Origin of the sequence: Rickettsia endosymbiont of Ceutorhynchus obstrictus (assembly GCF_964026565.1) — a bacterium.
Lineage (GTDB): Bacteria > Pseudomonadota > Alphaproteobacteria > Rickettsiales > Rickettsiaceae > Rickettsia.
On the sequence record NZ_OZ032162.1, the window covers coordinates 170,851 to 227,198 of the forward strand.

Below are 56,348 nucleotides of genomic sequence, written 5' to 3' on the forward strand. Positions count from 1 at the left end.
ATTATACGATTTTGTCATTAAGTTAATTTTTTAAGAATTGATATATTCGCCTTATATGTTGTTTTATGTCATTCTAACTCAGTATTGTTGCGTGGATTATAAAGGTTATTATAAGTCAGGATGTCATACCGTGGCTTGACCACGGTATCCAGAAAAAACCTTAATAAGAAAGACTGGATGCCGTGGTCAAGCCACGGCATGACACCGAACGCTTTGCAAAAATACGTTCCACGCAACAACGGTCCCATTTTCATGGGAATGACATCCGAGAGCATTACTCCCTCACTATTTATTGATTACCATAAAACAATGCGACAATGAAAGCTACAATCGTTAAAATGCTAAATAGCTGTAATAATATGATTAAAACGCTGCGCAATTTAACGCAGCTTATATAATCTTCAATGACTACTCGCATGCCTAGCATTGCATGATAGAAAGAAGCAACCACTATAATTAGTAACGGTACTAAATTAAAAGGTTTTTTTAGTTCTTCAATAATAATATTTAAATCATTATTTTTATTGATTAATATAAAATATATTAGCCACAGAGAGCATAAAGCTAACATCACACCGGTAATTCTCTGCATTAACCAATGATGTGAGCCGGTTTTTGCAGAGCCGAGACCCTTAGCTTTTGCAATATCTGTTTTTAAATTATACGACATTTTATACCCACAATAATATTGTCATTACTACTGAAGCTATAACAACGCACCAGCCGGTGATATTAATTGCTTTAATCGAAAAACAATAACCGCTATCCCAAAATAAATGACGAATACCGTTACATAAATGATAAAACCATGTGAAACTGACTAGTATTAAACAAATTTTAATAATACAGCTATTAGCAAGCTGTAAATAACTATTATCGAATTTACTAAGAATTAACCACCATACCAATATTGCTAAGGCAAAAAATAAGCCTATTCCCGTCATACGATGCATAATTGATAAAACCGAACTTATTTGCGGTTTGTATATAGTCAAATGTGGTGAAGTAGGTCTATTATCATAAATTTCTTGCTTTGTTTTTGTCATATTATACTCTTTGTAGTCTTGTTGCATGGCTCGAATTTTCGATGTCATTCCGTGAGCTACGACGGCGTTGTTGTATGGCTCTAAAAAAGTGCCGTATAGCGTCATTCATAAAGCTTGATACAAGCGAATTTTTCTGGATTCGCCTGTGCTCACGTACTCTAGTACGCTGCGCAGGCTCACCATTAAATTCATCTTGTCTAAATCTTTCTGAATTTAGCTGTATGTCATTCTAGCTAAAAGCGGGAATCCAGAAAAAAATAGTCATCCTGAATTTATTTCAGGATCTACTATTAAGAGATGTTGAACCAAGTTCAGCATGACAAAGGTTAGAAAGTCTGGATTCCCGCTTTCGGGCTTTGTTGCATGGCTCGAAAAATAATAAAAATCCGTCATGGCGAAGCCACGAAGTGGCTGTGGCCATCCAGGCTATCCCGAATATAATGAGGGATTTAATTAGAATACTAAACAAGTTTAGTATAAAAATATGTTTATACTTAGATGGTCACGGCGCCAAGAGGCGCCTCGCCATGACGATTCCGGTAGCCATGCAACAACGCTCCGCTTTCGCAGGAATGACATCAAAAATTTGAGCCATGCAACAACGCCACTGGATTGCCACGTCGATACTACGTACCTCCTCGCAATGACGAGTTCTGTATCAATTTTTGAAGTTCATCGAGTCTATTCTCTCTGTAACCAATGCCCTTCCGCAGGGGTTAAGTCGCTTGCTACCGCTCTTCTATCATCGAAAACAAAACACTCTCCTTGCCATAAATTATTTTTATTTTGAGTATCTTCCAAATATTGTAATATTCCGCCTTTTAAATGATATACATCGGTAAAGCCTAAATTTTTTAATAGGCTAGTGGATTTTTCACATCTAATGCCGCCGGTGCAATACATAGCAATTCTTTTTCCGGCTAGAATATCTTTATTTTTTTCCACCCATGCCGGAAATTGCTTAAATGTTTCCGTATGCGGGTTAATAGCGGATTTAAACTTTCCGACTTCTATTTCGTAATCGTTGCGCGTGTCAATTACTACAACATTTTCCTTAGTAATAAAATCATCCCAATTTTTAGGATCGATATATTCGCCTTTTAATTCGTCTATATTTAGCCTGCCAACTGCCATAGCCACAATTTCTTTCTTAACTTTTACTTTGAGCTTTTGAAAAGGATGAATATCGCTATAATTTATTTTAGTATTAACGTCTTTAGCCTTGGTCAATTTTATAATTTCTTCAAGCACGATTTGAACATTGGCAGGCGAGCCGGAAATTGAGCCGTTAAAGCCTTCGTGTGATACAAGAATAGTGCCTTTTACATATTTTCTTTTACCTATAAGTAAAAGCTTGGGTATTAAAAACTCCGGCTCTTCTATATTAACAAAACTATAAAAACTTAAAATTGCTATCATAATTAATTAACATTAAATTTATATTATACTTTGAGGTTATTTCCGTTTTTGATGTCATTCCCGTGAAAACGGGGCGTTGTTGCATGGCTCGAAAATTAATAAAAAACTCGTCATTGCGAAGCCACGAAGTGGCTGCGGCAATCCAGGCTATCCCGAATGTAATGAGGGATTTAATTAGAATACTAAACAAGTTTAGTATAAAAATATGTTTATACTTGATTGCCACGTCGGCATAAATGCCTCCTCGCAATGACGATTCTGGTAGCCATGCAACAACGCCTGAAAACGGGAATCCAGGCTTTTTTGCCTTTGTCATGCTGAACAAGTTTTTCGCATCTTTTTTTAGTAGATACTGAAATAAATTCAGGATGACTATAATTTTTCTGGATTCCCGTTTTCACGGGAATGACATAGAACACGCTTTAACCTATCTGTAGAACAATACCTCATCACAACGACGTTTTGCTATCCGCTTAATTTATCGACAAAGGTATAAACATACTAACACTGCCTCTTTCAATTAAAAGTAAAATATTTATCTTATTTAGATTTTTGGCATCTTCGTATAATTTTTCTAACTCGTTAATATCAATGATATTTTCCCGGTTAACGGCTAATATTAAATCACCGACTTTAAAAACGTTTCCTTCTTGGGCATTTTCTTTTTGTTCTTCCTCGATATTAGTAATAATAACACCTGATTTATCTTTAGAAATAGCAAATTGTTCTCTTAATTTATCGTTTAAATTGCTAAAAGTAATATTATTTTTTACAATGGATAGATTATTTTCTGCTTCTTCTTCAACAACTTTTTCATCACTATCTTCTGTTGTTTCTTTTATTATTTCTTCGTTATCAACGGTAACCTTAGCTGCTAATTCTAGGTTTTTGCCGCCGCGTATTATCGTAATTTTAACTTCTTGGTCAATCGGTGTTTCGGCAACTATTACTCGTAACTTTCTAGTATTCTTAACCGCTTGACCGGCAAATTCTATTATTACGTCCCCTGATTTTATACCGGCCTTATCGCCGGGGCCGTTTTCTTGTACTTTTGCAACTATTACCCCGTTAGTATCTTTTAATTCAAGCCCTGCGGCTATTTCATCCGTTAAATCTTGAATTACTATCCCAAGGCGTCCGCGGCTAACTTTGCCGTCTTTTTTTAATCTCTCTATAATAGGCTTTGCAGTGTTGGAAGGAATAGCAAAACCTATCCCGATATTAGTACCGAGCGGTGAGAAAATAGCGGTATTTACTCCTATTACTTCCTGCTCAAGGTTAAACATCGGACCGCCTGAATTGCCGTTATTAATTGCTGCATCGGTTTGAATAAAATTATCTACTATGTTGTTGGTATCTATATCGATATCTCGACCTTTTGACGATATAATACCGGCAGTTACGGTACCGCCGAGATTGCCGAAAGGATTGCCTATCGCAATAATCCAATCTCCTACCCTGGCTTTATTTGAATCTCCAAATTCAACAAAAGGTAACGGGTCAGGAAATTCTACTTTCAACAGGGCTAAATCGGTTTTGGTATCGCTACCTATTATTTTAGCCGATAGCTCGGTATTATCGGCTAGCTTAACGCTAATTTTATTTACGTTGGCAATTACATGATAGTTAGTAACGATCAGACCGCTAGGATCAATAATAAAACCGGAACCCAAAGGAACCGATTTAGGGGCTGAATCAACTTCTTCTAAATTAAGAGGGATATTAAGGCGTTCTAAAAATTCGTTAATCCAATCTAACGGATTTTTTTCACGTAAAGGCTCTTTATCATTAGATTCGGATTTATTATTTACATATTCAATAGTCGATATATTTACTACGGCAGGTATTAACGGTTCAACTATATCGGCAAAGCTATAACGTGCTGATTCGTTAACTTTTAACGGTACGGAACTTATTTCAGTAAAATCATTTTCTACCGTTTCGGAATTTTTCTCCGCTAATACGTGACTGTTTAGAATCAAACTTAAACAAAAGATAACGTATTTTAATTGCCGATTTTTGAAAAACAATTTTTGAAAGATGGATATATTACTCACAAATGAAGAGTTGTCATACCGAGAACCCGCCACGGTATCCAGTCCTTTTTTAAGATATTTTCCGGAGTCCGTGATTAAGTCACGGGGTGACAGTTTCCGATTCTTGAAAGATGAACGGTATAACATACTCACAATATTTATTTAGATAAGTTAAGATATTTAAGCAGTTCCGCGTCAGGCGAAACTACAAATAAGGTATCTTCTTTCTTTAAAGAATTTTTATATACTATAAGTGATTTATAAAATTTGTAAAATTCCGGATCGATAGAGTAAGCGGCATTATATATTTTCGCGGCTTTCTCATCCCCTTCGCCCTTAATGATTTGTGAATCTCTGTAAGCCGTGGCTAATAATATCTTACTTTCTTTGTCAGCCCTTGAGCGAATACGCACACCTTCCTCTTGTCCTTCGGCTCTAATTTGGGTAGCCTCTTTTTCACGAGCAGTTTGCATACGGCGATAAATAGCGGCACTATTTTCTTTCGGTAAATCCGCTCTCAATATTCTGACGTCAATTACATCAATACCGAAATTTTTTGCTTCCTCGTTTACTTGATTTAAAATATTAAACATTACGTTAGTGCGCTCTGTGGTAAGAAGATTACTTAGGGATACTTTACCGATCACTTTACGCATTGAGGACTCTAAATTTCTAGTAAGTCTTATTTTAACACCTTGATAATTATGTACCGTTTTGTAAAACATTACCGGATTGTTAATACGGAATTTGGCATAAGCATCGACAATAACCCTTTTTCCATCAGCTGCTGTTAGTTCCTTTGATTCTACTTCGACATCTAAAATACGCTTATCAAAAAACTCTACATCCTGAATAAACGGAATTTTAATATGTAACCCCGGCGCTTCTATAGTTCTTACCGCTTCACCGAATTGAAATACCACGGCTAATTGACGTTGATCAACAGAAAATAACGAGCTAGAAATTAATATTAATCCGCAAATAATCGCAAAAATTAAGTAATAAATTTTTTTCATTTAGTATTCCTTTAGTATTCTTTATTATTTTTTTGAGTTCTGTGTACCTGTCCGTCATTATGAGCATTGCCAGGTCTTGTTGCATGGCTCTAAAAAAGTGCCGTATGTCATTCTAGCTAAAGGCGGGAATCTAGGCTTTTTTGCCTTTGTCATGCTGAACTTGTTTCAGCATCTTTTTTTAGTAGATCCTGAAATAAATTCAGGATGACTATAATTTTTCTGGATTCCTGCCTTTAGCTAGAATGACATCGAAAATTTGAGCCATGCAACAACACCGCGCGCAAGGCATTGTTGCGTGGATCAAAAAATTAATAAAAATCCGTCATGGCGAAGCCACGAAGTGGCTGTGGCCATCCAGGCTATCCTGAATTACATTCGGGATTTAATTAGAATACTAAACAAGTTTAGTATAAAAATATGTTTAACTGGATTGCCATGGTGCCAAGAGGCACCTCGCCATGACGGTTTGGGTATCCACGCAACAACACCTCCTCGCAATGACGGCTTACGTTTTTACTCCTTAAACTAACACCGCCTATACACAAACGCCTTAATTCCCGGAAGGTTTAATAGCCATGTGGGGTAAAAGATTATTATTGATAATCGTTTTATTTGCCCCGGTTAAAACTTCTTCTGCCGTTTCTAGGTATAAGCGATCTCTAGTTAATTGCTTGTTCATCGCATATTGCTTATAAATAGCATTAAATCTTTGACTATCCCCTTCGGCTTTTGAAATTATTTCTGCTTTATAAGCTTCTGCTTCTTGGAAAATTTTTGCGGCAAGCCCACGTGCTTCCGGCAAAATTTTATTATTATAAGCTTGAGCTTGGTTTATTTCTCTTTCTTTATCGGCTTTGGATGTTTGTACGTCTCTATAAGCGTCTATTACCTCGGCCGGCGGTTCGGCTTTTAACAATTGTACCATTTCAATAGTAACGCCCGCATTATAGCTATCTAAGATTTTTTGTGCTAAAGTCTCAATTTTATAAGTAATTTCCTGTTTTTGATCGGATAATACCCAAGAAATAGGAGTATTGCCGATCACTTCCCTAACGGCACTTTCAACGGTAGCTTTGACTGATTCCTCAGGTCTTAATATATTAAAGCTAAATTTTTCTAGATCGCTGATATGCCACATTACGTCACAATTTAAAGCAACAATATTTTCATCGCCCGTTAGCATAATACTTTCACCGGCAACATTTTTAGTATTATCACTGCTGTTTTTACCTAAATTGCTTGTTCGATAACCGATTTCAATCCTGCGAGATTGATTAACTTTTTCTATTATTACCGCTTCAAACGGTGTCGGTAATCGGTAATTAAGACCGGGAAATCCTTTGCGTACAAAACGTCCAAACCTTATTACTGCCGCTTCCTCTCCTTCTTTTACTTCATAAATACCGGAAGCAAACCAAAGAGCTAAAAGCGCAAATACGGCTAAAATTATAGTTTTATTATTAAAGTTAAATTTAAATTGAAATTTATTAAAATCAAATTGATTTTTCCGTGGTCTTGTGAATATGTTGTTATCATTATTATCTTCAAAATCTTTCCAAGGAGATTTTTTGAAAATTTGAATATATTTTTTGTTAAACATTTTTTTGTATATTTGAAATATATTAAGGACGCGAATTTTATTATTATATATACTATACTAATTAAGGTCAACAAGCTATGAACTAAATATAAGATTAAAAAAATATGACTGACTTACATAAACAACAAATTTTTAATAAAATCCAAAATATTATATTTAAAGACGGCACTAACTTAACCGATATTATATCAAATATAATTATTAAAGATCAAAATATAGGTTTTTCAATTGATATCTCTGAACAAAATCAAGAAGAAGCGCAGGAAATAAAAGTTAAGGCGATAGATAAACTTAGGGAAATTGCCGGTATCGGCAAAATAACAATTATTTTTACTAGTAGCAAAAGCCTGGATAAAAAACCTCAAAATATAAAAAATTCTCCGCAAAAAGCCAAATATTTTATAGAGAATGTAAAAAAAGTAATATTAGTTGCTTCCGGCAAAGGCGGAGTCGGTAAATCTACCGTTGCTGCCTTAATTGCCGAGCAATTAAACAAGGAAGGGCATCGAGTCGGTATAGTCGATGCGGATATTTACGGTCCGTCAATTCCGCAGATATTCGGTATTAATGAGGTGCCGCAAACAATCAATGAGCGAATAATTCCTTTAATATCGCGTAATATTCAAATTATCTCTATCGGCTTTTTTGTTAAAGATTATTCCGCAATTATTTGGCGCGGACCGATGGCTAGCAAAACTATCTATCAATTATTATCCGTAACTAAATGGGATAATCTCGATTATTTAATTATTGATATGCCCCCCGGTACCGGTGATATTCATTTGAGTATTTTAGAAAATTATCACTTAAATGGTGTTATAATTGTCACTACTCCGCAAAAAATGTCGCAAATAGATGTAATTCGTTCTATTGATTTATATCGGAAGTTGAGCCTATCTATTATGGGTATTATTGAAAATATGAGTTACTTAATCGATTCACCTTCAGGAAAAATTTTAAATATATTTAACGGTAATAGTGGTAAATATTTCTCAGAGAAATATAATATACCTTTAATCCATAAAATACCGATTATGCCGGAATTGGCAAATGCCTGCGATAAGGGTATAAGCCTTGCTAACATAATAAATTTACCTGGACTTCATTTGTAAATTATTAGCCATGCAACAATACCGGAAGCCACGGTATAACAACTCTTCAGGATTTAGTATATGACTATGAAAAATATAAATATTTGGGTACTCGGTGATAATAGAGCGGGTAATACGAATCAAGCTATAGCCCTAGCGGAAGAACTAGGAGAGAAATATGAATTAATAGAGTTAAAATATAATTATTTTAGCAAATTACCGAATTATTTTCTTCAAGGGCGACCTATCCATATCAAAAATAAATTATTACGATCTTTAGAAGCAAAACCGTTCCCCGATATAATAATTACTGCCGGAAGAAGGACGGCAGCGCTGGCGCTTTATTTAAAGAGAAAGTCTAATAATAAAATAAAGCTGATTCAAATAATGCAGCCGGCTGTTACTTACGATGAATTTGATACCGTAATCTTGCCGTATCATGATACTCTAATGCAAGAATCCACAAATGTTATAAGGTTCACGGGAGCACTTACCGGCGTTTTGCCGAAACTACCTCTTGCCGCTGAGGAGTTACATAAAAATTATCCTCAGCTTGAAAAATTTATAGCCGTTATTATCGGTGGAGGTAATAAATATTATAAATTTAGTGATGAGGATGCTTTTCTATTATCATCGTTATTATTTAGGGTAAATCATGTTCGGAAGCTACCTTTTTTTATTAGTTTTAGTAGACGTACGCCAAACACGGTCAAACTGATTATTAAAAGCTTGATGCCTGACTCTACAATTATTTACGATCCTAAGGAGAACGATAACTTAAACAATAAAGATAACTTAAGCAATAAATTTAATCCGTATTTAGGTATGCTCTCTCAAGCGACCTATATAGTTTCTACTGCCGATTCGATTTCAATGTGCAGCGATGCAGTAGCTAGCGGCAACCCTCTTTATATATTTTGTCCTCCTAGCTTTAAAGCTCCAAAACATCAAGCTTTTATCGACCAATTGGTAGAGCAAAAAATAGCAAAAATTTTTGATAAATTTACTACCTCGCTAGAAAAATATAATTACACTCCTCTGAATGAAGTTAAAAAAGTAGCAGAGATTATTAAGAAGAAATTTTAGGATTAAAGATATTGGAAGGTATAGTTAGTTTAGCTGTACAGCGTCATCGCTTGATACAAGCAAATTTTTCGACATTCGCCTGTACTCACCTACTCTAGTACGGTAGCTTAGCTCGTCTTTAAATTTATCTTATCTGAAGCTTTCTGAATTTAGCCGTATTGCCCGCCCTGCATCGGCATAAACGCCTTCGGCTTTGTTGCATGGCTCAATATTTTTGCAAAGCAATTCGGTGTCATGCCGTGGCTTGACCACGGCATCCAGTCAGGCTTTTTAATTTTTTCTGGATACCGTGGTCAAGCCCACTAGTGTACGAACGTTTAAATAAAGAGGTAAAAATTCTGTCATTCCGTGGCTACGACCACGGAATCCAGCTTATAATATCATAAAAAGATTCTAAAATAAGTCTAATATGGCTTTATTTTCCTGGATGCCGTGATCAAGTCACGGCATGACACAGCCTTTTTTCAACGTTCGTACAGTAGTGGGTCAAGCCACGGTATGACAAGTTTTAAGCGATTTTAACCATCCATGCAACAACGCCTCCAGTCGCTCGCAATGACGAATCTTTGAAGCCGCCTTTACCCTTGATTATTTAGCTTTTGAACCGAATTTATGGTAAGTTCTTATTCTAAATTCGCGTTAACACGCTCAAAATCAATCGACTCTAATCACCTATTACATAACCCAAGGAAGTTAAAGCATTTACCGTTTCAAATAGAGGCAGCCCCATGACATTTGAGTAAGAGCCTGAAATAAATGGAATAAAAGCTTCCGCATAGCCGGAAATTCCGCATCCGCCTGACTTATTTAATCCTTCATTAAGTGAACAGTAAAAGTCAATTTCTTGCCGGCTTAATCTTTTAAATTTAACGATTGTTTGAGCTATTTTTTGTCTTACCGTCGTTTGATTGTGGTGTTTTTTAATAACACACAAACCGGTATAAACACGGTGACGTCTTCCTGATAATATATTAAGGCAATCTTTTATTTCTTCATGGGTAGCGGCTTTCGGTAATAATTTTCTACCGGCTACAACGACGGTATCCGCTGCTATAATAATAGCCGGTTCTTCTATTTGCGAAGCAATTTTTACGGCTTTTTCTTTCGCAAGTCTGATAGCTAAATGATTTGGTAATTCACGCAAACGCGGCGATTCATCAATATCGGCAGGTAAAATTTGAGTTGGAACAATTTTTAATCTTTTTAGTAACTCAAGCCTAGCAGGTGACTGAGACGCTAATATGATGGGCAAATTATGCCGCTCGTCTTTCAAGAATCGGTCTTTCATTTTATCAGGGATTCGCCCATTAAAGTTATTATATTTTGGCACTTATTAAGTATAAGCTGCGCTTGCTCACCCCTGCCAATAAAATCCAATTCTCGGAATACTTCACGCATATGCATATTTTTTGTGCGGTAGATAATTAATTAACGCGAACTATGGATAAGTTTTAGCTTAAAAACTTATCCATAGTTGGAGTTAATTACGATGAATTACTCGACCTTTAGTTAAATCGTACGGAGTCATTTCAACGGTAACCTTGTCTCCTACTAATATTCTAATACGATTTTTACGCATTCTACCGGAGGTATGAGCAATAATTAAATGATCGTTTTCTAGCTTTACCCTAAAAGTTGCATTAGGTAAAAGTTCAAGCACGACTCCCGCAAACTGGATTAGATCTTCTTTTGACATTTATATTTACAAATATGTTTAAAAGCTGCCGCTATTTTATTTTTCAATAGTGGTTTGGCGTTACGTTATGTTATAGGTATACTTCACGTATATATATAATAATTTTTCAACCTTGTCTAGGTAATTCGGAAGCGGGTAGGTCGTATTTCAGTTTAATCTTAACTTGTTTTAAAGTTCTAGGATTTGCATCAATGACTTCAATTTCAATATTATTCGAGATGTTTATTTTAGTGCCGATTGACGGAACATTACCGATTTTTGTAAGTACCAAACCCCCTATCGTATCAAATTCATCATCATCTTCTTTTAATTTTTCGCCGATTAATTTTTCTAATACTTCTACTTCTACACGAGCATTTGAGATAATCGTGTTATTATCAATAATCTCAAAATTATCGCTGTCTAATTGCTTATCGTGTTCATCGTCTATTCTGCCTACTATCGCTTCCATAATATCCTCAATAGTCACCATTCCGTCAGTACCGCCATATTCGTCTATAACTATTGCTATATGAGTCCGCTCTCTTCGCATTTTAGCAAGCAGATCAATTAACTTTATGGAAGGTGCAGCAATTATATGTTTACGAATTAGTTTTTTTAACTGAAAATTTTGTTTAGTAACTACTAATGCTTTAAATAAATCTTTGATATGAATAAAGCCGACTATATTATCTAAAGTTCCGTCATATATGAGTGTTCTGGTATGAGGAACTTTCGTTTTAATAATCTTACTTAATTCTTCTAAATTTATAGTTAGCTTTATTGCGGCAATGTCTGATCTCGGAATCATTATATCTTCAACGGTTTTACCTTCTAATTTTAAAAGATTAGTTAAAATATTACGTTCGTCTAGTGTCATTTTTCGACTATTAACTCTAAGCTGTTTAATAGTAATAGAAAAATCATCTTTTATTTTTGCTCTACCGATTATCCTAGCGAGAAGATTTACAAAGAAAGATTTAATAGGTAATAGCAATTTTTTTGAATTAGAAATAATTCTATGATTTAATTTATTAGTCATAAGAATCTTCTTTTTTTGAAGGTTTATACCAACTTCCGAAATTAATCATACAGAAGCGGTTTTGAATTAAACTCGCCTCCTTACCTATTAATATAGACTGCGGACACTCGCAAATTAAATCACTCCTGTACAATTTAATTTGGGAATCGGTATTAAACATAATGTTTTTTTATTTGATTAATAAGGTGAAGAAATATTGAAATAATTTAATATTTTAATTTCTAAATTTTCCATAATATTCGCTTCTTCGTCATTTTGATGGTCAAATCCTATTAAATGTAGAATACTATGTATTAAAAGATGAATAAAATGATTTTCAAAAGTTTTTTTTTGCTCTAGCGCTTCCGTGTAAATTACTTCATAACCAAATGCTATATCGCCTAAATACATATAAGGAAGATTTGCCGGAAATTCAAGTATAGCGTCATTCATAAAGCTTGATACAAGCGAATTTTTCTGGATTCGCCTGTGCTCACGTACTCTAGTACGGTAGCTTAGCTCACCATTAAATTCATCTTGTCTAAATCTTTCTGAATTTAGCTGTATGTCTTTCCGTAGAGTAAGTTTTTCATTTACCGGCTCATTTAAACGTAAGTCCCGCCAATCTAATTCTTCATTTGGAAAGGAAAGAACATTAGTAGCTTTCTCTATATTGCGAAATTGTGTATTTAAGTCTGCCATCCTTGAATTATCCGTTAATAAGATTGATAATTCAATTTGTTTTATGTTAGCAAAATCATCAAATCGCCGTAACACGTTTTGAATAATTTTTTTTATTAAAAACTTGTTAATTAACTTGTGTCCTTGCCATTCCTTATAATTTTTTATGAGTTCTATATTAATTATCATGTAATATACTTAAATATAACCTGAAGAGTTGCGGTTTATGTCATGCCCGCGTAGCAATGCCGGCGGCGTTGTTGCATGGCTCGATAAAAGCAGCAGTATATCATTCCTAGCTCAGCATTGTTGCGTGGATCGGAAATTAATAAAAATCCCTCATGGCGAAGCCGCGGAGTGGCTGTGGCCATTCAGGCTATCCCGAATATATGAGGGATTTAATTAGAATATTAAACAAATTTAGTATAAAAATATGTTTATACTTAGATAGCCACGACGCCAAGAGGCGCCTCGCCATGACGTTTTGGGTATCCACGCAACAATTCTTCTTCGCAATGAGAGGTTTTTTAGCTATCCACAAAGCAATACTGTACGAGGCAACATTAAAAATTTTGTAGTATAGGTAAAAGATATTTATAAGTTAAATAAGCGCATGTTAAACCGAGTGTGGTGCCGATTACTATTACGCGAAATTTTGAAGGGCTGAAAATTAAAACGGCGATAACAACTATAATTGCTATTTTTTCCCAGTCGGCTGTAGTATAAGGTCGGTTACTTGCAGCGTAAGCATTACTGCTACTTAAGAGAGTGAACAGAACACCGATAAACGGTATATTTTTAAGTAAAATTTTAAACATAATCAACCTCAATAGGGCCGGTAGTCGAACCGGTAATAAATTGTTTAAGGTAAGGATTGTCGTTATCGGTCATTTCGTTTTTTGTTCCATACCACATAATTTTTCCTTGATAAATCATCGCTACTTCCTTGGCTATTTTCTCGGCGCTAACCATATCATGAGTTATGGTAACGGTAGTTGCACCTAACTCCTCTTGAATTTTAATAATTAATTCATTAATGATATTAGCCATTATAGGATCAAGCCCCGTGGTCGGTTCATCTAAAAAAAGAATTGACGGGGTGCTGCAAATTGCTCTCGCAAGCGCTACTCTTTTCTGCATACCGCCTGATAATTCTGAAGGGTAAAGAGCAAGTATTCTAGAAGATAATCCAACGGATTCAAGTTTAGATGCCGCTAATTCATTTTTTTCTTTTTTAGATAATTTTTTAGTAAAAAAAGTAATATTATCTTGTACGGTTAAAGAATCAAAAAGAGCTCCTCCTTGGAATAAAAAGCCGATAGTTTCCATAATATCAAATCTTTTACTATCAGAGATATTGGTGGTGTCTACTCCATCAATAGAAATCTTGCCGCTATCCGGTTTGAGTAATCCTACTATAGCTTTTATTAACACCGATTTACCCGTACCCGACCCGCCGAGAATTACTAAAGAACTGCCTTTTTTTACGTCTAAATCTATTCCGTCAAGTACTTTATGACCGGAAAAAGATTTATGCAAAGAGCGAATTTTAATTTTTAATGTTTCTTCTGTCATTGCTTTTGTACGATTAATTTGGGAATTGAGATAGTTCAACGTCATTGCAAGGAGGCAATGCCCGCGTGGATCGAAAACTCTACGTCATTGGGCGTTGTTGCATGGCTAATAATTTACTGTATTATGGTTATTATAAGTATGGTGTCATACCGAGGCTTGACCCACTACTGTACGAACGTTTAAATAAAGAGGTAAAAATTCTGTCATTCCGTGGCTACGACCACGGAATCCAGCTTATAATATCATAAAAAGATTCTAAAATAAGTCTAATATGGCTTTATTTTCCTGGATGCCGTGATCAAGTCACGGCATGACACAGCCTTTTTTCAACGTTCGTACAGTAGTGGGCTTGACCACGGCATGACATCGCGGTACTTTTAAAGAATACCCAAAATATAGCAATTTTCGATCCATGCAACAAAGCCAACTCCTCCTCGCAATGACGACTCACGTTTTCCTCTTCATTTACTAGCAGCACATTACACTTTAAAAAATAATTCGGTTATCAGGTAATTACTAATCAAAATAAGAATGGAGGAATTTACTACCGCCGAAGTAGTAGCCATCCCGACGCCTTTTGCGCCTTTATTAGAATAATAGCCGCTATAGCAACTTATTATAGAGATAATAAAGCCGAAAGCTGCTGCTTTTACTAAGCCGGAAATTACGTCAATTGCTTCTAAATATTGAAAAGTACTAGTTAAATAGCTTACGCTATTGAAATTAAGCTTATATACGCCTACTAAATAACCGCCCATTACCCCGATTACATCGCCGATTAATACTAGGCACGGCAAGGTAATAACTGCAGCTATTACCCTTGGGAATACTAAATATTTAATCGGATTGGTAGATAAAGTATATAGAGCATCTACTTGCTCGGTTACTCGCATAGTCGCAATTTCAGCGGCAATTGAAGCACCGACTCTGCCGGCAACCATAAGACCGGCAAGCACGGGACCGAGCTCTCTGGTTAAAGATAATACTACCACCGTTGCAATTGAGCTTTCGGCAGAAAAGCGTGAGAACCCCGTATAGCTTTGTAGCGCTAGCACTGCTCCGGAAAAAAAAGTAGTCATCGCGACGACCGGCAAAGAATAGAAACCGATAAATAATAATTGGCGATAAATTAAACCGAAATATATAGGAGGCCTAACTATACTACTAACCGCTGTAAAGCTAAATAACGAGAAAGCCCCGATATTCCTTGCTATACCGATAGTACGCTTGCCGATTAAGTTAACCGTATTAAGTATCATTTTTATATACTCTTTTATATCTATTACCGAGGCTAGTTAATATTTCGTATCCGATAGTACCTATAATAGTCGCTATTTTATCCGGAGTACAATAATTCCCTATAATCTCTACTTCTTGCCCTAGAAAAATTTGTGAATGCGGTAGATCGGTAACATCAATATTAACTAAATCCATTGATACGTGCCCTACTATCTTGGCAACATGACCGTTAATAAATACTTCGCCGCGGTTACTAAAATTTCGGCTATAGCCGTCTGCATAACCGAGCGGTAACGTAGCAATTATACTATCGCGCTCGGTAGTGAATGATGTATTATAACCGATATGGCTGTCTGCTGTCAATTTTTGTAATTGAATTATCGGTGCAGTAAGGGTTACAGGATTCTTCATTGGATTCGGTTTATGCTGACCCAAAGGATTAAGACCGTATAAAGCCATTCCGGGTCTTACTAAATCAAAATGATAATCTTGTCCTAAAAATATAGCGCCTGAGTTAGCTAAACTTATTTTTACATTAGGAAAATGTGGTAGATAACTTTTAAATTTTGTTAATTGCTCAATATTGTAAGGGTTATTAGCTTCTTCGGAGGCAGCTAAATGACTCATAATATATTGTACTTGCAAACCTTCTAATAAGTCACGATCATTGATTATATGTTCTATTTCGGTGTGAGTTAGACCTAAACGATTTATGCCGGTATTAAAATGCAGAAAGCAGTCTAATAATTGATTCCGAGTTTTAGCCAGTTGTCGCCATATCTCAATTTGCTTTAGATTATTAAGTACCGGTATTAAATTATATTCAACAAATTCCGCAGCATCATTTTGGGAAACACCGTTAAGGACTAAAATATTTGAGTGGCTACTCAATATTTTACGTAAATTTATTCCCTCAATGTATGAAGCTACAAAGAAAAATCGGCAATTTTCCTCTTCTAACGCTTTAGAAATTTGATTTGCTCCAAGCCCGTAGCTATTTGCTTTAACAGCTGCCCCCACTAGTGAATTTTGGCAAATATCGCGTAAGGTGCGGTAGTTAGCTTTTATTTTTGCTAAATCAATTTCAAGTGTGCATTGAGCTAAGTACATATTTATAATATATTTTGTAATGCTTGGATAATAATAGGTGCTATCGATATTATATGAAATTTAGCAGATAAATTAGTAACTTGTATAGTATCCGTTACATAAATATTATTTATAACCGAATTTTGGATATTGTCCATAGAACCCGCTGAAAGTACGGGATGAGTTACAAATGCATCAACCGATAAAGCCGCATTATCAATTAAAAATTTAGCTGCTTGACAAATGGTTTCGCCGCTATCGATAATATCATCGATTAACACACAATTTTTTCCTTTAACGTCTCCGGTTATTTCTATCATTTCACATTTGTTATTTACCGCTCTTCGTTTGCTAATAATAGCTATATCTAGATTAACCGACGCGCCGATTTTTTGAGCGCGCTGAGTACCGCCTTCGTCAGGAGACACTATAATAAGATCATTATAATTTTTTAGAAAAGGCAAATACAAACTTATAGGGCATAGATTTTGAATAGGAATTTTAAAAAACTTCTCTATTTTATCAGAATGCAAATCAACGGTAATTATAGAAGTTGCGCCCGTAATTTCTAAAAGATTGGCTATTAATCGTGCCGGAATTGAGGTCTCATTAGAAAATATACGATCTTGACGGCTATAGCCGAAATACGGTATTATGACGATAATTTGTTTTGCTTTAGCTCTTTTTGCAGTATCTATTAATAATAACAATTCAATTAGATGATCATTAACCGGTCTTGAAGTTGACTGAATTATAACAATATCTTCATTGTAAATAGATTCTAAAATTTCTACTTTTATTTCGGTATCGTTAAAATATGTAGTTAAACATTCTATATAATGAGCATTTAATGCTAAGGCCAGATGTTTTGCGAGTATTTTATTACTATTGCCGGCTAGAATTTTCATTTAGGGCTTTCGTGTTTTTTTGGAATTGACCGGTGTCACTCCGTGGCTACGACCCACTACTGTACGAACGTTGAAAAAAGGCTGTGTCATGCCGTGACTTGATCACGGCATCCAGGAAAATAAAGCCATATTAGACTTATTTTAGAATCTTTTTATGATATTATAAGCTGGATTCCGTGGTCGTAGCCACGGAATGACAGAATTTTTACCTCTTTATTTAAACGTTCGTACAGTAGTGGGCTACGACCACGGAATCCGGTCTTTTACTAAGATTTTTTCTTATTTCGCTCGTGCTTTTTCGACTAAAGGCTATCCGGAAGTTTCATCATGTTCTTTTAACATATAGCCGCGTCCCCAAACCGTATCTATATAGTCTTTTCCACCGGCTGCATCACTTAATTTTTTACGTAATTTACATATAAATACGTCGATAATCTTCATTTCCGGCTCGCCGACATTATTATATAGGTGGTTTAAAAACATTTCTTTAGTTAATATCGTTCCCCTACGTAATATAAGCAATTCTAAAATTGCATATTCCTTATTAGTCAAATGTACTTTCCTTCCATCAACTTCAACGCTTCTAGTATCCAGATTCACACTAACTTTATCGAATCTAAATATCGATTCTGAATGCCCTTTAGAACGCCTAACTATTGCTTTTATACGAGCAATTAGCTCTTCTCTGACGAACGGTTTAGTTAAATAATCATCAGCACCGGAAGAAAAACCGGTAATTTTCTGGTCCATACTAGTAAGACCGGATAAAATTAAAATAGGTGTTTTTACCTTTACCGCACGTAATCTTAGTAGAACTTCAAACCCGCTAATATCCGGTAGCATAATATCTAAAATAATCAGATCGTATTTATAAATTTTACCGACTTTTAAACCATCCGTACCGACTGAAACTATATCGCAAACTATTCCTTCCGAGGCTAAAGTTAGTTCAATTAAGTTAGCCATTTGCGGCTCATCTTCAATTAAAAGAACCCTCATTATATCTTTCTCCTTAATAACAAATTTATTTTTTTATCTAATTTCATATAGCTCTCCTTAATTTCTCACTAATTAAATAATTTTTATTTAAATTGCTTTATACCTTTGTTAACAAAATAAGTAAAGATTATTTAATTCTATTTTAAATTTTTTATTATCTTTAACAAAAAATTCAAATACGTCATTGCAAGAAGGCATTGTTGCATTGATAGAAATTAACACAAAAAAACTCCGTTATTGCGAGCGGGCGTTGTTGCGTGGATACCCTAAACGTCATTGCAAGCGACCAAAGGCGTTGGTTGCATGGTTTCGATAAAGCAGCAGTATGTCATTCTAGCTAAAAGCGGGAATGACATCGAAAATTTGAGCCATGCAACAACGCCATACCTTCCGGGGAATGAGATCAGAAATTATATTAATTCTGATGTTCTAACATTTTTTTATGGTATAAAGCACCGAAATCTATGGGATCAATCATTAACGGCTGAAATCCACCGTCTTGCGTTACGCTTGCAATAATCTTTCTGGCAAACGGAAAAATCATTGCCGGACAATGAACGGATAACAAAATTTGATGCTGTTCAGGAGCGATATTAATTAAATTAAACACTCCGGCATATTTTAATTCTACTAAAAATAATTTATATTTCTCATTTCTTGCGCTAGCTTCAATATTTAGTTCAACCTCATAAAAATTTTCTTCCGGTAAATTAGAAATATTTATATCAAGTGATAAATCAATTTGAGGATTACGTTCTAAAGCGGCAAGCGATGAAGGCGCAGAAGGGCTTTCAAACGATAAATCTTTTATATATTGGGCATTAACGGAAATGTGAGGTATCGCTTCAGGAGCATCAGGGTTTGGTATGTTCATAAAATCCTTATTTTTAATATTATTTTAAGTTAACGGCAGGGTAACTCCGAGTTGTTTCATATATTTCCCTTGCCGGTCTGCGTAGGAAAGATCGCAAGCTTGTTCTCCTTTTAAAAACAAAAATTGACAAGCTCCTTCATTGGCGTAAATTTTAGCAGGCAAAGGAGTAGTATTTGAAAACTCTAACGTAACATGCCCTTCCCATTCCGGTTCTAACGGTGTAACGTTGATGATTATACCGCATCTGGCATAAGTAGATTTACCTACACAAATAACTATCACGTCCCGCGGAATTTTAAAATACTCAACTGTTCTACCAAGGGCAAAGCTATTCGGCGGAATAATACATACATCCACTTCCCTGTCCACTAAACTACATTTATCAAAATTTTTAGGGTCAACGATAGTGGAATTAATATTAGTAAATATTTTGAACTCCCTTGATACCCTCGTATCGTAACCGTAAGAAGATAATCCGTAAGAAATAATTTTTTCCGAATTATGAACCCTAACTTGTTTGTCCACAAAAGGCTCAATCATCCCATGGTTACCGGTCATTTCTTTGATCCATTTGTCTGACATGATTGACATTATACTAATACTTGACAATTAAATTAATGAAGTGATAATTATAACTAAATATTATTAAAATACAAAATATTAATTATACATATTAATTTTATTTTTAGATTTAGTTACCGAGTTATTTAAAAATAAAAAACCCGGCAAGTATATAGGGCGTTGTTGCATGGCTCATAATTTACTGTATTATAGTTATTACAAGTACGGTGTCATGCCGAGGCCCCTCCCACGGCATCCGGTCTTTTACTAAGATTTTTTTCTGGATACTGTGGTGAAGCCCACTAGGTAAAAATTCTGTCATTCCGTGGCTACGACCACGGAATCCAGCTTATAATATCATAAAAAGATTCTAAAATAAGTCTAATATGGCTTTATTTTCCTGGATGCCGTGATCAAGTCACGGCATGACACAGCCTTTTTTCAACGTTCGTACAGTAGTGGGTCAAGCCACGGTATCCGGTCTTTTACTAAGATTTTTTCTGGATACCGTGGGAGGGGCCTCGGTATGACACCGGATTGCTTTGCAAAAAAAATTCGATCCATGCAACAAAGCCCCGTTTGAACTAGAATGACATCAAAAATTCGATCCATGCAACCCGGCAAGTATATAGTTGTAATTATACCACTTTGCGTATTATTAACCTTAAAAATTATATATTATGCCTAATTCTTGTGGTAAATTTTAAGAATTGCATTATATTTAGTCTATAAAATTTAACCCATATTTTAGTTAAGCTCAAAATTGGTAATAAAACTTTTAAAGCTAAAAATATTTAAGAGGTTTTTCAAATGAAAAAATTACTATTATTAGCAAGTATAGCTTGCTTTACTCAATCAGCTTTTGCAGCTGATTATACGCCTACTATCAAAATCGCTAACCCTAATACCGAAATAAAATTAGAAGGTTTCTTTGAATTTGAAAGCGGTTTTGCAAGCCAAAATCATCTATTAGGATATGAAAAAAATGTTTCCGATAATAGAAAGAAAACGGCTTTCTATACGGAAGCCGCATTTGATGCTACTATTTCTCAAGCTCTTAATGATGATGTAACAGCCGGTGTTAAAATCGTGTTGTTACCTACTACTAGACCTAAAACTTCCACAAGTTATAACGGTTCTCATATTTTCTTGAAAACGGATTACGGAAAAGTTGAACTCGGTTCTCCTTACGATGCCGGCGCTAACATGCGTATTACCGGCGGTTACGTAACGGCAGCCACGGGCGGCTGGTCTAGATATGTAATTCTTGACGGTCAATATATGAGATATAACAATCTTAAACCCGATTTTGATACTACTAGTAATTTTTATATCGAATCATTTTCTAATAACTTTGATCAAATTAACGATAAAGCAGAGGCAGCTAGAAAAGTCTCTTATTACACACCTAAATTTAGCGGCTTTCAAGCAGGTATCTCTTATACACCGGATTCAGCTAATACCGGCGGTAATAAAGATATTAATAACTTAACATTTGAAAACTCAGGTAGAACCGGCGTCAGCAAATCAAATACTGGTATCAAGACCGTACTGTTAGATGACGGTACGTTTATGAGGATTAATCAAAATGTTAAGGATGCAGTATCGGCCGGTATGGCCTACGAGCATGAAATTGCCGATGATGTAGCTTTAAAATTATCGGTTACGGGAGAATACGGCAAACCGGCACGTCAACTTATTCAGGCTAAAAGAGAAGGCACTACAACAACAGTGTTAGCAAGCTATAAACTCTCTGATTTAAAAGCTTATAATCTCGGCGCGGTTTTCACGTACGGTAATGTTTCATGCGCAGCTTCTTACGGCAGTTTAGGGAAAAGCTTAACCGCAAAAGAATATCATAAAGTCGGGCGTGATACTTATTATTATAACGGTGGTCTTGCTTATGCTCAAGGACCGATTAAAACGAGTGTCTCGTATTTTAAATCATCAAGATATAAAAATACCGTCGATACCGTAAGTTTAGGTACGGAATATAAAATAATGCCGGGATTATTGCCTTACGCTGAAGTGTCATATTTTCAAGCAAAAGGCAAACCGGTTTATTACGTAGAAGCGCCTAATAAGAAAATTAAAGGAACCGTCGGTCTTATCGGTGCAAAACTTAAATTCTAAGTTCGTCTAAGTCGTTGCGAGACGGCATTATTATATGGCTACCGGAATCGTTATTGTGAGGAGGCAATGCCCGCGTGGATACCAGAACCGTCATTGCGAGCGACCAAAGGGAGCGCGGCAATCCAGAAAATAATAATTTACATAGCATTTTGTACTAATTTTTTCCTGGATTGCCACGTCGGGACTACGTCCCTCCTCGCAATGACGATTCCGGTAGTCATGCAACAAAGCCCCGCCTTTAGCTAGAATGACATCGAAAATTCGAGCCATGCAACAATGCCCCGTCCACGTAACAATGCCTCCTCGCAACGACGTTATTTTCAATTATTCTTTATTAACATTGACCTCATAATTTTTATAGCATATTTTAGATTTATCGCTTCAATTGACGATTTGCGTTATAGTAAAAACCGTTGGATTTAAAAATATTTCGATTATATGCTGAATAATGAGAAAATAGAGGCAATATTGTCAATTAAACGCCCCGATTGGATAAAAGTAAAAGCTCCGACTTCTAAGCAATACCGGGATACAAAAGAATTAATAAAAAATTTAAAATTAAATACGGTTTGTGAGGAAGCCGCTTGTCCTAATATAGGGGAATGCTGGTCTAAAAAACATGCAACCGTCATGATTTTAGGCTCGGTCTGTACTAGAGCTTGCAGGTTTTGTAATATTGCAACCGGCAGACCGGATTTGCTTGATCCTCATGAACCTGAACGCCTTGCTGAAGCAGTGAAAAAATTAAATCTTCAGCATGTAGTAATTACTTCCGTTGATCGTGATGATTTAGAAGACGGCGGAGCTAGACATTTTGCTAATTGCATTCAAGAAATTAGACACTCTTCCCCGGCTACAACAATTGAGATTTTAACCCCTGATTTCTTACGAAAAGACGGAGCGGCGGAAATAATAGCGGAAGCAAAGCCCGACGTTTTTAATCATAATGTTGAGACTGTTCCCTCCTTGTATAAAAAGATAAGACCGGGAGCAAGATATTATAATTCTTTGAGTTTACTGCATAATATAAAAAAATTATCTCCTGAAATTTTCACTAAATCCGGTATGATGGTAGGGCTTGGAGAGGAAACGAGCGAAGTAATCCAAGTAATGGATGACTTAAGAGAAGCAAAAGTTGATTTCCTAACTATCGGTCAATATCTACAGCCTACTAAAAATCATGCAGAGGTTGCAAGGTATGTTACGCCGGAAGAATTTAAATATATTGAAAGAGTCGCTAAGACTAAAGGCTTTTTAATGGTTTCGGCTAGTCCTTTAACTCGTTCTTCATATCATGCCGATGAGGATTTCCAAAAATTAAAAAATAATTATATTAATGCAAATTTAATCAATATTATGCCTGCGTAGCAATGTCCGCGCTGATCGTTAAACGTCTGAGCTAAGGAGGGACAAAATCCCGATGCGGCAATCCAGAAAATAATAATTTACATAGTATTTTGTACTAATTTTTTCCTAGATTGCCGCGTTCTCTTTGGTCGCAGCGTTGTTGCATGGCTCAAATTTTGATGTCATTCTAGCTAAAAGCGGGAATCCAGAAAATATTTAAGCGAATTATATAGTAAATTTTTATATAATTTTGTTTATTTTTAAGTGTTTTTCTAGATTCCCGCTTTCGCGGGAAGGCAATGCCCGCGTGGATACCCAAACCGTCATGGCGAGGCGCCTTTTGGCGCCGTGGCCATCTAAGTATAAACATATTTTTATACTAAATTTGTTTAATATTCTAATTAAATCCCCCATATATTCGGGATAGCCTGAATGGCCACAGCCACTCCGCGGCTTCGCCATGACGGATTTTTATTAATTTCCGATCCACGCAACAATGCCTTGCGAGGAGGTGCGGGTCTTGTTGCATGGCTCGAATTTTCGATGTCATTCTAGCTAAAGGCCATAACTGTCCGAAGTTAAAAAAATTAAGGTTAAAAATAGTATTTTTGAGCATCAATATTAAGAATTTTTACTATATATAGCCATTAAATACAGTAAAAATCTATATTTCTTTCTACTTCTTTATGTAACTTCGGACAGTTATGGCTAAAGGCGGGAATCCAGACTTTTCTTTGTCATGCTGAACTTGTTTCAGCATCTGTTGAAAAAGATCCTGAAATAAATTCAGGATGACTTTTATACTTTTTTCTAGATTCCCGCTTTTAGCTAGAATGACATACGGCACTTTTTTAGAGCCATGCAACAACGCCGGCTTGACTACGGCATCCAGTCTTTTTATTAAGGTTTTTCTGGATACCGTGGTCAAGCCCACTAGTGTACGAACGTTGAAAAAAGGCTGTGTCATGCCGTGACTTGATCACGGCATCCAGGAAAATAAAGCCATATTAGACTTATTTTAGAATCTTTTTATGATATTATAAGCTGGATTCCGTGGTCGTAGCCACGGAATGACAGAATTTTTACCTCTTTATTTAAACGTTCGTACAGTAGTGGGTCAAGCCACGGTATGACACCGTACTTATAATAACCATAATACGGTAAATTATTAGCCATGCAACAACGCCTCCAGTCGCTCGCAATGACGATTCTGGTAGCCATGCAACAACGCCGGCAATAATCCGCGCAGGAAGGAACTTTTGTTTACTGCCTAATTAATCTTTTATTACTCGGTAATATATAATTCTGATCTGTGGAGCGATAAGGGCAAATATCGATTCCTCCGCGTCTAGTATATCTAATATATATGGATAGGTAAGTAGGATTTATAGCATTTTTAATATCGACAAAAATACGCTCGGCACATTGCTCGGCAAATTCATTACAATTTCTAAAAGATACTAAATATTTTAGCATACTATCATGCTTTAGCTTTTTACCCTTATATTTTATTATTATCGTTCCCCAATCAGGCTGATTAGTTACTAAACAATTAGATTTTAATAAATTTGAGTTAATTTCTTCCTCAATGTCAATATCATCATATTCGATTAAATTACTATCAGGATGGTCATAAATATTGCATTCCACATCTAAATAGTCGATATTTTCACCATTTATTTCAGCAAATTCTATTTTTTCATTTAAGGATGATAATCGACCGAATACTTGACCATTTGTAGCAGTACTTAAATCTTCTAATATTATTCTTTCTAATTCTTCCATCGAAGAAATAACGTCATTATTAAAGGAATTTAAATATAGCTTAAACGATTTTGATTCAACAATATTAGAGGAATTAACGGGAATGTAAAAACTACCGATTGCCACACAAGGTTTGCCTTTTGGATTTAACCAAGAAATTTCGTAAGCATTCCAAATATCCACCCCGTAAAACGGAATGTTATCCTCCTTAAGCTTTAATTTTTCTCTATTATCTATTCTTGGGATTCTAAATAACAATGTAGGATCGTAACTATTGCTATAAGTTGTTTTTTTACCGAGTACGGAATTACCCGGCAAAGAAGGAGATAAATTCATAAAACTATTATATTTAATTCTTGAAAAATGAGTAATAACTTAAACGTCATTGCAAGGAAGCATTGCTCACATGGATCAAAAATTCACCGCAAAAGTGATGTCATTCCTAGTTGCGGTAGGCGTTGTTGCATGGCTCGATAAAAGCAGCAGCATGTCATTCTAGCTAAAGGCGGGAATCTAGAAAAATTAAACTAAAAATGTAAGGATAACTTACAATTATACAGAAAAAAGCCTTACAAGCTAAGGCTTTTTAGCCTGGATACCCGCTTTCGCGGGTATGACATCTTCCGACATTATTTCTTAAATGCGCCTTTAGCTAGAATGACATGCTGCTGCTTTTATCGAGTCATGCAACAACGCCGCCCCTGCAAGCTTTGTTACAATCTAGAAAATAATAGTCATCCTGAATTTATTTCAGGATATACTAAAAAAAGATGCGCAAAACTTGTTCAGCATGACAAAAACTAGATTGCCGCGTCGGCACGATGTGCCTCCTCGCAATGATGTTTTGAATATCCACGTAGCAACGCCTGCTTAAGATGATCATTTGAGGCAATAAATTTATTGTTGTTATTTACTACCACACCGCCGGCTTCCTTAATTATTAATTCAAATGCATGATATAGAGTATAATTTAATGATGACAAATATATTATATCAATTTTACCGGCTGCTAAAAGAATAGCTGAGTAGCACGGTGAACCAAAAGCCCTAACATCGGTTACGGGAAAGGGTGTATCGGTTAAATTGTCACTTACTATTAAAGAATTCTTTAAATCAGCAATACCGGAAACCCGAAGCCTTGCGCTTTTATTATTTATAGAATTAAAGCTATCTCTTTCTACCCACGCTCCTTTGCCTTTTTCGGCATAATAAATTTCATTAAGAGCCGGGAAATGTATTACGGTAGACACGGCTGTTAAAGTTTCCTGTATTTTTTTTAAGTAAGTTATCGATAAAGCAAAAAACGGTATGCTTCTCGCTAAATTATTTGTGCTATCTATAGGATGCACTAAAAAAGCAACTTCCCGATTATTATTATCTATTTCAAATATATCCTCCGGAAAAAATAAAGATTCTAAATGTCTTTGCAATTCATTTTGTAATAAAGTTTTTAATTTCAAGTAAGATTTCTCGCAGAATCCTTTATTGCCTGAGCTTGTTCTCTGAAGCATTTCAAGTTCTAGAAAATCTCGTTGTAAAAATTTAACGGCTTTGCGCGTCGCACTAATTAATAAATTGGTTATCGGTTGCATCTATCTATACCATTTCTGTACGGTTAATTTTAGAACTTGGTATACGTGAAGTATTTCAAGAATTAGGAGTGTCACCCCGTGGCTCGTCCGGCGTTGTTGCATGGCTCGAATTTTTGCAAAGTGTTTCGGTGTCATGCCACGGTATGACATCGTACTTATAATAACCATAATGGTAAATTATGAGCCATGCAACAACACCGGCGGGGCCTCGGTATGACAACTCTTCGAGTTAATGCAGTATATTATTTAGCCCGCTCGACAAAACTAATATCTTCGGTTTTGATAATAATTTTTTCGCCCGTTACTAAATATTGCGGCACCATAACCCTAATACCGTTAGCTAAAATTGCCGGTTTATATGAAGAGGTAACGGTTGATCCTTTTATTACCGGATCGGTTTGAATAATTTCAGCCGTAACCGTCGGCGGGAGTTCAATATTCAAAGGGTTATCCTCATAAAATTCTATTTTTACCTGCATGTTATCCGTTAAAAACGGTAATTTTTCACCTAAAATTTGTTTATCTATAGTAATTTGCTCAAAAGTTACATTATCCATTAACACAAGATTATTATCTTCAAAATAGAGAAATTGAAAATTTTTATGCTCAAGCTCGGCTTTTTCGATATAATCGGATGAACTAAAGCGTTCGTTAAGCTTTGTTCCCGTTTTTAAGTTTTTCATCTCTACCTGTACATAAGCACCGCCTTTGCCGGGTTTAGTATGTTCAGGTGTCTTATTTACCACCCATAAATCATTGTTGTATACTAATATATTACCTGTTCTAATTGAATTTGCCGAAATTTTCATATATATAATTATAGTATGTATCTTAAAAAATTATAAATATACAAATTATTTTTTTTAAAAACAACATTTAAAGATAAGAATTTAAATAATACTATTTTAACATTAGGGTTTTGTAAAATTTATGACGGCAAATATATTAGTAGTCGACGATATAGAGACAAATATTAAATTATTAAAAGCAAAACTTTTAAACGAATATTATACGGTCTTTACCGCAACTAGCGGTAAGGAGGCATTAAGTATACTTGAAAAAAATAAGATTGATGTGGTATTGCTTGATGTTATGATGCCGGAGATGGATGGTTTTGAGGTATGCCGGCGGATAAAAGCGAATCCGGAGACTACTCATATACCGGTAGTTATGGTAACGGCACTTTCGGAGGTGGAGGATCGTATCACCGGTTTAGAGGCGGGTGCGGATGAATTTTTGACCAAACCTATAAACGATACTGCTCTTTTCGTCAGGCTTAAGTCCCTCTCGAGAATGAAAGTATTAATTGATGAATTAAAGCTTCGGAATGATACAAATGCTTTATTAGGTAGTCCGGCTATAGAAATGCGGGATACTTTTAACGATAAAAAAATCTTATTAATTAATGATGATATAGTACAGGCTAGAAATATCAAACAAATGTTACTAAAAATTTCTCCGAATGTCCAAGTAATAAGTGAATCCCTAGAACTTGAGGCTACACCGGAATATATTCCTGATTTAGTAATTATTAGCAGTATGCTTGAGGATGAAGATCCGTTAAGAGTTAGCGTAGTGTTAAGAGGCAAACCGGAAATAAGCGGAGTGGTACTAATTTTACTAGTCGATGAAGAAAATTTACCTATAGTTATGAAAGGAATGGAACTCGGAATTAACGATTATTTTATTTACCCTATTGAAGAAAATGAGTTACTCGCAAGGATTAGAACACAACTTCGCAGAAAACAATATCAAGATAATTTACGCAATGATCTTGAACAAAGTGTAAATTTAGCAGTCAAAGACGGTTTAACGGGCTTATTTAATCGGCGTTATTTCGATATACATATAAAGCAAATGATGGAAAAAGCTAACAAAGATGAAATTAGTTTGTATTTACTTATGTGCGACGTTGATGATTTTAAGCATGTTAACGATAGTTACGGTCATCAAGCGGGAGATACGGTTTTAAAAATAGTTACCCGTGTTTTGAAAAATACTTTTAGAGTAACTGATTTAATTGCCAGATTCGGCGGAGAAGAATTTACTATTCTTTTAAGTGATATGAATATGGAGCAAGCAATGCATACGGCAGAAAGAGTTAGAGTAAAAATTGAATGTATGGATTTTCAGATTGAAGGGCAACCGGAACCTATACACAAAACTATTTCTATCGGTGTAACGGAATATAAAAAAGGAGAATCTATCGCTGATTTTATCGAGCGTTCGGATAAGGCCATGTATACGGCAAAAACATCAGGAAAAAATAAAGTAGTGAAATTGGTTTAATATAAATTTAAGATAATGAAAAATTCTCTTTCTCAAGAATATCGTAAACTACCTTATAGACCGGGGGTAGGCATGATGATAATAAATACCGAAAATAAAATATTTGTCGGTAAAAGAGTAGATACTAAAATGACGGCATGGCAAATGCCTCAAGGCGGTATAGTACCGGGAGAAACCCCAAGCGTTGCAGCATTGCGGGAGATGCTAGAAGAAATCGGCAGCGATAAAGGGCATATTATTGCTGAAAGTAAATGCTGGTATAGCTATGATGTACCGGCATTCCTAATACCGAAATTGTGGGACGGTAATTTTCGAGGTCAAAAACAAAGATGGTTTTTAATTAGATTTACCGGTACTAACGAAGACATTAACGTTAATACTAGCAACCCTGAATTTGAGCAGTGGCGCTGGGCATCATTTGATGAATTATTGTCTATTATAATTCCTTTTAAACGTAAGCTTTATCAAGCAGTAGTAAAAGAATTTGAATCACTGCTTGATAAGTAATGCTTACATGATTCAAATTATTAGTGTCACTTCCACGAGGCAATGCTCGCGTGGCGTGGATACTTGAATAGTCATTGCGAAGAGGTGCAGGCGTTGTTGCATGGCTCGATAAAAGCAGCAGTATGTCATTCTAGCTAAAGGTGGGAATGACATCGAAAATTCGAGCCATGCAACAACGCCTCATATTTACAGCGTCATTCAGAAAGATTTAGACAAGATGAATTTAAAGGTGAGCTAAGCTACCGTACTAGAGTACGTGAGTACAGGCGAATCCAGAAAAATTCACTTGTATCAACCTTTCTGAATGACGCTGTACCGTAAATTAAATTATCCAACATTATAATGCAAAGAAATTATTTAGAGCAATTTAAAAAACTCCCCCTTACTTTAATTTCGCTTATTACTGTAATTTGTATTATAGGGTTTATAGTTCTTTATTCGGCATCAAATAGCAATCTCCAACCTTGGGCATATAAGCAAATAATAAATTTTTGTATATTTTTGCCGTTATCTATCATAATTGCCACACTTGACTTAAGGTTAATATTTAGATTTTCCTATATATTCTATTTTTTAGTATTAGCTTTATTATTAAGCGTCGAGCTTTTCGGTTCGGTATCGATGGGGGCAAAACGTTGGATTGATCTTGGAATCATACGTTTGCAACCTTCAGAACCTATAAAGCTTGCAATAGTATTAATGTTAGCTCGTTATTTTCACCGATTAAAATTTGAAGATTTGACGAAAATACATAAAATTTTAGTACCGATTATTGCGGTAATTATACCGGTATTACTAATAATCAAAGAACCTGACCTTGGTACCGGCATTATAAATATAATTATTACCGGTATTATATTTTTTGCGGTCGGGTTTAGAATAAGAAATTTTGTAATAATCGGTCTTATTGTATTTGCTTGTATACCGGTAATTTGGAATATAATGCATGATTATCAAAAAAAACGAGTAATGGTATTTCTTGATCCTGAAAGGGAACCGCTCGGTGCCGGCTATAATATTATTCAATCAAAAATTGCTATAGGTTCCGGAGGAGGTTTTGGGCAAGGACTAAACCAAGGTAGTCAAAGTCACTTAGATTTTTTACCCGAACATCAAACAGATTTTATTTTTGCGACATATGCTGAGGAATTTGGTTTTATAGGCGGGATTTTCCTATTACTTTTATATTCTCTAGTTATAATTATCTCATTAATAATTGCTATTAATAGCCGTTCTATTTTCGGTAAATTAATGGTAATAGGTATAACCTCAATTTTATTTAGTCATGTATTTATCAATATGGCAATGGTTATGGGGTTATTGCCGGTAGTAGGAGTACCGCTGCCGTTTATTTCTTACGGCGGGACAATGATGGCTTCAATGTTAATCGGTTTCGGGTTGGTTATGAATGTACAGGTAAATCAACATACTAATTTAAACTGATATACTCCTTATATTTATGTCCAGTAAATTTATTTTAGTTTTTCATAAAGAAAACTCTAGACCATAACAAAAAGATTTGTTATAAGAAATCTGACCTTAGATATCAAAGTTTAAAATTATATAAGTATAAGTATTTAAGATAATATTCCTCGGTAGCTCAGCGGTAGAGCAAACGGCTGTTAACCGTTAGGTCGCTGGTTCGAATCCGGCCCGGGGAGCCATTCCGTACAATTAGCTACTTCTTGGAGTTTATCGAACGGAAAAACCAGTTTGTAATGCACCTTGCAGCCCTTCAGCTCTAGGTTCGCAAATATGAAATTTAAAAATTCTCTTTTTTCCTCGATTGTCGAACCTTTGAAAGTTTCATATGCATTTGTCATAACATTTATGAAGTCTAGAAGCTTTTTAGAAAGCTTATCGTCTACCTTATCATAACTTTTGATTAACTCGTTTAATTCATATTGACGCTCTTTTAATTGTTAAAACTCTATTTAAGATTTTGCGCGCTCATCATTTAAAACTCTTAACGAGGATAACATTTTATTTATGGTATTAACGTTATATTCTTTATCTTTAACATCACAATTATAGGTTATAAATAAAAGTAACTGATCATTTTTTACCCACCACTTTCTCCAAAAAGTATTTTTTTCATCACTATAAACAAGATGTAACCCTTCAAAATCACCGAATTTTACTTTTCTAAGAGGTAATTTTTCTTCTTCATTAAATTATTAGATTATTTTATAATAAATGCTGTAATTATAAGTGAGACTGAAGTTAAAATATATTATTGATTTTAGTACGCCAGTGGCATATAATGTAATTATTATGGATAGAAAATTTATTTCAGTTGTTGAGCTTCCTGAATTCCAAAAATTTGCTAAGTATTATTTAAGTGAAAAGGAATGTATCGAAATAGTTAACTATATTGCTACTAATCCTGAACAAGGGGATATAATAAAAGGGACAGGCGGTATAAGAAAACTAAGATATGCTTTAAATAGCAATAATAAAGGCAAGAGTGGAGGCATACGACTAATTTATTTTTATTACAATGAAAATATGCCAGTATTTTTAATAACAGGTTTTATAAAAAGTGAAATGGATAATATTAGTCAAGCAAGTTGTAATGAATTAAAGAAATTGAGTGAATCATTAGTAAAATTATATAATAAAGAAGGGAAAAATGAGTAACGCAAAATTTAATAAAACTGAAAAAAGTATAATAACTGGCATGCAAGAAGCAGTTTTATATGCTAAGGGAAAATTAAAAGCAAAAAAACATGATATTGCACTACCAACTATTGATGTACATAATGCAAGAGATAAATTAAAATTAACTCAAGAACAATTTGCAACAACGTTTGGTGTGAGCGTAGCTACTCTAAGGAACTGGGAACAAGGAAGAAGGTTACCTACAGGAGCAGCTAGGTTACTTATTAAAATTATTGAAAAAGAACCTGAAACTGTAAAACGAGTTTTACACGGGTAATTACATTAACTACCAAAGATAATAATCATAATATGTTAATTTCAATTGGCTCTAAAAATATATAAAATAAGTTGAAAATGGCAAAAGCTTTAAAAAATATTCATCCTTTAATTCAAGAATTAAACTTATCTAATAAAACAAAAGCTTATTTTAATAAGCTGGAATTTTATGAAATTATAGAAGACGACATTATTTTAAGTGATGAATTTAATGATTTAGATGAAGCTTTAAAGAATCGTTGGAGTTTTGGAGTGGATTTAAGATATTGCACTGCAGATGACTTAAAAGTTTTTTATGAAGCTATAATTAACTCAAGAAGAAAATTTCTCAAAGAAAAAAACATTGCTCAACAAATGATTTTTTATACTTGGTATGATGGAATGTCAGGTAATTTTTATTTTTCTATTATACCACAGGATTGGAATAAACTACCTCCGGGAAAAGAATTGCCTTTCGGTTGTATCATCAATAAAGTAGAATCTGTTGACGATATTATTGAAGAATTTGTTAATGATAAATATAAAGGTGTTATTCCAATGGATGAATTGGAAACTGTTGATTCTTTTGAGGAATTAGATGATGAAGATTATACAAGTAATTTTACGTTAAATGTATGGTCAACAACTTTATAATTTAATCTTTTATCAAGTCATTTTTTATAATATCTTCTAAAATTTGCTTTTACTCGATCTAATATAACATCTAAATCTTCTAAAGTAATAGTAGTAATATTAAATTTTTGTTTAAAGTAGTCTACAATATCATGGTGTTCATAACTTATAGCTAACGTTAGCGGTGTATCACCGAATTTGTTAGATTTTTTATGGATATCCGTTAAAATATTATTCTCAATAAAAAATTTCACAGACTCTAAATTCCCTCCGGCACCGCAAGCAACGTGTAAAGCGTTTGCTCCGCAGTGTTCTTCAAAAATTAAAGGTATATTTTTCTTATGTAATAACTTTAATAAACGTATTTTTTTAAAATTTACTAAATCAAATACTATCGGAATATTCAAAAAATCCTGTATATTAAATTGATCTAAAATTTTTTTAATTTCTGGATCACTGCCTTTATATACCACTTCTTCAAATTTATAATATAATTGCCAATTATATTTATCAGTCTCATCTTCCGCATCTAAATTTAAATTTATCATTTTATTACTCATCTAAAGCCACTACAAAAACCTCACCGTGTCTTGCGCGATAACTCTTTCTTCGTTTGTCGGGATGACGTAGACTTTGACTTTACTGTCTGCACTGCTGATTAGATAGTTATTTTCTTGATTTTTTGCATCGTCTAGCTTAATGCCGAACCATGCAAGTTTGTCGGTAATCATTTCGCGAATTACGGGAGAATTTTGACCGACGCCGGCGGTAAAAATTAAACAGTCAAGCCCGCCGAGTGCCGCCGTTAATTTCCCTATTTCTAACTGAATCCTATAAACAAAAAGCTCTATAGCAAATTTAGCATCCGGGGTTTTACTTTCTAATAAATCCCTAACGTCAGAATTTTCCCCCGATACTCCAAGTAAACCGGATTGACGATATAGTAAGTTAGTTATTTCTGCCAACGTCATTTTCTCGTGGTCGAGTAGATAAAGTATTACGCCCGGATCAATTGAACCGGTGCGAGTACCCATCATCAACCCCTCAAGTACGCTGAAGCCCATAGAGGTAGCAACGCTAATACCGTTATCAAGTGCGCACATACTGCTGCCGCTACCTAAATGCCCGATAATAGTGTGCCGAGGCAAATCTTCTTTGACTATTTCTTTGAAATGACTACTAACCCATTTATATGATAAACCGTGGAAGCCGTAACGATAAATCCCTTGTTCATAATATTTTTTCGGTAAGCCGAATGCTTTGGCAAGCGGCGGATTAGTTGAGTGAAAAGCCGTATCAAAGCATGCTACATGCGTTACTTCTAGATATTTTTGGCGGAATAAATTTAGTACTTGTAAATTATAGGGTTGATGTAAAGGGCTTAAGGGAATTAAATTTTTTAACTCTTCGCTAATTTTTTCCGTAACGATAACGGGAGTATTGAAGTTTTTACCGCCATGAACAATGCGGTGTCCCGTAGCGATTAAATTTAACTCAGGCTGCCGATTCCACCATTCTACAAAAATGTCGATCATTATGCTAATAGCATCGCCGTTAATTTTTTTAGAGAGTATTTGTTCAGATTTATCTTTAGTATTTAGATGAAATATTATTTCATCATTATCTTTTTCTAAAAAAATACGATAAATTCTATCGGCAATTTTTTTATCCTGAATAGCAAAAATAGAAATTTTTAAACTAGAGGAACCGGCGTTAGCTATTAAAATAACATCTTTCATTATTTGTTACCTTTTTGTTATACAGCATATTTTATAAAGCTTCAGACAAGATGAATGGTATTATTTATATATTTTCCTGGATTCCGTGAATAAATCCATAGTACCGGACAGTTTTAGAAAATTAGTCAAAACGTCATTGCGAGCAGCCATATAGGCTGCGCGGCAATCCAGAAAAATAATAAAAAAATGCTATAAATTAGCATTTTTTACTGGATTGCTTCGTCAATTACTATGTAATTTCCTCGCAATGACGATGATTTTTCAAAAACTGTCCGGTACTATGGGGCAAGCCACGGCATGACACCGAACACTTTGCAAAAATTCGAGCCATGCAACAACGCATGTATCAAGCTTTAGAATTATGCTGTATGTGTAATTTTGCTTTAGCATCATGATAAATAAAGGAAGCAAGCACGCAGGAAATAACGCGCATATCCATTGGATCGGAACGACTTGTTAAAATAATCGGAACGCGTGCGCCGAGGACAATCCCCGCCATAACTGCGTTGCCTAAATATTTTAGTTGCTTGGCAAGCATATTGCCGGATTCAAGGTCAGGCACCATAAGTATATCGGCATTACCGGAAACTTGTGAAATAATACCTTTTGCTTCAGCGGCAAATAATGAAATAGCATTATCAAACGCTAAAGGTCCGTCGACAAGAGCGCCTCTAATTTGACCGCGATCTGACATTTTTGATAAAGCCGCCGCGTCTAAAGTTGCCGGGATAGATGAATTAATCGTTTCAACGGCTGATAAAATTGCTACTCTAACTTGTTGATCGTGACTTATTACTCGCATTAAATCAATAGCATTTTGAACTATATCTCTTTTCTCTTCTAAAGTAGGGCGGATATTAATAGCCGCATCGGTAATAATAAAGGGCTTCGGGAAAGTAGAAACTGCCATTAAAAAAGCATGGCTCATGCGGCGCTCGGTACGAAGACCGCGATCTTTATGCACAACTTCCGACATTAATTCATCAGTATGCAATGACCCTTTCATTATAGCCGCAACTTCGCCTTTTTTAGCAAGCTCCACCGCTTTTTTTGCCGCGTCGTGGCTATGTTCGACGTCAATGATTTTGTAATCCTCTAAATCAACGTCGTTAACTTTGGCAACTGCTTCTATTTTATATTGTGGACCGATTAGAATCGGTTTGATTACGTCAAATTGTGCCGCTCTAATTGCGCCAAGTAAAGATTCTTTATCGGTAGGATGTACTACGGCTGTTTTAACAGGTTTAAACCCGTCGGCTTTAATTAGTAAATCGACAAAATGTTTTGCCGCTTCGTCAAATTCAGGGTTATTAACTTCTTTAGAAGGGGTATAAGTTTTTCCTAGTTTTTTTGCTAAAATAGCATCTAAAAATGTTTCGTTTATTAATTGTTTTGCCTTCATAAAAAACTCCTTAAGATTAAGTTAAAATTTTATTGTATATGTCATTCCTGCGAAAGCAGGAATCCAGGAAATATAGTCATCCTGAATTTATTTCAGGATCTACTAAAAAAGATGCTGAAACAAGTTCAGCATGACTATTATTTTTCTAGATTCCCGCCTGCGCGGGAATGACACCGAGGGCGTTTTTAACCATCCATGCAACAAACCCGGTCAAGCCCTCTAGTGTACGAACGTTTAAATAAAGAGGTAAAAATTCTGTCATTCCGTGGCTACGACCACGGAATCCAGCTTATAATATCATAAAAAGATTCTAAAATAAGTCTAATATGGCTTTATTTTCCTGGATGCCGTGATCAAGTCACGGCATGACACAGCCTTTTTTCAACGTTCGTACAGTAGTGGGTCAAGCCACGGCATGACACCGAACGCTTTGCAAAAATTCGAGCCACGCAACAATACCTCTTCGCAATGCCGGAATTTATTTCATATCTCTTAAATGCTCTTCCAATTTTCTAAGCTTTCTACCTTCATTTACGACCGGTTTTACGTATTTTTCCATTTTAGCATTTGCTCTATGCCGGTTAATTTCCTCAATCTGTGAGTTTACTTCATTTGTAATTGCTTCTTTTCTATCTTCTATTTTCTTAAGCACTTCTCCACTATACTCAAAATTCTTAACGTCGGCTTTAAAATTGTTTATATCTGTAGTCATTTCATCTAGTGGTGTGGTTTTTTCTCTATGATATTGCTCAAGTAATGTCGGCATTTCTTCAGCTTTTATATCATCTCTTTTGTAATGATCTTTAAGAAGCGTATATTTTTCTTCAATATTTTGTTCGGCTTTTTCACGCATCATATCGTAATGATCTTCGCGGCGAGCATACCAATCCTCGTTTATTAACTCGGCATGTTTCGCATGCGCGTTATCAATCATTTGATGCATTTGAGAATCGGTAGCCTTCTCGCGCATAAATCTATCGCCCATAATTACCGGGTCTTCGCCTTCGGATAATTTATTCCGTACCTCATAGATAAGTTTCTTTTTAGCTAAGTCTTCGTAATATGATGCGTCGTCTTTTCTACCTTGCAGTTCTAGCCTTGCAAGATATTCAGGAGCTAGTACGTCTTCTTGAGTGCTAAGAGTTTCTTTATCTATCGTTAATTTTAGCTCTTTATGGTCACGTTCTCTATCCTTATCTTTCAAAGTTTCATCATAAGTTCTAAGCCTTGGATCGGTATAATCAAAATCATGCCATGCCGCGCCGGTTAGATTACCCTCATAAGCATCTCGGAGGTCTTTACCTACTATTGCCGTTAATGCTCCTCTTTTTAGTCCTTCGTAACCGGCATATATTTTTTCTCCTATAGCCAGGCGCTTAGCATCCTTTAACTCTCTTTTTGTTTTAACTCTATTCTGCATTTCTTGCCAGCTTCTAACAACACCGATATTTTTACCTATTAAGCCTACTCCTCTTCCTGACATTTCTTGATGGGTTTTAAAGTAAGCCTCTTTATAATCTTTAACAAATTTGGCATCCACCGCAAGTTCACGTAGACTTTTTTCTCCTTCTTTAGGCTTCATAAGTTTGTCAAGCTCACTTTTTTGCTCGTTAGTTAAAGAATTATAATTTTTTCCTTCAAATTTAGTTTCAGCAAGCTTATCTCGTAATCCGCTATAATTTTTTGCAGATAATTTATTAAGTTCCTCCGAGTTAGTAACATTAGGAAATAATTTTTTAATAGCCTCTTGATAATCATTTTCTGCACTAACATTTTTCACATCTTTACGATCTATACCGTATTTTCTTTTAACTTCCTTTAAGATGCTCTTATTAGCCGATTTAGGATCAAGAGCTTCTTTCATCACCCTGCCGGTCATATATTTTTCATATTTATCGGCAATAGGCTGGGTAATAAACTTTCTTTGTAAGGTATTTATACTCTTACCTGTTTTATTTGCAGCATAATTCATAGGCTTATTAATTAGAGTCTGAATAGGGGTATAAGCCTGGTGACCGATTTTTTGTAAATTTGTTAAATTGCCTGAAGTACCCGACAAGAATTTTGCTAGCGATACTGCAGTATCATTAAACTTGCTTAATAGATATACGGCTACGAATATTAATAATAATCCGTCAAGTTGAACAAACTTACCGTTAATAAAATTAGAAACTCTTCGAGCATCTTTTATAAGATCTAAAAAAGGTAATTCAATATAGCGGTTATCTATACATTCATATGCAGAGCAAAAAGTACCGTCATCTTTTTTATAGTCCGTAGGCACTAATATATTTGCTTTATGAAAATTATCTATACCGCCTTTCATCGGCGACGGAAACCACCAATAAAATATTGAATCACCGAGGCTAACGTCTAAATCTTCAGTAAAGCTACCGAATAGCTCGTTTATAGGACCTAAATTCGGAAAGTCATATTTGCATACTCCAAAACCGAGCGTAGAATATATTTCAGTTCTGATAATCATGGAAATGAAAGCAATGCCGACAAATAATATAATAGGTTGTAATGCATAAGAAATTAATTGCCTTAACCAATTTTCAAATAACGAACGTGTGATACTAAATAACATAAAGCAAATAAATATCGGAGCCATCGTTATAATCATGCCGACAGCTATTAAAGCAGTAAGGTAGATAATGGTCGCTTTAAATACCAACATGAAAATAAAGTAAAGAGCTATCAAATATAGAAAAATATATATAAACCCTAAAGGATCGACAAATAATAAAGAAAAAAGTTTAGAAAGAGTTTGCGGAGATATAAGTAGCCCTATAAGGCTTTGAGAGCCTGGACCGGTAGCAGATGCTTCTTTTATTATTTGAAGTATTTGCGAAACCCCTTCAACAAAAAATACAAATAGATAGTCATGGAAAAATGTCCAAGCTTGGGTGGAGCTTAATAATATAGATACAATACTAACTTTTAATATCCTAACTAGTAGCTCAACATGAGTAAGGTTTAGATTACCTATTAAGAAAGAAAAGCCGGTAAACATTATATATAATGTTAAAATAGCTGAAACGCTTAAACGATATCCAGGAGTATCAATTATATTTTGATATGTTTTTCTGACTATCCCTTGATCCGTATCGCTAGTGCCAAATAATTCTTTTTGTATTAAGTTTGTTAAAAATTCTAATGGGTCGGGTCTAGTATCGCTAACCCCTGCTTTAATAACTACGCGGTATTGTCCACCGTTATCGTCATAAAATTTATCTAAAATTTTAAAATAAAGATTAGACTGAGCATAGTCGGAAGCTGTTACCCCATCATATTGGTAATTTATTCCTCCCGACTGGACAAATTGCCCTTTTTTATTAATGCTATAAAAATTATAACCGTTATTTATTACCGGCTCACCTAAGTGTTTATTTATACCTTTTGGACTACGTTGACTATCGGGGGAACTATTAGGGTCGGAATTATGCGCCGCAATCAAAAAATAAAGCCCTACGCCGTTTTTAAGCAGACATGGAGCATTAGTAATAGGAGCGTCTTTTGGGGTAGGGCTAGGACACATATTGCCGTCTATAAACTGGCATGGCTGCAGCCTTAGACAAAAAGCAGAGAGAGTATTAGTATTATTTTCTTGACTATACCATGGACACCAAGCAGATAATTCTTGAGAGGTATTTTTATCTCCTGTAGTGTAGTCCCACGGTCTAACTACTATAGTAAGCGGATAACCGTTTACTTTATAGCCGCTATCACGCCACGGTGCGGATTGATCTCCCTCTTGTCTAGAAGTTAATTCTTTTGCTTTATACCGAGAAGAAATATTAAATTTTATAAAGCCGAAATCATCCGGATCGATACATCTATCACCGCTGCACCCTGACAGAAACAATAAAGATATTAATAAAACAACAAAAATATTTTTTTTCATTTTAAATAAGACATAAGTTACTTTATGTATATTGCGTGGATGGGATTTTGGTGTCATCTCTGCACCTCTTTATGTCATTCCCGCGAAGGCGGGAATCTAGAAAATTATAGTCATTCTGAATTTATTTCAGGATCTACTAAAAAAGATGCGCAAAACTTGTTCAGTATGACAATAAAAAGTCTGGATTCCCGCCTTCGAGCGTTGTTGCATGGCTACCAGAATCGTCATGGCGAGGCGCCTTTTGGCGCCGTGGCCATCCAGTTAAACATATTTTTATACTAAACTTGTTTAGTATTCTAATTAAATCCCTCATTATATTCGGGATAACCTGGATGGCCACAGCCACTTCGTGGCTTCGCCATGACGGATTTTTATTAATTTCCTATCCACTCAACAACACATACTCGCAATGACGGTTCGTGGGTATTACTTCCCGTCTTCTTTACCATCCTTCACGTCATTACGCGAAGAAAAAAGTTTATTAGTATATTCTTTACTCTTATTATCCGGTTTGCTTGCTTGGTAATTTTGATCAATTACTTTATCTTTAAAAATTCTTGCCGGAGCTAACGCTGCCTTTCCCATCGGTTTAGCTACCGAGCTTATATCGCTCATAATAGACGCAGTAGGGTTAGTAGGTGCTTGATAATTACCTTCTTGTCTAGCAGGAGTAACATTTGTTAATTGTGCAACTACAATTGAAACATAATTTACTAATCCATAAGACATTAAACAATATGAGAAAAAGAGTAAAGCGGTAGTAAATAATACTAAGAAAGTATTAGTATCATGTGCTAAAAGGTTAGCGCTAGTAACTGCAGGAACTTCCGGTATGAAAAAAGGTATGCCCGGTAAAAACGGTAGAGTAAAAGAAAAACTCCAATCAACGCCAAGGTGACTTAAATCAAGTCCTATTTTTATCGGGATAAGCGTTCCCCAGCAGGCTCTGACAATTACTTTTAAAAGTTGTTCGGATAATATTTGATCTACTAGCAAGAAAAAAATTAGGAGTATTGTCGGTTGCATCACATAACTAAGTAATGTCGATAACCAATTATCGAATAAGCTTTTAGTTTTTTCAAATAACATTAATATTATAAAAAACGGTGCTAAGGAAATCATAACGGACATGCCTATAAAAGCTATAATATAACCGATTATAACTTCTAATATGGCTCTGAAATAAAATATAAGAGCACAAATAGTCATAATTGCTATAAATGCTAGACCGTTTTGAATTTGCAGGAGCTGAATAAAAAGTAATCCCCAAACTCGACCGTTAGTATATTTATCAAATATAGGGTCAATGAAACCGAAAATATTTGCTTGCGAGCTGCTAGCCCCTACAACATTTCTGAAAAAATAATCAATACCGTTTATAAATGCACTAAATAAATATTTATTAAAAAAATCCCAACTTTCCGGTTGAAGCAAAAAAGCTACTATAGTTATTTTAAATATTCTCGTTACAACCTCTTTTGCCGTTAATTTTAAAGCTCCCATTACAAACATTAACCCAAATATAACTACATAAAGCGTTAATGATGCTTTAGCAATATTCTGGATAGCAGAATTTTTGAGTAATTTTCGATAAAAATTTTCCGTGAAGGTTTTAAATTGATCGGTAATAGGTTTTATTGCGCCGTTATAAACTATATCTGAAAACCATGTCGTTCCGGTATAATTAGCATAATCTACGATAATCGAGCCTTGCGGTAGATAAGAGCTAGTGTTTGTTACTCTTAACCACAGATAGCCGTCTTGATACGCATCGGTTGAAAAATCTTGATCTACCGCTCTGCCTGAAGTTGAATTATCAGGTGTTGTACCGGCCGGTGCTATAAGATATTCTACTTTTATATTGTTTAGATCGACATTACTAACGGTATTATCGCCGTTACCTATTTCTATTTGAAATTGATAGCTACCGAAATGTATGAATTTAGCACCCCATTTAACACTATTAATATATGTTGAAAATTTATTAAAATCACTGAATTGCAGCCAATCACTCATCTTAGAAGATTGGTCAAACATACCGCTAATCGGTAAATCGGTAGTAAAATCTAAATCACCGCCGACAGTTGATTTATAATAAAGAAACGGAAGCATAGAATCGCTTATTTCTACTAATGGGATTCCTGCCGGTTTTACGATTTGACTATTGATTTTTATTGCTATATCTGTACCGTACCGATAATAACAAGCAGAGTCGTTTATAGGGTAAGGGCATACTGTTATTTGATCCATAAGGCTTTTAGCGCCACTTGACGTAAAAGCTTGCCCTACCAGTGCCATACTATTATTTCCTATATAGCGAGTATTTACCCCACTTCCTTCACATAAGCTATTATTTCGAGCCGGATCGAGAATGTTACATATTTTATCTGCAGTACCGTATAATATTCTGTTATCTCCACCGTTTATAGTAGGATTCGTATAAAGTGCTGAAGCAGCAAGTACATTGTTGAGTCCAAGGTCTTGAGTCAAAACGTTATTTTCAGTTGTAGCACTAAAAAAGCTAGATGGAGAAATAAATTTTAAATTTATCACATCCCCTATTTCAACTCGAATTTTTTTTCTTCCTCCTGTAAAATTAATATAATTAATATAATCCTGCATTTTAGGAAATGCTATAGCGCCAAGGTCTTTATCAACGGGGTTAGAAGTAAATGCAGGAAAATCATTAGCCTCGTATTGTTTAGTTTGGTAATTATAAGTTTTAATGAAAATTTGCGGTTTATCAAATCTAGGGTCTATACGATATAATACTAAATATTTTCTAGGTTGCGGTGTTATTCCTGTCGTAACCCAACTAAATTTTATTGATTTACCTTTTTCAACGTTGTTACCGGTTGATTGCCAAATTCCGGAATTTGTAATATCAAGCGATGTTCTACCGGTTTTAAAGCTAGTAAATTCCGGAACCTCTAGGCAACCGAATAAATTTTTTAATTCCCCACTAGCGGTTGACATCCAAGTAAACGTATCATCAGCTTTGACCGGTGATATGTTTAGCAGAATCAATAAAACTAATCCTTTTAGAATTTTTATCATATTGTAATTATAAATTTTGTTTAGTGTGTTTGCTCATGTCATTCCCACACTCCTTATGTCATTCCCGTGAAAACGGAGCATTGTTGCATGGCTAATAATTTACCGTATTACGGTTATTATAAGTACGGTGTCATACCGTGACTTGACCCACTAGTGTACGAACGTTTAAATAAAGAGGTAAAAATTCTGTCATTCCGTGGCTACGACCACGGAATCCAGCTTATAATATCATAAAAAGATTCTAAAATAAGTCTAATATGGCTTTATTTTCCTGGATGCCGTGATCAAGTCACGGCATGACACGGCCTTTTTTCAACGTTCGTACAGTAGTGGACTTGACCACGGTATCCAGAAAAACCTTAATAAAAAGACTGGATGCCGTGGTCAAGCCACGGCATGACACCGAAACACTTTGCAAAAATCCATCCAAGCAATACGTCCTTACTTATCACTCTTTTCTTCACCGCTATCCTCCGGTTTTTTACTTTCCGGAGTAGTATTACGATTTTTCTGAGCTTCGTCCAACGTGCTATTCCTGGTTTTTAACCTTTGTTTAGCTCCCTGCTTAATTTTAGCTCTCGATTCTTTATCCATTCCTATTTGTTTTAATGCTCCGGTTTCAGCTGTGTCCGACATTGCTCCGCCTATTTTTGTTGCCGAAGGTCCGGTAGCGCTCGTTAACTTTGCTACCATCTCACCGGAAAATTCTACATAGCCGTACATACCGTAAGCAATAATTACTAAAGCGATGATATGTTGCATATTAACACCCATCATACCGGAATTGTAATCCATTCCCCATGGAGCAAACCAATTAATACAAAAAATCGGTACATTAAGTAAATTATTGTCAAGACCGGCTATACCGACAAACGGAATTTTTATAGCTAATGCACATTTCCAGCAAACACTATATCCTAAAACAAAATCTAAATAAATTGTGAATAATTGAGTAAGTACGATAATGCCTGCCATCAGAATTACCGGTTCAAGCATATATCTAAGTGTAAATCTTACCCAGTTATCAAATAAATATCTGGTAAAATCAAATAACATAAAAGTAAGAAATAAAGGAGCTATACCGATTAATATACAAGTGGCCATAAATGCCATAATATAAACGGCAACAGCTCGAAGAGCCGTAATAATTACAATCATTATAGCAACAAAAACAATGATAAAGTAAATTATTCCGCTAAGTCCCAAAGAAAGTAGCGCTAGTAATTGAGCAATAAATGTTTGACTAAAAAATATTTTACTCATTACCGCATCTAAAAACATAAACGGATTAGAAATTGTATTAGTAGAAGTAAATAAACTGTATCCGCTCATATTAGAAATGATTTCATCGGAAAAACCGGTGATCGCATTAAATAGATAATTATTAAAAAATTCAAAAGTATTGCTGTTCATCAGTCCGCTAACAATACCGATCTTTATTATCCTAATTACTAATTCTTGTTGATTTATTTTAACAAATCCAAGTAAATACATCGCTCCGTAAACCATAACATATAGGATTAGCATTGCTTTAATATAATTGAAAAAATTAGTACAAGAAGAGCTATCACTTCTATTATAGCAAACCATATTCTGAAAAATACTTTCAGCGGCGCTTTGGACTTTAGTTTTAAATAATGTGAGCAGGGGCGTCATGACTTTAATAGTAAAGCTTCCTACTTGCTGGGAAGTAGAAAACTTCACTTGATAGCTGCCTTCGCTGTTTTTATAATCTTGTTGATCATTTAAAATTCTCACCCATAAATAACCCTCGCCGCCCACGGTAATTGTTGCCTTACCTTTTTTAACGTCAATTCCGGAGGGTGAGTAAGATTTGCCGCTAGAATTTGGATTTTCGGCAGAAGCTACCGTTATATATTGTACTTTACCGCGATCGGTAAAAACATCGGTGAAACTATTACCGTTTTCTCTATAACATTTGGTTTGTTTAATATTTAAAACATATCCTCCCGTGTTTTTACTAGCATCTTGCGATGGCGGACTCCAAAGGCGGTATTGTAAGTAACTTTTGGAGACTTTAGTATTAAAAAAAGGTGTCTTATAGATAACTTTGTAAATATCGCCATATTCGGCCGGTTGATCCGAAGGATCTACAAATGTAGCAAATTGGGTAGTACCGATATTTTTATCTACCGTTCCGGAAGAATTCATTTGCCATATCAAGCCTGTGGATCCCTTACCGCCGTTACCGTCAGCCGTATACCAAAAATACTTTAATTTTGAAAGCTGCGATTCTTCTACGGTGCCTTGGCATGTGCCGGCAATCCATCCACCTAGTCCATTACATTTTCCTTTTATAAAATCTAAATTTTTCGGGTTACGGTCAGTAACTATATCAGGGCATTGCCCGTTTGGTGGTATTCTAGAATTATTAGCGCATTCTAAATTTAAAAAATCAGTAAATAACTTACTTAAATCATCGGACCAGGGAACAGTAAAAGTTCCGTCATCTTTATAGGGATCAGGCATCGAACTAGTAATATTTATCCATGCCCCGCATGAATCACATATATCTTCTCCACAGCATATTTTTCCTAAGGTACAAGGACACCCTAATGCGCACCCTCCCATAAAACTTTTATCACAATAATGATGATAATTACATTTCCAATAATCATTTTGCCATTTACAATCAGAAGTATATTCACCTGAATAAACAGAATATCTGCCGCATATCGGGCTATAGGTAGTTTTACCTTGAGTACAATCTGCCGTAACAACGGTATTTTTAAACGCATCCGCTACACCGCCGTTATAGTTCGGTGAAATAGAAACTATAATTCGGTCATTATTATATAATTCGGCGATGTTACGCCATTCAGCATTTTTAGCATCAATTATTAAAGATACCGGTTGGGTATTAACATCCGTAACGCGAGGGATAGGTATTTGATTACCGTTATCATCTAAATTAGATTTACCCGGTCTTGTTTGTTCCGTAAATTGTAAATTATCTTTCGGTATATAAGCAAGGCATAAGCTAAGTTGTCCCTCTATTTGTAATTTAAGTACTTGCTGATTCTGAACCGAAATATTAGTATTTAACCATTCTCCGTAACGATTAGGATCGGGAATAAGCTTACTCGTGCCGTTGGGAGTAGAGATATTAGAATAGTTGCCAGTAGCGTTAAGTGTGACCGTATCGGTAATAGCATCCATTCCGCCTTTACCGCTATCGTCATATCTCATGAAACAGCCGTTGCCCATGCTAACGGCTCCTATCATAGCGAGTGCTGCAAGAATAAAACACACTAACGTTGCTATTATTGCAACCACACCTAAAACTTTTAATAAATTACCTTGCATATTATTTTACTTACCTCCTCCGGATGCAAGATCGCTAACAGTGCCACCGCCGCCGCTTGCAGAATTTGCATCACCGCTTTGCGGTCCGCCGCTGCGTCCTCCTCCGCCTCCGGGTGCCGGCATTGCAGGCGGTTTACCTTGTGCAGTTTGCGCCGCATCTTTAACAAAAGCCGCTCCTTGCTTTACTAAATCGACAATTTTAGTCGGACTTGCCGTTACTGCATCCATATTAGGTCCGCTAGTCAAATCAGCGGCAAATTGGCCGATAGATTTGGAAAAATAGTAAAAAATAATTGAAAAAACTAATACACACAGAAGTTCGGCAAGAATAGAAACTATGTCTTTAACAATTGATTTTATAGGAAAAAGTATTAACAAATGTTCTTCCCATCCTTGTCCTGCATAATATTGTAATAATTTGTATCCTAAGCTATTTTGGCATTGAGTTTTATCGCTATCCGGTAGCCTTAGTTCAAAAGTACTGAATTTAATATTATTATTTGCATAATCATGCCTTAAAAATTCACAATTTTTATATATTGCCGAATCGTACATAGTAAGCAACAATGCTATAAAACCGGCTATTATCGCCGGTTGCAGCGCGCAAGATAAACAAATTTTTAGCCATGAATCAAAATAAGCTTTTGTTCTAGTAAATAACATCATCGGAATAAATATAGGAGAGATATATGTCATAACATATATGGTAATTAAGCATACTAAATAATGTGTTATAAAATATAAGACTATCGATAAAAATATTATAGAAAATAATAATCCTGATGCTAATATTATAATATTTCCCGCCATAAAAAATCCAAACATAACCGTAAAAAATTTAAGTGATCCTATTTTGCTTAAATCTTCGGGACTATTTGAATCCGGCGTGCCTAAATCCGGTATGGGACTATTATTGCCTTTACCGTTAGTAGTACTGGAAAAATTGCTTAAAATTCCGCCGCTATCGATATTATAAAGTAAATCCATACCCAGATAATAACCTATCCGGCAATCAATAGCATCCCATAGGGCATAAAATTGATAGCCGGAAGGGTATTTTGTCGTGTCAAATTCACATAAACCTCGCGAGCCGCCGGCGTTAAATACTATTTGAGCAAATTCCGGTGCAATTCCCGTTAATAACGGTAAACCGTATTTGAGCATGCCGTTTTCTTGATACGGTTTACCGCCCTGCAAAGTTATCTGTCCAAGACCGATAGCAAAATAAGTAACAAATAAAAATTTTATAACAAAAATTGCTATCTTATCGATATTTGCATAATCCTTATTTAATATCATATTAAAGCCGAAAAACATCGTATAAAGAATTAATGCGGCACCGATAGTGCTTTTTAAATATCCTTGAAATATAGGGAAGGAATTAAGGTTAGTTATACTAATACTTTGATCTTGAGGGGTGCAGCTAGTTTCTCTAAAAAATACTTTATCAAGCGTTTCTTTTAAACAATCAACGGCAAGACCGGAAAAATTAAGTAACGATTGACTACGATTTTCTTGCATGTAACAGCTTTTTCCGACATTACTACAATCAGGAATCGGAGGAGAAGGGGGAGGAGTAGAGCTGTTTAGAGTCTTACATGCTATAGGTGTCGGTCCTCTTGGGGTCGGCATAAATAGACATAAATCATGTGTCCCCGATCTCTTAACCGTTAAAATAATATCTTTTAATAATGGATTTCCTCCTAAAGTTGGCTCATTTGGGCTTACTGAGCCAAGAGTTTTGGAAGCATTTTCATTAATTATATCTATAACACATGATCCGCTTGAATAACCATTTCTAATACAAAGCTTAAAGCTAGAATTATCAGCATCGCAATAACCGGTGCCGCTTAAACCTTTACCGGCAACACTGCGCCTTACTTGACCATATGCAGTTTGCTCAAGAAAATTATCCGGTGTAAAAGGTAAAGGAGAGCAAGACTCGCCATAGGTACCGGCAAAGCTATTTAATGTGCTAAACATTAAGTAAACTGTAATAAAAATTTTTGCAATTTTATGAATTTTCATTAGAACCGCTATCTATTTTTTTACTATTAGGTCCGGCTCTTCCTCCGCCGCTGCGTAATAACTCTTCTCTTTCTTTCTCCGCGGCTACTTTTCGTTCACGAATTTCAGCGTTGCGTTTTTCTTGTTTTATAAACCCTGCTTCTCCTTGTTGCTTTTCATGGCTTTCTTGTTCATTTAAGTCTTTATTGTCGGCTAAGCCATATGCCTTTTTCTTAGTAGAAATATTATCTTGTGTATCTTCTTTTATACTTTCTGTTTTACGTTCGATATTGAGCTGTCCGGATAAATCTTCAAATTTATCGGCTTCGCCGGTTCTCTTTATTCGCTCTTCTTGTTTTGGAGATTCTGGTAGTTTGTTTGTATCATCTTTTATAGGGTCTTTTTTCTCTTCTTTACTATTATCTAAACTAGTCGGCGAAGTTGCAATATCAGGTGACTTTAAGCTAGAAGGTGTGGCAATAGAAGCTCTCATATTAGCAAAAGAATCATTAGCAGAACTTCCGGTATCGTTGCTGATATTGTCAAAAGAAGAAGTTGCTCCTCCGGAACCGCTAGAAGTCGGTGCTTTAACATTCCCTGAACTGTTACCGCCTGAGGTCGGCACGGTACTACCGCCGCCGCCACCGCCACCGCCGCTTGTTGCTAAATTGTCTCTTGATTTTCCACCGCTGCCGCTCATGAACTCTCCGGCTTTACCGCCGCCTTTTGCTATGCCGTCTAAGGCTTTAGTTGCTTGACCCGCCGCTGCTAGTCCTGCCATAGCGGCTTTAAAAATTGCTTGCGGTTTTATAGCAACATTGCTAAGGGAAACTCCTTCCGTCATATCAGCAGCAAATTCAGCTAATTGACTACTAAAATTATACATTAAATACAAAGTGAAACAGGCAGTAATCAATGCTAAAAGAATATCTTTGATTTTTTCAAAAAGTACTTTCGGTGATATAAAAAACATCCCCGGTCCTAAAATAATACCGGATAAAAATTGAAATTTAGCTAAATATTTATCCGTCTCGGTAGCACCGGGCTTTTCCGTAATTATCTCATCTAAACTATCTTTACCGAAATCAAACATTGTGGAAAGGGGGTTATTTAGCATATAACCCAAACTATTTTTACAGCTATCCGCTTCCTCTTTGGTATATTTATTCCAATCATTATCAATATAAAATATTAATACGTCTCGGCTTGTTTTTCCTCCGCCTTGGGCTACATTTTCTATACTATTATGTATTAACTTATTGGTATATTTACACTGACCGTAAAAACCAAAATCATAAACCGAAAACATAGTAATCATAAAAGTTGTTACAACCATAGGCTGTAGTAAAAACGATATTAGGAGCTTAACCCACGATTCAAAATAACCGCGCGTATATTGAAATAAAAACATGGGTACGAAAAGAGGAGCCAAAATACCGAGTATTACTATCGATATCATACACATAACGGTAGCGTTAACCATAAATGCTGCAACCGAAATTACTAATAGCGGATAAGAAAGGGCAATTGAGACAAGCATCATATTCCCTGAAATTATAGCCGGAATTAATAAATAAATATAAGGCGGTGCGCTAAAGCTAAAAAAATCAAAATTCTTAAAATCATGGCTTTTATAAGCATTTTCTACATATAAAGTAGATAGCATATCAAGACCTAAATAGTGAGCTACTCGGCAATCTAATGCATCCCATAAAGCTATATAAGCAATTTTACTATCATATTGAATATCGGAGCCGTTAAATTTACATAAATCAGACGGAGACGCATTCATTACCCAACTCGCAAGCCCGCTTATGCCGTCAAGCAAAAAAGGAAAAACAAATTGAATCATTCCGTCTAACCGATCATAGTTAGATGTGCTGCCGGGTGTTATATTGATACCTATTGAAAAATAAGTTACAAATAACATTTTCAATATAAAATTTATGAATTCCGCTTTTGGCGGTACTTCTCCTGCAAGAATTATTTTAAAACCGAAGAAAATGACATATAGAGTTAACAGAGCCGTAACTATTTTATGCATATTTACTTGAAACTGAAATAAAGCGCTGCTATTTCTTTTCGACGGATCGGTAATTACCTGATTAATATCGTCAAAACTACATACGTCTCTGCTAATTAGTAGCCTTGCCGTCATCTCTTTAATACATTCTATTAAAGGAGCGGTTATTACGACGGCAGTTTTTGAGTTATTATACGCTCTTTGATAACATCCTCCATCTGCTGCTGAACTACATTCGACTAATGCTAACGGATCGGTAGGATCGGTAGAATCAGAAAGAGTTGAAGAATCACCGCTTATATCCATAAAGTTTGAATACATAGATTTCGGAAAAGGTTCCCTGATATATTTACATCCTACCGGTACATAGCCGGTAACACCAAGGGTGGACACACATATACGGTCATTGTCTTGAATAACTTTCCACGGTATAACCGGAAAACCTACATCAATCATTATGTCACCGTCGCCGGGCTTAGCCGTATATATATTGTGATAATCTGCTTCGTTATTTTTCCACGAATCTTTAATATCTTCCCAGGGGTCACTGCCGGTAAGTACGGCCTTAGCTATAGCAATAGCGGAATCTGCGACTGCCTTTGCTCGAACTACAACTAATTTAGCGTTGCTACATAAACCGAAAGTTAATTCGAGCTTGTCAGGATCAGGATCGGCTCTATTTTGGCGAGTACATTGTCCCCCGGGAAATTGTGAATCGAACAATTTGTGATCATTTATTTTTAGGCGTAAAAACGTATTCATGTAAAGTACGGGGGAGACAAGATTCATTATCGCAAAAGTAAAAAACGGTGCAGGTATACAAGTATGAGAAAATTCAGAACGTAATAAATTCCCCACTCCTTGAGTTTCACAAGTCAAACCGGTTAGAATACTGGTTATAGTATCAAGCGTATCGTCGGCAGATACGTTATTTATACCACTGAAATTTAACGTGCAGCTTAATATCAAAATTTTAATTATAGTATGAGGAAAAAATTTCATGACGTAATGCGTGCCTCCGATATGTCATTCCTGTGAGGCATTGTTGTGTGAGTATCTGCAACGTCATTGCGAGGAGGCACAAAGTGCCGACGTGGCAATCTAGTTTTGTCATGCTGAACTTGTTTCAGCATCTCTTGTAGTAGATCCTGAAATAAATTCAGGATGACAATTATTTTCTGGATTGTAACAAAGCTTGCAGCAGCGGCGTTGTCGCATAGCTCGAAAATTAATAAAAATCCGTTATTGCGAAGCCACGAAGTGGCTGCGGCAATCCAGGCTATCCCGAATGTAATGAGGGATTTAATTAGAATACTAAACAAGTTTAGTATAAAAATATGTTTAACCGGATTGCCACGTCGGCACTTTGTGTATCCTCGCAATGACGATTCCGGTAGCCCTGCAACAACACCTGCAGCGGTGAGCCATGACGTTTTGGGTATCCACTCAACAATGCCTTGCGGGAATGACATCGAAAATAATCCACGTAACACGGACTTCTGATAATAACGATTTTTCAAATTAATAAAGTATCTATGCATAAATAAGTTATAGTGATTTTGCTTCTGCGTAAAATATAGGTAACCATTTTTCAGGATCGTCACCGTGTTTTTCCCTAATTTGATCAAGTAGCAAGACGGTTTCAACTCTGCCTGATAAGACATTAATTATATTAGTCATACCGTCTAAACTAACTTTAGCGACTACGGCGTCTACTCCTTGTTTTATTAAAAAATAACGTGTTGTCGGATCGGTAGTTTTAATTAAAGTATATTCACGCTGACTAAGCATAAAAGCCGTGCGATAAATATCGGTTGCTTTAAGGTTAGGTAGAAAAATCTGTGTAGCCGTTTGCTGTATCAACGTATCGCTAATCCTACTTTTTGCCGCATCTTCAACGCTTTGAGTAGCAAAAATTACAAAAGTATTTAATTTACGTAAAACTTTTAGCCAGTCTTTAATTTTAGGAGCAAATACCGGATTATCAATTAAAGCCCAAGCTTCGTCAAGTACAAGCATTGTTCTTTGCCCGTCTAAAGAAATATTAATTCGGTGGAAGATATATAACAATACGGGCGATAAGCTAATCGGGTCTTTTAGTAATTCTGTCATATCAAAACCGAATACTCTGGCTTTTTGTAAGTCAATATTATCTTCTTCATTATCAAATATTTTTGCATGAGAGCCTTTACCGACCCACATAGCAATTCGACTTGCTAAACTATCTGGGGTATCGATTCCTAAAAATGCTACGACGTTACTAAGTCTTCTATCTTTTTTCTCAAGCCTAAAGCTACCGCTTACTAGTTGAGATAACACTTTGTTATCTTGAGCCGTTAAGCTTTCTCCGCTAGAAGTTACTAGAACTCTTAGCCATTCTAAAATAAATGTCCTATTTTCACTAGTATCGTCTAATTGTAAAGGGTTGAAGTTACATTTTATCCCCGGATCGATCGTAGTATAAACGCCGTTCAGTGCGCGAATAAATATCTCGGCTCCTCGATCTTTATCAAAAAAGAACATTCGAGGTTTAAATTTTTGAGCTTCGGCGCATAGAAAATTCATTAAGACCGTTTTACCGGCACCTGTAGGTCCGATAATTAAAGTATGTCCGACATCTCTTACATGGAAATTAAAATAAAAAGGCGTACCAGAAGTAGTATCAAGTACCGTTACGTATTCTCCCCAATGGTTATCTTTAATTTTACCTAAAGGGTAATTATGTTGGGAAGCAAAACTAGCCATATTTAAAGTATTTATAGTAGATTTGCGGACTATATAATCTATATTTCCCGGCAATTGCCCCCAATAACTAGGTTCCATATTAATTTTTTCTCTAACGGGTTGAATACCGGAATTAGAAAGTTCGACTGAAGCCATTGACAATATGTCTTCCAAAGCTTTAGGGTTATTTGCGGAACATAGAAGCGACAAATGATGTTCACCGAACCCGATATCGCCGCTGGTCGCCATATCAAGTGCTTGCGAGATTTCGGCAACTTGCGACACTGCTTTATCACCGGATTGGATCATTCGATTTTGCTGCAGTTGCATTTTACCTATTGCTACCGTTCTGTTGGCAAAAACAAAACTTTGAGTCATGACAAATTCAAAAGGCATTTGTAAAAAACCGTCAAAAATTCCTGCAGAAGTAGAAGGGCCGTATTCAAGAATACTTATTATACCGGCGTACTTTTTCCCGACAGGGCTTCTTGACTCAATAATTCTAGAGCCGAAAAATAATCTATGAGTAGGAATATATTGATCGATAGGGCCTCTCGGTAAAGCGACGGGACCGGGAGAATCACCGCAATTTATAAGAGAAGAAAGAAATTCTAAAATTTCACAATAAGAACCTTTATCGGTGGCACGTGTGCCGAGCAATGTTGCTCCATAGCTTCTAAAAGTATTAACTATTCTGGTAGACATTTCTTGGAGATTTTCTTTCATCTCTTTCATATCATTTTCCCAGGCGGTTTTATTAGATTTTTGTCTTAGTTTCTTAATAAAATACTCAACAATAGCCGCACCTCCGGTATCGGGTCTGTATAAAATGCTAACATATAGCTCATTAAAAAATGACCTAGCACCGGCGTGTTTTTTCCGCCATTCCGCGCCTAAATAAGTTATAAAATCATTCGGTACTTTTACTGTCGGGTCGTATGTAAATTCAGTATCGTCAAATATCACGGCTTTACGTCTTCTGATAATATGAAAATACATTATGATATTACCGGATGACATGTTTTTTAATAAAGCATTCCGAATATTTTTTTTAATATCGAGATCTTCATCGTCAGCTGTTTCAAAGGAAAAACCGTTTATTTTTACGACTTGTAAAAGTTCATTATTCTTAGTAAGGATAGTATTACTATCCCAGTGGCATTTATAGGGAATAAAATGAGAGGCTGACTTTTCCTGTTTAGCCTTTGATTCTTTGGCAGCTTTGGTTTTAAATAACTTCATTACTTAACCTGAATATTTTTTGACTATACTATTATCAGTGAGGCGTGAATTATTCAAACTCCTCGGTGTCATTCCCGCTGCCCTCTATGTCATTTCCGCTGCCCTATGTCATTTCCGCTGCCCTATGTCATTCCCGCTGCCCTATGTCATTCCCGCGTAGGTGGGAATCCAGAAAAATTATAGTCATCCTGAATTTATTTCAGGATCTACTAAAGATGCTGCAACAAGTTCAGCATGACAATGAAAAGTCTGGATTCCCGTTTTCACGGGAATGACATCGAAAATTTGAGCCAAACAACAATGCTACACTCAAGCACTATATGAGTTTGCTCCATAATAAAATTTATTAGGACATTGGCTAGTTCTTGACAGCTTATTTAAATATAATTCTATAAATCTCGGTTCTTTAAAACATATAATATAACCGATTAAATGCAAGACTCCGGCAACAAATAAAACAGAAATCCCGTTATTCCAAATAAATAATGTCATAGACGTTATCATATTTAAGGCTGCAAATTTTATGCTTACCCCGAATATCATCGCCGGTCTAGTTAACCCTACAAATAAAGGATCGGATGATAAATTGCCGGCCATAAATTACCTTTCTTATTTAAAACTATTATTTATATTTTGTAAACATAGTAAGTAGCACTGAATTTGGAGTGGTATTACTTATAAAATGCACACAGCCGATATTATTTTCAATTGCATTAACTGCAATTTCGATTAATTCCGCTTTTATAAAATTATTATTATCGTTTAACATTGATTTAAATACATTAACATCTTGCGCTTTTATATCAGGCGCAAGAGATTTTGATGACTCATACGGCAATATTAAATGATCTGCGCTTAAAGCAGAAGAAATTACGGCGGTTGTAAGGTCGGCATTTAATAAATGTGTGTTTTCTTGTTCATCATTGGCGATAGGCGATATAACCGGTATAATATTATTATCTTCAAAATTTAATAAAATTTCAGGATTAATCATTATAGGCTCACTTATAAAACCAATATCTATAACATCCTGATTTGTGGTTCTTCGATGCGATAATTTAGATTTCTTTGCTTGAAGTAAGTTAGTATCCTTACCGGAAATACCGATAGCATAGCACCCCACGCTACAAAGCTTTGACACAATAAGTTTATTAACATAACCGGATAAGATCATTTCCATAATAATAGGATTATTATGAGCCATTGCTCCGATTCTATCATTAAGATTATCTTCAACTAGTGTTTTTAACGGCGAATTTTCTAAATCGATATGATCATGTATTATAGATATTTTAGCACCACACATCTCAAGTAGTTGAATAGATTCGGCAAAAGCCGTTAATAATTCATTATTATTAATAATTGTTGACGATAATTTTACTACTATAACCTGATCTTTTATCTCGTTACCACGTCTTATTATGTCTTTGATTGTGATAATATTTTTTAAAGAAGGAATATTTTCAGTTTCCTTTTTTTTACGATTTGATGCATTTTGCCAAACTAGCTTTAAGTTCTCTTGCACCTTCTTTACTCCTGCTGCTTACATACATTACATTACATGAGTAGTTTAAAGTTGCAAGAAAATTCTGTATTTCGGTAAAAAGCTTTTCGGGATGAGTTACTTTATCCGACTTAGTAAAAATAATTTGAAAATCCCTATTATAAGAAAGTAATAATTCTGCAACTTTCTTATCATGCTCCTTTATTCCTCTTCTTGAGTCGATTAACAAATTCACTAATTTAAGATTGAGGCTATTTTGCAGATAGTGAGCAATTAATATATCCCATTGATTTTTAACGGAGAGAGGAACGTTAGCAAA

General features: G+C 35.4%; 69 protein-coding genes, 1 tRNA gene and 1 pseudogene (2 of these 71 only partly in view). 23 read left to right on the forward strand and 48 right to left on the reverse strand.

Annotated features, from left to right (window positions below; genetic code table 11):
• The 4 genes in view from sdhA to sdhC are tightly spaced (at most 50 nt apart) and all read right to left on the reverse strand, a layout consistent with a single transcriptional unit that may run on beyond the window.
• On the reverse strand, nt 1-18 hold the 5' portion of the coding sequence (sdhA, locus tag AAGD64_RS01010) for a succinate dehydrogenase flavoprotein subunit (RefSeq protein ID WP_253308137.1). It extends 1,788 nt beyond the left edge of the window; only the first 18 of its 1,806 coding nucleotides appear in the window; it begins with the start codon at nt 16-18; the stop codon falls past the left edge of the window.
• Between the two features lie 50 nt (nt 19-68).
• The gene (locus AAGD64_RS01015) at nt 69-275 is read right to left on the reverse strand and encodes a palindromic element RPE4 domain-containing protein (RefSeq protein ID WP_341793544.1); all 207 of its coding nucleotides are present in this window, start codon (nt 273-275) and stop codon (nt 69-71) included.
• A 14-nt stretch (nt 276-289) separates the two neighbouring features.
• Entirely contained in the window at nt 290-670 is a 381-nt protein-coding gene (gene sdhD / locus AAGD64_RS01020) for a succinate dehydrogenase, hydrophobic membrane anchor protein (RefSeq protein WP_341793545.1), read from the reverse strand.
• 1 nt (nt 671) lies between these two features.
• Nucleotides 672-1,046, reverse strand: coding sequence for a succinate dehydrogenase, cytochrome b556 subunit (gene sdhC, locus AAGD64_RS01025; RefSeq protein ID WP_341794211.1), 375 nt, complete (start codon nt 1,044-1,046; stop codon nt 672-674).
• Nucleotides 1,047-1,405: 359 nt separating this feature from the next.
• Here sdhC and AAGD64_RS01035 point away from each other — a divergent pair, with 359 nt between their 5' ends.
• A complete protein-coding gene (locus AAGD64_RS01035) occupies nt 1,406-1,636 on the forward strand; it encodes a hypothetical protein (protein WP_341793546.1) in 231 nt (76 codons plus the stop codon).
• A gap of 91 nt (nt 1,637-1,727) precedes the next feature.
• On the opposite strand, the gene AAGD64_RS01040 is transcribed toward AAGD64_RS01035, so the two are convergent.
• On the reverse strand, nt 1,728-2,465 hold the full coding sequence (locus tag AAGD64_RS01040) for a rhodanese-like domain-containing protein (RefSeq protein WP_253308135.1): 738 nt from the start codon (nt 2,463-2,465) through the stop codon (nt 1,728-1,730).
• Between the two features lie 83 nt (nt 2,466-2,548).
• On the opposite strand from AAGD64_RS01040, the gene AAGD64_RS01045 reads away from it, so the two are divergent.
• Nucleotides 2,549-2,701, forward strand: a complete 153-nt coding sequence (locus tag AAGD64_RS01045; RefSeq protein ID WP_341793547.1) for a hypothetical protein — start codon at nt 2,549-2,551, stop codon at nt 2,699-2,701.
• Here the strand turns inward: AAGD64_RS01045 and AAGD64_RS01050 are convergent.
• The 3 genes from AAGD64_RS01050 to AAGD64_RS01060 form a co-directional block, all read right to left on the reverse strand.
• Nucleotides 2,675-2,884, reverse strand: a complete 210-nt coding sequence (locus AAGD64_RS01050) for a hypothetical protein (protein WP_341793548.1) — start codon at nt 2,882-2,884, stop codon at nt 2,675-2,677. The genes AAGD64_RS01045 and AAGD64_RS01050 overlap by 27 nt on opposite strands.
• A gap of 54 nt (nt 2,885-2,938) precedes the next feature.
• Nucleotides 2,939-4,495 (reverse strand): Do family serine endopeptidase, encoded by a 1,557-nt coding sequence (locus AAGD64_RS01055; protein WP_253310076.1) that lies wholly within the window; start codon nt 4,493-4,495, stop codon nt 2,939-2,941.
• A 164-nt stretch (nt 4,496-4,659) separates the two neighbouring features.
• Nucleotides 4,660-5,517: a protease modulator HflC gene (locus AAGD64_RS01060; protein WP_341793549.1), complete on the reverse strand. Its 858-nt coding sequence runs from the start codon at nt 5,515-5,517 to the stop codon at nt 4,660-4,662.
• A gap of 79 nt (nt 5,518-5,596) precedes the next feature.
• On the opposite strand from AAGD64_RS01060, the gene AAGD64_RS01065 reads away from it, so the two are divergent.
• Together AAGD64_RS01065 and AAGD64_RS01070 are read left to right on the forward strand one after the other, a co-directional pair.
• A complete protein-coding gene (locus tag AAGD64_RS01065; RefSeq protein ID WP_341793550.1) occupies nt 5,597-5,725 on the forward strand; it encodes a hypothetical protein in 129 nt (42 codons plus the stop codon).
• A gap of 87 nt (nt 5,726-5,812) precedes the next feature.
• Entirely contained in the window at nt 5,813-6,046 is a 234-nt protein-coding gene (locus tag AAGD64_RS01070) for a hypothetical protein (RefSeq protein ID WP_341793551.1), read from the forward strand.
• A gap of 21 nt (nt 6,047-6,067) precedes the next feature.
• Here the strand turns inward: AAGD64_RS01070 and hflK are convergent, their stop codons facing one another.
• The gene (gene hflK / locus AAGD64_RS01075) at nt 6,068-7,117 is read right to left on the reverse strand and encodes an FtsH protease activity modulator HflK (protein ID WP_253308133.1); all 1,050 of its coding nucleotides are present in this window, start codon (nt 7,115-7,117) and stop codon (nt 6,068-6,070) included.
• 104 nt (nt 7,118-7,221) lie between these two features.
• Here hflK and AAGD64_RS01080 point away from each other — a divergent pair, with 104 nt between their 5' ends.
• A complete protein-coding gene (locus AAGD64_RS01080; protein WP_253308132.1) occupies nt 7,222-8,229 on the forward strand; it encodes an Mrp/NBP35 family ATP-binding protein in 1,008 nt (335 codons plus the stop codon).
• 75 nt (nt 8,230-8,304) lie between these two features.
• Entirely contained in the window at nt 8,305-9,294 is a 990-nt protein-coding gene (locus AAGD64_RS01085; protein WP_253310075.1) for a mitochondrial fission ELM1 family protein, read from the forward strand.
• Between the two features lie 129 nt (nt 9,295-9,423).
• On the opposite strand, the gene AAGD64_RS01090 is transcribed toward AAGD64_RS01085, so the two are convergent.
• The 6 genes and pseudogenes from AAGD64_RS01090 to AAGD64_RS01115 all read right to left on the reverse strand — a co-directional run bounded on the left by AAGD64_RS01090 (nt 9,424) and on the right by AAGD64_RS01115 (nt 13,042).
• On the reverse strand, nt 9,424-9,546 hold the full coding sequence (locus AAGD64_RS01090; RefSeq protein WP_341793552.1) for a hypothetical protein: 123 nt from the start codon (nt 9,544-9,546) through the stop codon (nt 9,424-9,426).
• Nucleotides 9,547-9,958: 412 nt separating this feature from the next.
• Nucleotides 9,959-10,567 (reverse strand): Maf family protein, encoded by a 609-nt coding sequence (locus AAGD64_RS01095; RefSeq protein ID WP_253310074.1) that lies wholly within the window; start codon nt 10,565-10,567, stop codon nt 9,959-9,961.
• 207 nt (nt 10,568-10,774) lie between these two features.
• Nucleotides 10,775-10,990, reverse strand: coding sequence for a translation initiation factor IF-1 (infA, locus tag AAGD64_RS01100; protein ID WP_253308131.1), 216 nt, complete (start codon nt 10,988-10,990; stop codon nt 10,775-10,777).
• A 106-nt stretch (nt 10,991-11,096) separates the two neighbouring features.
• Nucleotides 11,097-12,060: pseudogene (locus tag AAGD64_RS01105) on the reverse strand (hemolysin family protein).
• A gap of 128 nt (nt 12,061-12,188) precedes the next feature.
• Entirely contained in the window at nt 12,189-12,857 is a 669-nt protein-coding gene (gene ybeY / locus AAGD64_RS01110; protein ID WP_410526096.1) for an rRNA maturation RNase YbeY, read from the reverse strand.
• Between the two features lie 38 nt (nt 12,858-12,895).
• On the reverse strand, nt 12,896-13,042 hold the full coding sequence (locus tag AAGD64_RS01115) for a hypothetical protein (protein ID WP_341793554.1): 147 nt from the start codon (nt 13,040-13,042) through the stop codon (nt 12,896-12,898).
• Here AAGD64_RS01115 and AAGD64_RS01120 point away from each other — a divergent pair.
• Complete coding sequence (locus tag AAGD64_RS01120; RefSeq protein WP_341793555.1) at nt 13,013-13,249, forward strand: hypothetical protein; 237 nt, start codon at nt 13,013-13,015, stop codon at nt 13,247-13,249. The two genes, AAGD64_RS01115 and AAGD64_RS01120, sit on opposite strands and share 30 nt — an antisense overlap.
• Here AAGD64_RS01120 and AAGD64_RS01125 read toward each other — a convergent pair.
• Both AAGD64_RS01125 and AAGD64_RS01130 read right to left on the reverse strand, forming a co-directional pair.
• A complete protein-coding gene (locus AAGD64_RS01125; RefSeq protein ID WP_253308128.1) occupies nt 13,235-13,489 on the reverse strand; it encodes a DUF5510 family protein in 255 nt (84 codons plus the stop codon). The two genes, AAGD64_RS01120 and AAGD64_RS01125, sit on opposite strands and share 15 nt — an antisense overlap.
• Nucleotides 13,482-14,246 (reverse strand): ABC transporter ATP-binding protein, encoded by a 765-nt coding sequence (locus AAGD64_RS01130; protein ID WP_253308127.1) that lies wholly within the window; start codon nt 14,244-14,246, stop codon nt 13,482-13,484. The genes AAGD64_RS01125 and AAGD64_RS01130 overlap by 8 nt, the downstream gene beginning before the upstream one ends.
• Before the next feature lie 65 nt (nt 14,247-14,311).
• On the opposite strand from AAGD64_RS01130, the gene AAGD64_RS01135 reads away from it, so the two are divergent.
• Nucleotides 14,312-14,494, forward strand: a complete 183-nt coding sequence (locus AAGD64_RS01135; RefSeq protein ID WP_341793556.1) for a hypothetical protein — start codon at nt 14,312-14,314, stop codon at nt 14,492-14,494.
• Nucleotides 14,495-14,544: 50 nt separating this feature from the next.
• On the opposite strand, the gene AAGD64_RS01140 is transcribed toward AAGD64_RS01135, so the two are convergent.
• The 4 genes from AAGD64_RS01140 to AAGD64_RS01155 are packed head-to-tail and all read right to left on the reverse strand — an operon-like array spanning nt 14,545 to nt 17,482.
• Nucleotides 14,545-14,724 (reverse strand): hypothetical protein, encoded by a 180-nt coding sequence (locus AAGD64_RS01140; protein ID WP_341793557.1) that lies wholly within the window; start codon nt 14,722-14,724, stop codon nt 14,545-14,547.
• Nucleotide 14,725: 1 nt separating this feature from the next.
• On the reverse strand, nt 14,726-15,505 hold the full coding sequence (locus AAGD64_RS01145) for an ABC transporter permease (RefSeq protein ID WP_341793558.1): 780 nt from the start codon (nt 15,503-15,505) through the stop codon (nt 14,726-14,728).
• Nucleotides 15,495-16,595, reverse strand: a complete 1,101-nt coding sequence (locus AAGD64_RS01150) for an alanine racemase (RefSeq protein WP_341793559.1) — start codon at nt 16,593-16,595, stop codon at nt 15,495-15,497. Before AAGD64_RS01150 ends, AAGD64_RS01145 begins: the two co-directional genes overlap by 11 nt.
• Nucleotides 16,596-16,597: 2 nt before the next feature.
• Entirely contained in the window at nt 16,598-17,482 is an 885-nt protein-coding gene (locus AAGD64_RS01155; RefSeq protein WP_341793560.1) for a ribose-phosphate diphosphokinase, read from the reverse strand.
• A gap of 193 nt (nt 17,483-17,675) precedes the next feature.
• Here AAGD64_RS01155 and AAGD64_RS01160 point away from each other — a divergent pair, with 193 nt between their 5' ends.
• Nucleotides 17,676-17,828: a hypothetical protein gene (locus AAGD64_RS01160; RefSeq protein WP_341793561.1), complete on the forward strand. Its 153-nt coding sequence runs from the start codon at nt 17,676-17,678 to the stop codon at nt 17,826-17,828.
• Here AAGD64_RS01160 and ctrA read toward each other — a convergent pair.
• The 4 genes from ctrA to AAGD64_RS01180 all read right to left on the reverse strand — a co-directional run bounded on the left by ctrA (nt 17,792) and on the right by AAGD64_RS01180 (nt 20,238).
• The gene (gene ctrA, locus AAGD64_RS01165; protein ID WP_253308123.1) at nt 17,792-18,481 is read right to left on the reverse strand and encodes a response regulator transcription factor CtrA; all 690 of its coding nucleotides are present in this window, start codon (nt 18,479-18,481) and stop codon (nt 17,792-17,794) included. The genes AAGD64_RS01160 and ctrA overlap by 37 nt on opposite strands.
• Before the next feature lie 415 nt (nt 18,482-18,896).
• The gene (gene secB / locus AAGD64_RS01170; protein ID WP_253308122.1) at nt 18,897-19,355 is read right to left on the reverse strand and encodes a protein-export chaperone SecB; all 459 of its coding nucleotides are present in this window, start codon (nt 19,353-19,355) and stop codon (nt 18,897-18,899) included.
• Nucleotides 19,356-19,379: 24 nt separating this feature from the next.
• Nucleotides 19,380-19,946: a dCTP deaminase gene (gene dcd / locus AAGD64_RS01175; RefSeq protein WP_253308121.1), complete on the reverse strand. Its 567-nt coding sequence runs from the start codon at nt 19,944-19,946 to the stop codon at nt 19,380-19,382.
• Nucleotides 19,947-20,115: 169 nt separating this feature from the next.
• Nucleotides 20,116-20,238: a hypothetical protein gene (locus AAGD64_RS01180; RefSeq protein WP_341793562.1), complete on the reverse strand. Its 123-nt coding sequence runs from the start codon at nt 20,236-20,238 to the stop codon at nt 20,116-20,118.
• 87 nt (nt 20,239-20,325) lie between these two features.
• Between AAGD64_RS01180 and AAGD64_RS01185 the strand changes: the two genes are divergently transcribed.
• Both AAGD64_RS01185 and AAGD64_RS01190 read left to right on the forward strand, forming a co-directional pair.
• The gene (locus AAGD64_RS01185; protein ID WP_341793563.1) at nt 20,326-20,499 is read left to right on the forward strand and encodes a hypothetical protein; all 174 of its coding nucleotides are present in this window, start codon (nt 20,326-20,328) and stop codon (nt 20,497-20,499) included.
• A 227-nt stretch (nt 20,500-20,726) separates the two neighbouring features.
• Complete coding sequence (locus AAGD64_RS01190) at nt 20,727-22,049, forward strand: porin (RefSeq protein ID WP_341793564.1); 1,323 nt, start codon at nt 20,727-20,729, stop codon at nt 22,047-22,049.
• On the opposite strand, the gene AAGD64_RS01195 is transcribed toward AAGD64_RS01190, so the two are convergent.
• Both AAGD64_RS01195 and AAGD64_RS01200 read right to left on the reverse strand, forming a co-directional pair.
• Complete coding sequence (locus tag AAGD64_RS01195) at nt 22,039-22,170, reverse strand: hypothetical protein (protein WP_341793565.1); 132 nt, start codon at nt 22,168-22,170, stop codon at nt 22,039-22,041. The genes AAGD64_RS01190 and AAGD64_RS01195 overlap by 11 nt on opposite strands.
• Nucleotides 22,140-22,319 carry a hypothetical protein gene (locus AAGD64_RS01200; RefSeq protein WP_341793566.1) on the reverse strand — a complete coding sequence of 60 codons (180 nt, stop codon included), beginning with the start codon at nt 22,317-22,319 and terminating at the stop codon, nt 22,140-22,142. Before AAGD64_RS01200 ends, AAGD64_RS01195 begins: the two co-directional genes overlap by 31 nt.
• A gap of 168 nt (nt 22,320-22,487) precedes the next feature.
• Here AAGD64_RS01200 and lipA point away from each other — a divergent pair, with 168 nt between their 5' ends.
• A complete protein-coding gene (gene lipA, locus AAGD64_RS01205) occupies nt 22,488-23,417 on the forward strand; it encodes a lipoyl synthase (RefSeq protein WP_253308119.1) in 930 nt (309 codons plus the stop codon).
• Nucleotides 23,418-23,636: 219 nt separating this feature from the next.
• Here the strand turns inward: lipA and AAGD64_RS01210 are convergent, their stop codons facing one another.
• From AAGD64_RS01210 to queF, 4 genes are all read right to left on the reverse strand, one after another.
• Nucleotides 23,637-23,858, reverse strand: a complete 222-nt coding sequence (locus AAGD64_RS01210) for a hypothetical protein (RefSeq protein ID WP_341793567.1) — start codon at nt 23,856-23,858, stop codon at nt 23,637-23,639.
• 214 nt (nt 23,859-24,072) lie between these two features.
• The gene (locus AAGD64_RS01215; protein ID WP_341793568.1) at nt 24,073-24,363 is read right to left on the reverse strand and encodes a hypothetical protein; all 291 of its coding nucleotides are present in this window, start codon (nt 24,361-24,363) and stop codon (nt 24,073-24,075) included.
• Between the two features lie 62 nt (nt 24,364-24,425).
• Entirely contained in the window at nt 24,426-24,617 is a 192-nt protein-coding gene (locus AAGD64_RS01220; RefSeq protein ID WP_341793569.1) for a hypothetical protein, read from the reverse strand.
• 42 nt (nt 24,618-24,659) lie between these two features.
• The gene (queF, locus tag AAGD64_RS01225) at nt 24,660-25,478 is read right to left on the reverse strand and encodes an NADPH-dependent 7-cyano-7-deazaguanine reductase QueF (RefSeq protein ID WP_410526097.1); all 819 of its coding nucleotides are present in this window, start codon (nt 25,476-25,478) and stop codon (nt 24,660-24,662) included.
• A gap of 339 nt (nt 25,479-25,817) precedes the next feature.
• Between queF and AAGD64_RS01230 the strand changes: the two genes are divergently transcribed.
• Entirely contained in the window at nt 25,818-25,964 is a 147-nt protein-coding gene (locus AAGD64_RS01230) for a hypothetical protein (protein ID WP_341793571.1), read from the forward strand.
• Here AAGD64_RS01230 and AAGD64_RS01235 read toward each other — a convergent pair.
• Both AAGD64_RS01235 and efp read right to left on the reverse strand, forming a co-directional pair.
• Nucleotides 25,961-26,752 carry an inositol monophosphatase family protein gene (locus AAGD64_RS01235; protein WP_253308116.1) on the reverse strand — a complete coding sequence of 264 codons (792 nt, stop codon included), beginning with the start codon at nt 26,750-26,752 and terminating at the stop codon, nt 25,961-25,963. The genes AAGD64_RS01230 and AAGD64_RS01235 overlap by 4 nt on opposite strands.
• A gap of 242 nt (nt 26,753-26,994) precedes the next feature.
• Nucleotides 26,995-27,561, reverse strand: coding sequence for an elongation factor P (gene efp, locus AAGD64_RS01240; RefSeq protein ID WP_253308115.1), 567 nt, complete (start codon nt 27,559-27,561; stop codon nt 26,995-26,997).
• Between the two features lie 121 nt (nt 27,562-27,682).
• Here efp and AAGD64_RS01245 point away from each other — a divergent pair, with 121 nt between their 5' ends.
• Both AAGD64_RS01245 and AAGD64_RS01250 read left to right on the forward strand, forming a co-directional pair.
• Complete coding sequence (locus tag AAGD64_RS01245; protein ID WP_341793572.1) at nt 27,683-29,041, forward strand: PleD family two-component system response regulator; 1,359 nt, start codon at nt 27,683-27,685, stop codon at nt 29,039-29,041.
• A 15-nt stretch (nt 29,042-29,056) separates the two neighbouring features.
• Nucleotides 29,057-29,548: an RNA pyrophosphohydrolase gene (locus tag AAGD64_RS01250; RefSeq protein ID WP_253308113.1), complete on the forward strand. Its 492-nt coding sequence runs from the start codon at nt 29,057-29,059 to the stop codon at nt 29,546-29,548.
• 12 nt (nt 29,549-29,560) lie between these two features.
• Here the strand turns inward: AAGD64_RS01250 and AAGD64_RS01255 are convergent, their stop codons facing one another.
• Complete coding sequence (locus AAGD64_RS01255; RefSeq protein ID WP_341793573.1) at nt 29,561-29,701, reverse strand: hypothetical protein; 141 nt, start codon at nt 29,699-29,701, stop codon at nt 29,561-29,563.
• Nucleotides 29,702-29,890: 189 nt separating this feature from the next.
• On the opposite strand from AAGD64_RS01255, the gene rodA reads away from it, so the two are divergent.
• From rodA to AAGD64_RS01285, 5 genes are all read left to right on the forward strand, one after another.
• Nucleotides 29,891-30,991, forward strand: coding sequence for a rod shape-determining protein RodA (rodA, locus tag AAGD64_RS01265; RefSeq protein ID WP_253308112.1), 1,101 nt, complete (start codon nt 29,891-29,893; stop codon nt 30,989-30,991).
• A 146-nt stretch (nt 30,992-31,137) separates the two neighbouring features.
• Nucleotides 31,138-31,212 (forward strand) — tRNA-Asn (locus tag AAGD64_RS01270).
• Between the two features lie 610 nt (nt 31,213-31,822).
• On the forward strand, nt 31,823-32,188 hold the full coding sequence (locus AAGD64_RS01275) for a type II toxin-antitoxin system RelE/ParE family toxin (protein ID WP_253308111.1): 366 nt from the start codon (nt 31,823-31,825) through the stop codon (nt 32,186-32,188).
• The gene (locus tag AAGD64_RS01280; protein WP_253308110.1) at nt 32,181-32,486 is read left to right on the forward strand and encodes a helix-turn-helix domain-containing protein; all 306 of its coding nucleotides are present in this window, start codon (nt 32,181-32,183) and stop codon (nt 32,484-32,486) included. The genes AAGD64_RS01275 and AAGD64_RS01280 overlap by 8 nt, the downstream gene beginning before the upstream one ends.
• 77 nt (nt 32,487-32,563) lie before the next feature.
• Nucleotides 32,564-33,118 carry a hypothetical protein gene (locus AAGD64_RS01285; protein WP_253308109.1) on the forward strand — a complete coding sequence of 185 codons (555 nt, stop codon included), beginning with the start codon at nt 32,564-32,566 and terminating at the stop codon, nt 33,116-33,118.
• A gap of 17 nt (nt 33,119-33,135) precedes the next feature.
• Here the strand turns inward: AAGD64_RS01285 and AAGD64_RS01290 are convergent, their stop codons facing one another.
• From AAGD64_RS01290 to AAGD64_RS01300, 3 genes are all read right to left on the reverse strand, one after another.
• The gene (locus AAGD64_RS01290; protein ID WP_341793574.1) at nt 33,136-33,657 is read right to left on the reverse strand and encodes an ankyrin repeat domain-containing protein; all 522 of its coding nucleotides are present in this window, start codon (nt 33,655-33,657) and stop codon (nt 33,136-33,138) included.
• 9 nt (nt 33,658-33,666) lie between these two features.
• Nucleotides 33,667-34,836: an acetate/propionate family kinase gene (locus tag AAGD64_RS01295; RefSeq protein ID WP_341793575.1), complete on the reverse strand. Its 1,170-nt coding sequence runs from the start codon at nt 34,834-34,836 to the stop codon at nt 33,667-33,669.
• Nucleotides 34,837-35,182: 346 nt separating this feature from the next.
• Nucleotides 35,183-36,238, reverse strand: a complete 1,056-nt coding sequence (locus AAGD64_RS01300) for a phosphate acetyltransferase (RefSeq protein ID WP_341793576.1) — start codon at nt 36,236-36,238, stop codon at nt 35,183-35,185.
• A 349-nt stretch (nt 36,239-36,587) separates the two neighbouring features.
• On the opposite strand from AAGD64_RS01300, the gene AAGD64_RS01305 reads away from it, so the two are divergent.
• On the forward strand, nt 36,588-36,734 hold the full coding sequence (locus AAGD64_RS01305; protein ID WP_341793577.1) for a hypothetical protein: 147 nt from the start codon (nt 36,588-36,590) through the stop codon (nt 36,732-36,734).
• Here AAGD64_RS01305 and AAGD64_RS01310 read toward each other — a convergent pair.
• The 7 genes from AAGD64_RS01310 to AAGD64_RS01340 form a co-directional block, all read right to left on the reverse strand.
• A complete protein-coding gene (locus tag AAGD64_RS01310; RefSeq protein ID WP_341794212.1) occupies nt 36,717-40,145 on the reverse strand; it encodes a type IV secretion system protein in 3,429 nt (1,142 codons plus the stop codon). The genes AAGD64_RS01305 and AAGD64_RS01310 overlap by 18 nt on opposite strands.
• Nucleotides 40,146-40,305: 160 nt before the next feature.
• Nucleotides 40,306-40,491 carry a hypothetical protein gene (locus tag AAGD64_RS01315; protein WP_341793578.1) on the reverse strand — a complete coding sequence of 62 codons (186 nt, stop codon included), beginning with the start codon at nt 40,489-40,491 and terminating at the stop codon, nt 40,306-40,308.
• Between the two features lie 80 nt (nt 40,492-40,571).
• The gene (locus AAGD64_RS01320; RefSeq protein ID WP_341794213.1) at nt 40,572-43,199 is read right to left on the reverse strand and encodes a type IV secretion system protein; all 2,628 of its coding nucleotides are present in this window, start codon (nt 43,197-43,199) and stop codon (nt 40,572-40,574) included.
• 444 nt (nt 43,200-43,643) lie between these two features.
• The gene (locus AAGD64_RS01325; RefSeq protein WP_341793579.1) at nt 43,644-46,529 is read right to left on the reverse strand and encodes a type IV secretion system protein; all 2,886 of its coding nucleotides are present in this window, start codon (nt 46,527-46,529) and stop codon (nt 43,644-43,646) included.
• Nucleotides 46,530-46,535: 6 nt separating this feature from the next.
• Nucleotides 46,536-48,557, reverse strand: coding sequence for a type IV secretion system protein (locus AAGD64_RS01330; protein WP_341793580.1), 2,022 nt, complete (start codon nt 48,555-48,557; stop codon nt 46,536-46,538).
• On the reverse strand, nt 48,544-51,561 hold the full coding sequence (locus AAGD64_RS01335) for a type IV secretion system protein (RefSeq protein WP_341793581.1): 3,018 nt from the start codon (nt 51,559-51,561) through the stop codon (nt 48,544-48,546). Before AAGD64_RS01335 ends, AAGD64_RS01330 begins: the two co-directional genes overlap by 14 nt.
• Nucleotides 51,558-51,692 (reverse strand): hypothetical protein, encoded by a 135-nt coding sequence (locus tag AAGD64_RS01340; RefSeq protein ID WP_341793582.1) that lies wholly within the window; start codon nt 51,690-51,692, stop codon nt 51,558-51,560. Before AAGD64_RS01340 ends, AAGD64_RS01335 begins: the two co-directional genes overlap by 4 nt.
• A gap of 31 nt (nt 51,693-51,723) precedes the next feature.
• On the opposite strand from AAGD64_RS01340, the gene AAGD64_RS01345 reads away from it, so the two are divergent.
• On the forward strand, nt 51,724-52,062 hold the full coding sequence (locus tag AAGD64_RS01345) for a hypothetical protein (protein ID WP_341793583.1): 339 nt from the start codon (nt 51,724-51,726) through the stop codon (nt 52,060-52,062).
• 45 nt (nt 52,063-52,107) lie between these two features.
• Here the strand turns inward: AAGD64_RS01345 and AAGD64_RS01350 are convergent, their stop codons facing one another.
• Nucleotides 52,108-54,525 (reverse strand): VirB4 family type IV secretion/conjugal transfer ATPase, encoded by a 2,418-nt coding sequence (locus tag AAGD64_RS01350; RefSeq protein WP_253308100.1) that lies wholly within the window; start codon nt 54,523-54,525, stop codon nt 52,108-52,110.
• Between the two features lie 44 nt (nt 54,526-54,569).
• On the opposite strand from AAGD64_RS01350, the gene AAGD64_RS01355 reads away from it, so the two are divergent.
• On the forward strand, nt 54,570-54,800 hold the full coding sequence (locus AAGD64_RS01355; RefSeq protein WP_341793584.1) for a hypothetical protein: 231 nt from the start codon (nt 54,570-54,572) through the stop codon (nt 54,798-54,800).
• A 34-nt stretch (nt 54,801-54,834) separates the two neighbouring features.
• On the opposite strand, the gene AAGD64_RS01360 is transcribed toward AAGD64_RS01355, so the two are convergent.
• The 3 genes in view from AAGD64_RS01360 to yihA are tightly spaced (at most 25 nt apart) and all read right to left on the reverse strand, a layout consistent with a single transcriptional unit that may run on beyond the window.
• Nucleotides 54,835-55,122, reverse strand: coding sequence for a type IV secretion system protein VirB3 (locus AAGD64_RS01360; RefSeq protein ID WP_341793585.1), 288 nt, complete (start codon nt 55,120-55,122; stop codon nt 54,835-54,837).
• 25 nt (nt 55,123-55,147) lie between these two features.
• The gene (locus AAGD64_RS01365; protein WP_253308098.1) at nt 55,148-56,050 is read right to left on the reverse strand and encodes an acetylglutamate kinase; all 903 of its coding nucleotides are present in this window, start codon (nt 56,048-56,050) and stop codon (nt 55,148-55,150) included.
• Nucleotides 56,004-56,348, reverse strand: the 3' portion of a protein-coding gene (yihA, locus tag AAGD64_RS01370) for a ribosome biogenesis GTP-binding protein YihA/YsxC (RefSeq protein ID WP_253308097.1). It continues 264 nt past the right edge of the window; the window shows 345 of its 609 coding nt (coding positions 265-609); the start codon falls outside the window, past its right edge; the stop codon is at nt 56,004-56,006. Before yihA ends, AAGD64_RS01365 begins: the two co-directional genes overlap by 47 nt.

Bases quoted from the DNA above. Each gene is read 5' to 3' on its own strand.
- AAGD64_RS01015 (WP_341793544.1), bottom strand. From the start codon at position 275: ATGCTCTCGGATGTCATTCCCATGAAAATGGGACCGTTGTTGCGTGGA.
- sdhD (WP_341793545.1), bottom strand. From the start codon at position 670: ATGTCGTATAATTTAAAAACAGATATTGCAAAAGCTAAGGGTCTCGGC.
- sdhC (WP_341794211.1), bottom strand. From the start codon at position 1,046: ATGACAAAAACAAAGCAAGAAATTTATGATAATAGACCTACTTCACCA.
- AAGD64_RS01040 (WP_253308135.1), bottom strand. From the start codon at position 2,465: ATGATAGCAATTTTAAGTTTTTATAGTTTTGTTAATATAGAAGAGCCG.
- AAGD64_RS01045 (WP_341793547.1), top strand. From the start codon at position 2,549: ATGGCTCGAAAATTAATAAAAAACTCGTCATTGCGAAGCCACGAAGTG.
- AAGD64_RS01060 (WP_341793549.1), bottom strand. From the start codon at position 5,517: ATGAAAAAAATTTATTACTTAATTTTTGCGATTATTTGCGGATTAATA.
- hflK (WP_253308133.1), bottom strand. From the start codon at position 7,117: ATGTTTAACAAAAAATATATTCAAATTTTCAAAAAATCTCCTTGGAAA.
- AAGD64_RS01080 (WP_253308132.1), top strand. From the start codon at position 7,222: ATGACTGACTTACATAAACAACAAATTTTTAATAAAATCCAAAATATT.
- infA (WP_253308131.1), bottom strand. From the start codon at position 10,990: ATGTCAAAAGAAGATCTAATCCAGTTTGCGGGAGTCGTGCTTGAACTT.
- AAGD64_RS01120 (WP_341793555.1), top strand. From the start codon at position 13,013: ATGGCGAAGCCGCGGAGTGGCTGTGGCCATTCAGGCTATCCCGAATAT.
- AAGD64_RS01115 (WP_341793554.1), bottom strand. From the start codon at position 13,042: ATGGCCACAGCCACTCCGCGGCTTCGCCATGAGGGATTTTTATTAATT.
- AAGD64_RS01125 (WP_253308128.1), bottom strand. From the start codon at position 13,489: ATGTTTAAAATTTTACTTAAAAATATACCGTTTATCGGTGTTCTGTTC.
- AAGD64_RS01130 (WP_253308127.1), bottom strand. From the start codon at position 14,246: ATGACAGAAGAAACATTAAAAATTAAAATTCGCTCTTTGCATAAATCT.
- AAGD64_RS01145 (WP_341793558.1), bottom strand. From the start codon at position 15,505: ATGATACTTAATACGGTTAACTTAATCGGCAAGCGTACTATCGGTATA.
- AAGD64_RS01150 (WP_341793559.1), bottom strand. From the start codon at position 16,595: ATGTACTTAGCTCAATGCACACTTGAAATTGATTTAGCAAAAATAAAA.
- AAGD64_RS01155 (WP_341793560.1), bottom strand. From the start codon at position 17,482: ATGAAAATTCTAGCCGGCAATAGTAATAAAATACTCGCAAAACATCTG.
- AAGD64_RS01160 (WP_341793561.1), top strand. From the start codon at position 17,676: ATGACAGAATTTTTACCTCTTTATTTAAACGTTCGTACAGTAGTGGGC.
- ctrA (WP_253308123.1), bottom strand. From the start codon at position 18,481: ATGAGGGTTCTTTTAATTGAAGATGAGCCGCAAATGGCTAACTTAATT.
- secB (WP_253308122.1), bottom strand. From the start codon at position 19,355: ATGAACATACCAAACCCTGATGCTCCTGAAGCGATACCTCACATTTCC.
- dcd (WP_253308121.1), bottom strand. From the start codon at position 19,946: ATGTCAATCATGTCAGACAAATGGATCAAAGAAATGACCGGTAACCAT.
- AAGD64_RS01180 (WP_341793562.1), bottom strand. From the start codon at position 20,238: ATGACAGAATTTTTACCTAGTGGGCTTCACCACAGTATCCAGAAAAAA.
- AAGD64_RS01190 (WP_341793564.1), top strand. From the start codon at position 20,727: ATGAAAAAATTACTATTATTAGCAAGTATAGCTTGCTTTACTCAATCA.
- AAGD64_RS01200 (WP_341793566.1), bottom strand. From the start codon at position 22,319: ATGGCTCGAATTTTCGATGTCATTCTAGCTAAAGGCGGGGCTTTGTTG.
- lipA (WP_253308119.1), top strand. From the start codon at position 22,488: ATGCTGAATAATGAGAAAATAGAGGCAATATTGTCAATTAAACGCCCC.
- AAGD64_RS01210 (WP_341793567.1), bottom strand. From the start codon at position 23,858: ATGGCGAAGCCGCGGAGTGGCTGTGGCCATTCAGGCTATCCCGAATAT.
- AAGD64_RS01215 (WP_341793568.1), bottom strand. From the start codon at position 24,363: ATGACACAGCCTTTTTTCAACGTTCGTACACTAGTGGGCTTGACCACG.
- AAGD64_RS01220 (WP_341793569.1), bottom strand. From the start codon at position 24,617: ATGGCTACCAGAATCGTCATTGCGAGCGACTGGAGGCGTTGTTGCATG.
- AAGD64_RS01230 (WP_341793571.1), top strand. From the start codon at position 25,818: ATGACATGCTGCTGCTTTTATCGAGTCATGCAACAACGCCGCCCCTGC.
- AAGD64_RS01235 (WP_253308116.1), bottom strand. From the start codon at position 26,752: ATGCAACCGATAACCAATTTATTAATTAGTGCGACGCGCAAAGCCGTT.
- efp (WP_253308115.1), bottom strand. From the start codon at position 27,561: ATGAAAATTTCGGCAAATTCAATTAGAACAGGTAATATATTAGTATAC.
- AAGD64_RS01245 (WP_341793572.1), top strand. From the start codon at position 27,683: ATGACGGCAAATATATTAGTAGTCGACGATATAGAGACAAATATTAAA.
- AAGD64_RS01250 (WP_253308113.1), top strand. From the start codon at position 29,057: ATGAAAAATTCTCTTTCTCAAGAATATCGTAAACTACCTTATAGACCG.
- AAGD64_RS01255 (WP_341793573.1), bottom strand. From the start codon at position 29,701: ATGTCATTCCCACCTTTAGCTAGAATGACATACTGCTGCTTTTATCGA.
- rodA (WP_253308112.1), top strand. From the start codon at position 29,891: ATGCAAAGAAATTATTTAGAGCAATTTAAAAAACTCCCCCTTACTTTA.
- AAGD64_RS01275 (WP_253308111.1), top strand. From the start codon at position 31,823: ATGGATAGAAAATTTATTTCAGTTGTTGAGCTTCCTGAATTCCAAAAA.
- AAGD64_RS01280 (WP_253308110.1), top strand. From the start codon at position 32,181: ATGAGTAACGCAAAATTTAATAAAACTGAAAAAAGTATAATAACTGGC.
- AAGD64_RS01285 (WP_253308109.1), top strand. From the start codon at position 32,564: ATGGCAAAAGCTTTAAAAAATATTCATCCTTTAATTCAAGAATTAAAC.
- AAGD64_RS01290 (WP_341793574.1), bottom strand. From the start codon at position 33,657: ATGAGTAATAAAATGATAAATTTAAATTTAGATGCGGAAGATGAGACT.
- AAGD64_RS01295 (WP_341793575.1), bottom strand. From the start codon at position 34,836: ATGAAAGATGTTATTTTAATAGCTAACGCCGGTTCCTCTAGTTTAAAA.
- AAGD64_RS01300 (WP_341793576.1), bottom strand. From the start codon at position 36,238: ATGAAGGCAAAACAATTAATAAACGAAACATTTTTAGATGCTATTTTA.
- AAGD64_RS01310 (WP_341794212.1), bottom strand. From the start codon at position 40,145: ATGAAAAAAAATATTTTTGTTGTTTTATTAATATCTTTATTGTTTCTG.
- AAGD64_RS01325 (WP_341793579.1), bottom strand. From the start codon at position 46,529: ATGCAAGGTAATTTATTAAAAGTTTTAGGTGTGGTTGCAATAATAGCA.
- AAGD64_RS01330 (WP_341793580.1), bottom strand. From the start codon at position 48,557: ATGAAAATTCATAAAATTGCAAAAATTTTTATTACAGTTTACTTAATG.
- AAGD64_RS01335 (WP_341793581.1), bottom strand. From the start codon at position 51,561: ATGAAATTTTTTCCTCATACTATAATTAAAATTTTGATATTAAGCTGC.
- AAGD64_RS01340 (WP_341793582.1), bottom strand. From the start codon at position 51,692: ATGCTGAAACAAGTTCAGCATGACAAAACTAGATTGCCACGTCGGCAC.
- AAGD64_RS01345 (WP_341793583.1), top strand. From the start codon at position 51,724: ATGACAATTATTTTCTGGATTGTAACAAAGCTTGCAGCAGCGGCGTTG.
- AAGD64_RS01350 (WP_253308100.1), bottom strand. From the start codon at position 54,525: ATGAAGTTATTTAAAACCAAAGCTGCCAAAGAATCAAAGGCTAAACAG.
- AAGD64_RS01360 (WP_341793585.1), bottom strand. From the start codon at position 55,122: ATGGCCGGCAATTTATCATCCGATCCTTTATTTGTAGGGTTAACTAGA.